Source organism: Streptomyces sp. NPDC030820, from assembly GCF_055572075.1.
Genome location: NZ_JBVIEB010000001.1, coordinates 383,867 through 440,959, shown reverse-complemented (window position 1 = coordinate 440,959; position 57,093 = coordinate 383,867). Strand labels below are relative to the sequence as shown.

Annotated in this window: 48 protein-coding genes and 2 pseudogenes (2 of these 50 only partly in view); 30 read left to right on the top strand and 20 right to left on the bottom strand. The window is 71.9% G+C overall.

What is annotated here, in order from left to right; all coding sequences use genetic code 11:
- Positions 1-1,289 carry the 3' portion of an amino acid permease gene (locus tag ACZ418_RS02010; protein ID WP_468355472.1) on the top strand. The gene continues 100 nt to the left of window position 1, outside the view, so only the last 1,289 of its 1,389 coding nucleotides appear in the window; its start codon lies beyond the left edge, outside the window; it ends in the stop codon at positions 1,287-1,289.
- A gap of 10 nt (positions 1,290-1,299) precedes the next feature.
- Here the strand turns inward: ACZ418_RS02010 and ACZ418_RS02005 are convergent, their stop codons facing one another.
- Entirely contained in the window at positions 1,300-1,911 is a 612-nt protein-coding gene (locus ACZ418_RS02005; protein WP_468355469.1) for a histidine phosphatase family protein, read from the bottom strand.
- 106 nt (positions 1,912-2,017) lie between these two features.
- Here ACZ418_RS02005 and ACZ418_RS02000 point away from each other — a divergent pair, with 106 nt between their 5' ends.
- Complete coding sequence (locus tag ACZ418_RS02000; protein ID WP_468355466.1) at positions 2,018-2,467, top strand: DUF3887 domain-containing protein; 450 nt, start codon at positions 2,018-2,020, stop codon at positions 2,465-2,467.
- A 61-nt stretch (positions 2,468-2,528) separates the two neighbouring features.
- Here ACZ418_RS02000 and ACZ418_RS01995 read toward each other — a convergent pair whose 3' ends face one another.
- Complete coding sequence (locus ACZ418_RS01995) at positions 2,529-3,179, bottom strand: mycothiol-dependent nitroreductase Rv2466c family protein (protein WP_468355463.1); 651 nt, start codon at positions 3,177-3,179, stop codon at positions 2,529-2,531.
- A gap of 139 nt (positions 3,180-3,318) precedes the next feature.
- On the opposite strand from ACZ418_RS01995, the gene pepN (ACZ418_RS01990) reads away from it, so the two are divergent.
- The 4 genes and pseudogenes from pepN (ACZ418_RS01990) to ACZ418_RS01975 form a co-directional block, all read left to right on the top strand.
- On the top strand, positions 3,319-5,898 hold the full coding sequence (pepN, locus tag ACZ418_RS01990) for an aminopeptidase N (RefSeq protein WP_468355460.1): 2,580 nt from the start codon (positions 3,319-3,321) through the stop codon (positions 5,896-5,898).
- 207 nt (positions 5,899-6,105) lie between these two features.
- The gene (locus ACZ418_RS01985; protein ID WP_468355457.1) at positions 6,106-7,143 is read left to right on the top strand and encodes a hypothetical protein; all 1,038 of its coding nucleotides are present in this window, start codon (positions 6,106-6,108) and stop codon (positions 7,141-7,143) included.
- A 171-nt stretch (positions 7,144-7,314) separates the two neighbouring features.
- Positions 7,315-8,124: an SGNH/GDSL hydrolase family protein gene (locus ACZ418_RS01980; RefSeq protein ID WP_468355454.1), complete on the top strand. Its 810-nt coding sequence runs from the start codon at positions 7,315-7,317 to the stop codon at positions 8,122-8,124.
- 36 nt (positions 8,125-8,160) lie between these two features.
- Positions 8,161-8,538, top strand: a pseudogene (locus tag ACZ418_RS01975) (GNAT family N-acetyltransferase); the annotation flags it as partial.
- Here ACZ418_RS01975 and ACZ418_RS01970 read toward each other — a convergent pair.
- The 6 genes from ACZ418_RS01970 to ACZ418_RS01945 form a co-directional block, all read right to left on the bottom strand.
- Entirely contained in the window at positions 8,479-9,846 is a 1,368-nt protein-coding gene (locus ACZ418_RS01970) for a glycosyltransferase (RefSeq protein WP_468356848.1), read from the bottom strand. The pseudogene ACZ418_RS01975 and the gene ACZ418_RS01970 sit on opposite strands and share 60 nt — an antisense overlap.
- A 151-nt stretch (positions 9,847-9,997) precedes the next feature.
- Complete coding sequence (locus ACZ418_RS01965) at positions 9,998-11,137, bottom strand: serine hydrolase domain-containing protein (RefSeq protein ID WP_468355451.1); 1,140 nt, start codon at positions 11,135-11,137, stop codon at positions 9,998-10,000.
- A 94-nt stretch (positions 11,138-11,231) separates the two neighbouring features.
- Complete coding sequence (locus ACZ418_RS01960) at positions 11,232-12,980, bottom strand: TIGR03767 family metallophosphoesterase (RefSeq protein WP_468355448.1); 1,749 nt, start codon at positions 12,978-12,980, stop codon at positions 11,232-11,234.
- A gap of 201 nt (positions 12,981-13,181) precedes the next feature.
- Positions 13,182-13,670 carry an NUDIX hydrolase gene (locus ACZ418_RS01955; protein WP_468355445.1) on the bottom strand — a complete coding sequence of 163 codons (489 nt, stop codon included), beginning with the start codon at positions 13,668-13,670 and terminating at the stop codon, positions 13,182-13,184.
- Positions 13,671-13,680: 10 nt separating this feature from the next.
- On the bottom strand, positions 13,681-14,562 hold the full coding sequence (locus ACZ418_RS01950; protein WP_468355442.1) for a pyridoxamine 5'-phosphate oxidase family protein: 882 nt from the start codon (positions 14,560-14,562) through the stop codon (positions 13,681-13,683).
- 2 nt (positions 14,563-14,564) lie between these two features.
- Positions 14,565-15,011, bottom strand: a complete 447-nt coding sequence (locus ACZ418_RS01945) for a VOC family protein (RefSeq protein ID WP_468355439.1) — start codon at positions 15,009-15,011, stop codon at positions 14,565-14,567.
- A 109-nt stretch (positions 15,012-15,120) separates the two neighbouring features.
- Here ACZ418_RS01945 and ACZ418_RS01940 point away from each other — a divergent pair, with 109 nt between their 5' ends.
- The gene (locus ACZ418_RS01940; RefSeq protein WP_468355436.1) at positions 15,121-15,663 is read left to right on the top strand and encodes a CGNR zinc finger domain-containing protein; all 543 of its coding nucleotides are present in this window, start codon (positions 15,121-15,123) and stop codon (positions 15,661-15,663) included.
- 154 nt (positions 15,664-15,817) lie between these two features.
- Positions 15,818-19,114: a S8 family serine peptidase gene (locus ACZ418_RS01935; protein ID WP_468355433.1), complete on the top strand. Its 3,297-nt coding sequence runs from the start codon at positions 15,818-15,820 to the stop codon at positions 19,112-19,114.
- Between the two features lie 50 nt (positions 19,115-19,164).
- Here the strand turns inward: ACZ418_RS01935 and ACZ418_RS01930 are convergent, their stop codons facing one another.
- Complete coding sequence (locus tag ACZ418_RS01930) at positions 19,165-20,031, bottom strand: hypothetical protein (RefSeq protein WP_468355430.1); 867 nt, start codon at positions 20,029-20,031, stop codon at positions 19,165-19,167.
- 1 nt (position 20,032) lies between these two features.
- Entirely contained in the window at positions 20,033-20,590 is a 558-nt protein-coding gene (locus ACZ418_RS01925) for a sigma-70 family RNA polymerase sigma factor (RefSeq protein WP_468356845.1), read from the bottom strand.
- A gap of 331 nt (positions 20,591-20,921) precedes the next feature.
- Between ACZ418_RS01925 and ACZ418_RS01920 the strand changes: the two genes are divergently transcribed.
- Positions 20,922-21,941, top strand: a complete 1,020-nt coding sequence (locus ACZ418_RS01920) for an aspartate-semialdehyde dehydrogenase (RefSeq protein ID WP_468355427.1) — start codon at positions 20,922-20,924, stop codon at positions 21,939-21,941.
- Positions 21,942-22,381: 440 nt separating this feature from the next.
- Here the strand turns inward: ACZ418_RS01920 and pepN (ACZ418_RS01915) are convergent, their stop codons facing one another.
- Positions 22,382-24,985 (bottom strand): aminopeptidase N, encoded by a 2,604-nt coding sequence (pepN, locus tag ACZ418_RS01915; protein ID WP_468355424.1) that lies wholly within the window; start codon positions 24,983-24,985, stop codon positions 22,382-22,384.
- A 112-nt stretch (positions 24,986-25,097) separates the two neighbouring features.
- Between pepN (ACZ418_RS01915) and ACZ418_RS01910 the strand changes: the two genes are divergently transcribed.
- Entirely contained in the window at positions 25,098-25,574 is a 477-nt protein-coding gene (locus ACZ418_RS01910) for a DUF1203 domain-containing protein (protein ID WP_468355421.1), read from the top strand.
- Positions 25,575-25,710: 136 nt separating this feature from the next.
- On the opposite strand, the gene ACZ418_RS01905 is transcribed toward ACZ418_RS01910, so the two are convergent.
- On the bottom strand, positions 25,711-27,198 hold the full coding sequence (locus ACZ418_RS01905) for an FAD-dependent monooxygenase (protein WP_468355418.1): 1,488 nt from the start codon (positions 27,196-27,198) through the stop codon (positions 25,711-25,713).
- Positions 27,199-27,326: 128 nt separating this feature from the next.
- Here ACZ418_RS01905 and ACZ418_RS01900 point away from each other — a divergent pair, with 128 nt between their 5' ends.
- Positions 27,327-27,905, top strand: coding sequence for a TetR/AcrR family transcriptional regulator (locus tag ACZ418_RS01900; RefSeq protein WP_468355415.1), 579 nt, complete (start codon positions 27,327-27,329; stop codon positions 27,903-27,905).
- A gap of 106 nt (positions 27,906-28,011) precedes the next feature.
- Here ACZ418_RS01900 and ACZ418_RS01895 read toward each other — a convergent pair whose 3' ends face one another.
- The 3 genes from ACZ418_RS01895 to ACZ418_RS01885 are packed head-to-tail and all read right to left on the bottom strand — an operon-like array spanning position 28,012 to position 30,727.
- Positions 28,012-28,287 carry a hypothetical protein gene (locus ACZ418_RS01895; protein WP_468355412.1) on the bottom strand — a complete coding sequence of 92 codons (276 nt, stop codon included), beginning with the start codon at positions 28,285-28,287 and terminating at the stop codon, positions 28,012-28,014.
- A gap of 58 nt (positions 28,288-28,345) precedes the next feature.
- Entirely contained in the window at positions 28,346-30,436 is a 2,091-nt protein-coding gene (gene malQ, locus ACZ418_RS01890; protein ID WP_468355409.1) for a 4-alpha-glucanotransferase, read from the bottom strand.
- Positions 30,437-30,727: a hypothetical protein gene (locus ACZ418_RS01885; protein WP_468355407.1), complete on the bottom strand. Its 291-nt coding sequence runs from the start codon at positions 30,725-30,727 to the stop codon at positions 30,437-30,439. It abuts the gene before it with no gap.
- Between the two features lie 164 nt (positions 30,728-30,891).
- Here ACZ418_RS01885 and ACZ418_RS01880 point away from each other — a divergent pair, with 164 nt between their 5' ends.
- Genes ACZ418_RS01880 through ACZ418_RS01870 form a run of 3 tightly spaced genes read left to right on the top strand, consistent with a single transcriptional unit; the run spans position 30,892 to position 33,508 of the window.
- Positions 30,892-31,425, top strand: coding sequence for a PadR family transcriptional regulator (locus ACZ418_RS01880; protein ID WP_468355404.1), 534 nt, complete (start codon positions 30,892-30,894; stop codon positions 31,423-31,425).
- The gene (locus ACZ418_RS01875) at positions 31,422-32,120 is read left to right on the top strand and encodes an ABC transporter ATP-binding protein (protein ID WP_468355401.1); all 699 of its coding nucleotides are present in this window, start codon (positions 31,422-31,424) and stop codon (positions 32,118-32,120) included. Before ACZ418_RS01880 ends, ACZ418_RS01875 begins: the two co-directional genes overlap by 4 nt.
- Positions 32,117-33,508, top strand: a complete 1,392-nt coding sequence (locus ACZ418_RS01870; RefSeq protein ID WP_468355398.1) for an ABC transporter permease — start codon at positions 32,117-32,119, stop codon at positions 33,506-33,508. Before ACZ418_RS01875 ends, ACZ418_RS01870 begins: the two co-directional genes overlap by 4 nt.
- A 97-nt stretch (positions 33,509-33,605) precedes the next feature.
- On the opposite strand, the gene ACZ418_RS01865 is transcribed toward ACZ418_RS01870, so the two are convergent.
- Complete coding sequence (locus tag ACZ418_RS01865) at positions 33,606-34,142, bottom strand: HNH endonuclease (protein ID WP_070027169.1); 537 nt, start codon at positions 34,140-34,142, stop codon at positions 33,606-33,608.
- A 324-nt stretch (positions 34,143-34,466) separates the two neighbouring features.
- Here ACZ418_RS01865 and ACZ418_RS01860 point away from each other — a divergent pair, with 324 nt between their 5' ends.
- Complete coding sequence (locus tag ACZ418_RS01860) at positions 34,467-35,576, top strand: mechanosensitive ion channel family protein (protein ID WP_468355395.1); 1,110 nt, start codon at positions 34,467-34,469, stop codon at positions 35,574-35,576.
- Positions 35,577-35,659: 83 nt separating this feature from the next.
- Here ACZ418_RS01860 and ACZ418_RS01855 read toward each other — a convergent pair whose 3' ends face one another.
- Entirely contained in the window at positions 35,660-36,256 is a 597-nt protein-coding gene (locus ACZ418_RS01855; protein WP_468355392.1) for a hypothetical protein, read from the bottom strand.
- Positions 36,257-36,478: 222 nt separating this feature from the next.
- Between ACZ418_RS01855 and ACZ418_RS01850 the strand changes: the two genes are divergently transcribed.
- The 9 genes from ACZ418_RS01850 to ACZ418_RS01810 all read left to right on the top strand — a co-directional run bounded on the left by ACZ418_RS01850 (position 36,479) and on the right by ACZ418_RS01810 (position 47,148).
- Positions 36,479-37,690, top strand: a complete 1,212-nt coding sequence (locus ACZ418_RS01850; RefSeq protein WP_468355389.1) for an ROK family transcriptional regulator — start codon at positions 36,479-36,481, stop codon at positions 37,688-37,690.
- A gap of 51 nt (positions 37,691-37,741) precedes the next feature.
- The gene (locus tag ACZ418_RS01845; RefSeq protein ID WP_468355386.1) at positions 37,742-39,088 is read left to right on the top strand and encodes an ABC transporter substrate-binding protein; all 1,347 of its coding nucleotides are present in this window, start codon (positions 37,742-37,744) and stop codon (positions 39,086-39,088) included.
- A gap of 3 nt (positions 39,089-39,091) precedes the next feature.
- Complete coding sequence (locus ACZ418_RS01840; protein ID WP_468355383.1) at positions 39,092-40,033, top strand: carbohydrate ABC transporter permease; 942 nt, start codon at positions 39,092-39,094, stop codon at positions 40,031-40,033.
- A gap of 2 nt (positions 40,034-40,035) precedes the next feature.
- The gene (locus tag ACZ418_RS01835; protein WP_468355380.1) at positions 40,036-40,929 is read left to right on the top strand and encodes a carbohydrate ABC transporter permease; all 894 of its coding nucleotides are present in this window, start codon (positions 40,036-40,038) and stop codon (positions 40,927-40,929) included.
- 7 nt (positions 40,930-40,936) lie between these two features.
- Positions 40,937-42,202 (top strand): 6-phospho-beta-glucosidase, encoded by a 1,266-nt coding sequence (locus ACZ418_RS01830; RefSeq protein ID WP_468355377.1) that lies wholly within the window; start codon positions 40,937-40,939, stop codon positions 42,200-42,202.
- Positions 42,193-43,176, top strand: a complete 984-nt coding sequence (locus ACZ418_RS01825) for an N-acetylglucosamine kinase (protein WP_468355374.1) — start codon at positions 42,193-42,195, stop codon at positions 43,174-43,176. Before ACZ418_RS01830 ends, ACZ418_RS01825 begins: the two co-directional genes overlap by 10 nt.
- 169 nt (positions 43,177-43,345) lie before the next feature.
- A complete protein-coding gene (locus tag ACZ418_RS01820; RefSeq protein ID WP_468355371.1) occupies positions 43,346-44,782 on the top strand; it encodes a hypothetical protein in 1,437 nt (478 codons plus the stop codon).
- Positions 44,783-44,796: 14 nt separating this feature from the next.
- Positions 44,797-45,831, top strand: a complete 1,035-nt coding sequence (locus ACZ418_RS01815; RefSeq protein ID WP_468355368.1) for a glutamate ABC transporter substrate-binding protein — start codon at positions 44,797-44,799, stop codon at positions 45,829-45,831.
- Between the two features lie 42 nt (positions 45,832-45,873).
- Positions 45,874-47,148, top strand: a complete 1,275-nt coding sequence (locus ACZ418_RS01810) for a hypothetical protein (protein WP_468355365.1) — start codon at positions 45,874-45,876, stop codon at positions 47,146-47,148.
- A gap of 19 nt (positions 47,149-47,167) precedes the next feature.
- On the opposite strand, the gene ACZ418_RS01805 is transcribed toward ACZ418_RS01810, so the two are convergent.
- Positions 47,168-47,461 (bottom strand): hypothetical protein, encoded by a 294-nt coding sequence (locus tag ACZ418_RS01805; protein ID WP_468355362.1) that lies wholly within the window; start codon positions 47,459-47,461, stop codon positions 47,168-47,170.
- Between ACZ418_RS01805 and ACZ418_RS01800 the strand changes: the two genes are divergently transcribed.
- The 4 genes from ACZ418_RS01800 to ACZ418_RS01785 all read left to right on the top strand — a co-directional run bounded on the left by ACZ418_RS01800 (position 47,421) and on the right by ACZ418_RS01785 (position 54,132).
- The gene (locus ACZ418_RS01800) at positions 47,421-49,766 is read left to right on the top strand and encodes a serine/threonine-protein kinase (RefSeq protein WP_468355359.1); all 2,346 of its coding nucleotides are present in this window, start codon (positions 47,421-47,423) and stop codon (positions 49,764-49,766) included. The two genes, ACZ418_RS01805 and ACZ418_RS01800, sit on opposite strands and share 41 nt — an antisense overlap.
- Before the next feature lie 3 nt (positions 49,767-49,769).
- The gene (locus ACZ418_RS01795) at positions 49,770-51,122 is read left to right on the top strand and encodes a PP2C family serine/threonine-protein phosphatase (RefSeq protein WP_468355356.1); all 1,353 of its coding nucleotides are present in this window, start codon (positions 49,770-49,772) and stop codon (positions 51,120-51,122) included.
- 95 nt (positions 51,123-51,217) lie between these two features.
- Complete coding sequence (locus tag ACZ418_RS01790) at positions 51,218-52,558, top strand: vWA domain-containing protein (RefSeq protein WP_468355354.1); 1,341 nt, start codon at positions 51,218-51,220, stop codon at positions 52,556-52,558.
- A 35-nt stretch (positions 52,559-52,593) separates the two neighbouring features.
- Positions 52,594-54,132 (top strand): FHA domain-containing protein, encoded by a 1,539-nt coding sequence (locus ACZ418_RS01785; protein WP_468355352.1) that lies wholly within the window; start codon positions 52,594-52,596, stop codon positions 54,130-54,132.
- Positions 54,133-54,147: 15 nt separating this feature from the next.
- On the opposite strand, the gene ACZ418_RS01780 is transcribed toward ACZ418_RS01785, so the two are convergent.
- Positions 54,148-55,125, bottom strand: a complete 978-nt coding sequence (locus ACZ418_RS01780) for a methyltransferase domain-containing protein (RefSeq protein WP_468355349.1) — start codon at positions 55,123-55,125, stop codon at positions 54,148-54,150.
- Between the two features lie 587 nt (positions 55,126-55,712).
- Positions 55,713-56,303, bottom strand: a pseudogene (locus ACZ418_RS01775) (sugar transferase); the annotation flags it as partial.
- Positions 56,304-56,554: 251 nt separating this feature from the next.
- Between ACZ418_RS01775 and ACZ418_RS01770 the strand changes: the two are divergent.
- A complete protein-coding gene (locus tag ACZ418_RS01770; protein ID WP_468355346.1) occupies positions 56,555-56,680 on the top strand; it encodes a hypothetical protein in 126 nt (41 codons plus the stop codon).
- A gap of 105 nt (positions 56,681-56,785) precedes the next feature.
- On the top strand, positions 56,786-57,093 hold the 5' end (the start) of the coding sequence (locus tag ACZ418_RS01765) for an NAD-dependent epimerase/dehydratase family protein (protein WP_468355343.1). Its footprint extends 688 nt past the window's final position; 308 of the gene's 996 nt are visible here — the first part of the coding sequence; it begins with the start codon at positions 56,786-56,788; its stop codon lies off the right edge, out of view.

The following is a 57,093-nucleotide window of genomic DNA, read 5'->3' as shown; positions in this document are numbered from 1 at the left end:
TGGGCGGCGTCATCGGCGCGGGTCTGTTCGTCGGCTCCGGCGCGGGCATCGCCGCCGCCGGCCCGTCCATCGTCATCGCGTACACGCTCTCCGGCCTGCTGGTGATGCTGGTGATGCGGATGCTGGGCGAGATGTCGGCCGCCTACCCGTCGTCGGGCTCCTTCTCCGCGCACGCCGAGCGGGCGATCGGCCCCTGGGCGGGCTTCGCCGCCGGCTGGTCCTTCTGGGTGCTGCTGTGCACGGCCGTCGGCCTGGAGGGCATCGGCGCCGCGCACATCGTCCAGGGCTGGCTGCCGGGCACCCCGCAGTGGATGTGGGTGGCCCTGTTCATGGTGGTGTTCTGCGGGGCGAACCTGGCCGCCGTGAAGAACTTCGGCGAGTTCGAGTTCTGGTTCGCCGCGCTGAAGGTCGGCGCGATCAGCCTGTTCCTCATCCTCGGCGTGCTGGCCATCGCCGGTGTGCTGCCCGGCACGCACTCCCCCGGCGCCGCGAACCTGAGCGACTTCATGCCGCACGGCAACCGGGGCCTGCTGATCGGCCTGCTCGCCTCCGTCTTCGCCTACGGCGGCCTGGAGACGGTCACCATCGCGGCCGCCGAGTCCGAGAACCCGGTCAAGGGCGTGGCGTCCGCCGTCCGCACGGCCATGTGGCGCATCGCCCTGTTCTACATCGGCTCGATGGCGGTCGTGGTCACTCTGGTCCCGTGGGACTCCCAGGAGGTCGTGGCGAAGGGTCCGTACGTCGCCACGCTCGACCACCTCGGCATTCCCGGCGCGGGCCGGCTGATGAACGTGGTCGTCCTGGTCGCCCTGCTGTCCGCGATGAACGCCAACATCTACGGCTCCTCGCGCATCGCCTACTCGCTGGTCGAGCGCGGCCAGGGCCCGAAGGCGCTGGTCAAGCTGTCCGGCGGGGTCCCCCGGATCGCGGTCCTGACCTCCTGCTTCTTCGGGTTCGTCTGCGTGCTGCTCAGCTACTGGCGCCCGGACGACGTCTTCCCGTGGCTGCTGAACGTGATCGGCGCGGTCATCCTGGTGGTCTGGATCTTCATCGCCGTCTCCCAGCTGCTGCTGCGCCGCCGTATCGAGCGCGAGGCCCCCGAGAAGCTGGTCGTGCGCATGTGGGCGTTCCCGTGGCTGACCTGGGTCGCGCTGGCCGGCATGGTCGCGATCTTCGTCCTGATGGCCCGCGAGCCGGACACCCGCGTCCAGCTCTGCTCCACCGGCGGCATGACGCTGGTCCTGGCGGTCGTGGGCTACCTCTGGCAGCGGGTCCGCGCCAGGCGCTGACGCGTTCCCCTTACCCGCAGGGCACGTTCAGCGAGAGCAGCGCGGTGTGCTCGCCGTCGACGCGGATCTCGCTCACCGCCGCGTTGCACAACGTCGGGAAGACCCGGCGGTATTCGGGGAGCCGAATACCGAGCAATGAGCACAGCACCAGCCGCAGCAGGGTGTTGTGGGCGACGACCAGAACCCGCCCGCCGGGGTGGGCGGCGGCGATGCGGCGCAGGGCGGCACTCCCGCGCCCGGCCGCCGCGCGGGGGTCCTCGGCGCCGGGGAAGGGGTGCGCCACCGGGTCGGCGCGGAACGCGTCCGCCGCCTCGGGGTTCTCCGCCGCGAACTCGGCGAGCGTACGGCCCTCCACCACCCCGAAGTCGCATTCGCGCAGGCCGGGTTCGCGGTGCGGGGTAAGACCCGGGGCCCGGCAGGCGGGGTCGGCCGTGGCGATCGCCCGGAACAGCGGCGAGGTCCAGGCAGCGTCCACCGGATGCGCGGCCGCCCGCCTTCCCAGCGCCTCGGCCTGGGCGTACCCGGTGTCGGTGAGCGCGACATCGCTGACTCCGGCGTACCGGTTCTCGGCATGCCAGACGGTCTGTCCGTGGCGGGCGAGGAGCAGGGTGACGGAGGTCATGGGCAGCGGTGTCCCCGTGGCCTCACCGCGGGCTCCTCGCGGGCCGAAAGCCCTGGTGGTGAGCGTCCGGCATGCGAGGGGCGGGCGAGGGGCGCACGATGAACGCATGTCCGACAAAGACATCGCACGCGGCGGCAGGCGGCGGCTGGTCCGGGCAGCGGCCACGCTCGCCCTCGCTGCATCCGCGCCGTGGCCGGCCGCCGGTTCCGCACAGGCCGCGCCCGACAACGACACCGTCGCCCTGCAGACGCTCGACGACATCGTCAAGGGCGACTACAAGGCCGCCACCGCCCACTTCGGCGCGGACATGCGCAAGCACCTGCCGCCGGAGGGGCTCAAGGAGTCGTGGAAGAACTACCAGGACCAGTTCGGGCACTACAAGTCGCACCAGAAGCCCAAGGACGTCAAGTCCGGCCGGTTCACCGTGGTGAGCGTGCCCCTGCGCATGGCGAAGAGCGCCGGCGAGTTCCGCGTGAGCTTCGACAAGTCCGGTGCCATCACCGGCCTGTTCTTCCTCAGGCCGGGCGTACCGATCCCGAAGTCGATGCCCGCTTGATCAGCGCTCGGGGCGAAGGGCCCGGCGCTGAGCGGCACCGGGCCCCTGCTCCGACCGTGGCCTACAGGTTGCTGAAGTCCGGCCCCTTGGTACGGGTGCGCTTGATCTCGTAGAAGCCCGGTACCGAGGCCACGGCGAGCGTGCCGTCCCACAGGCGGGCCGCCTCCTCGCCCTTCGGGGCGGGGGTGACGACCGGGCCGAAGAAGGCGATCTGCTCGCCGTCGGGGCCGGGCACCGCGATGACGGGGGTGCCGACGTCCTGGCCGACCTTCTCGATGCCCTCCTTGTGGGAGGCGCGCAGCTCGGCGTCGTACTCGAAGTCCTGCTGCTCGGCGTAGTCGATGAGGTCGGCGGGCAGGCCGACGTCCGCGAGGGCGCCGGCGACGGCCTCCAGGGTGGCGCCTTCGCCGTTGTTGTGGATGCGGGTGCCGAGCGCGGTGTACAGCGGGCCGAGGATGTCGTCGCCGTGCTTCTGCCAGGCGGCGGTGACCACGCGGACCGGCTGCCAGGCCTTGGTGGCGAGCATCTCCCGGTACTCCTCGGGCAGCTCGTCCAGCCTGTTCTCGTTGAGGACGGCGAGGCTCATGATGTGCCAGCGGACCTCGATGTCGCGGACCTTCTCCACCTCCAGCACCCAGCGGGAGGTCATCCAGGCCCAGGGGCACAGGGGGTCGAACCAGAAGTCGACGGGGGTCTTGCCGGACTCGGACATGGTTCTCCTCAGCGAAAGACTCTTTTCAAGTCTCAACAACGTCCTCGTGAGCCGCATTCCCTGCTGACCCCTGTCAGGGGCACGTGGCAGGATCGGTCCTGTTCAGCCTCATCCACGCGATCACAAGGGAGTGCCGTCCGTGCCCGGTGAGAATCTGTCCCGTGACGAGGCCCGGGAGCGGGCCGCCCTGCTGTCCGTAGACGGGTACGAGGTGTCCCTGGACCTCAGGTCCGCAGTCGGCGACGGGAACGGCGAGCCGCGCACGTTCCGCTCGGTGACCACGATCCGCTTCCGCTGCAACGAGCCGGGCGCGGCAAGCTTCGCCGATCTGATCGCACCGAGCGTGACCTCGGTGTCGCTCAACGGCCGGGACCTGGACCCGGGCGAGGTCTTCGACGGCGCGCGGATCGCGCTGGAGGACCTGGCCGCGGAGAACGAGCTGGTGGTGGACGCCCAGTGTGCCTACTCGCGCACCGGTGAGGGCCTGCACCGCTTCGTCGACCCCGAGGACGGCGAGGTCTACCTCTACACCCAGTACGAGCCGGCCGACGCCCGCCGCGTCTTCGCCAACTTCGAGCAGCCGGACCTCAAGGCGCCGTACCGCTTCGAGGTGCGGGCCCCCGAGGGCTGGACGGTGTGGAGCAACGGCGCGGGTGAACCGGTCGACGGGGTCTGGCGGTTCGCGGAGACGAAGCCGATCTCGACGTACATCACCTGTGTGGTGGCGGGGCCGTACCACTATGTGACGGATTCCTACGAGCGGGTGTTCGAGGACGGCACCAAGCTGGAGATCCCGCTCGGCGCGATGTGCCGCAAGGGGCTCGCCCCGCACTTCGACGCCGACGACGTCTTCCTGGTCACCAAGCAGGGCCTGGACTTCTTCCACGACCACTTCGACTACCCGTACCCGTTCGGGAAGTACGACCAGGCGTTCGTGCCCGAGTACAACCTGGGCGCGATGGAGAACCCGGGTCTGGTGACCTTCCGCGAGGAGTACATCTTCCGCGGCAAGGTGACGCAGGCGTCGTACGAGGCGCGGGCGAACGTCGTCCTGCACGAGATGGCGCACATGTGGTTCGGCGACCTGGTCACCATGGAGTGGTGGGACGACCTGTGGCTGAAGGAGTCCTTCGCGGACTTCATGGGCACGTTCGCGAACGTGGGCGCGACCCGCTTCAAGGACGCCTGGATCACCTTCGCCAACCGCCGCAAGGCCTGGGCGTACCGCGCGGACCAGCTGCCGTCGACGCATCCGATCACGGCGGACATCCGTGACCTGGAGGACGCCAAGCTGAACTTCGACGGCATCACCTACGCCAAGGGCGCCTCGGTGCTCAAGCAGCTGGTGGCGTACGTCGGCCAGGACGCGTTCCTGGAGGGTGCCCGCCGCTACTTCAAGCGGCACGCGTACGGCAACACCCGGCTCGGCGACCTGCTGTCGGCGCTGGGCGAGACCAGCGGCCGGGACATGTCGGCGTGGGCGCGTTCGTGGCTGCAGACGGCCGGGGTGAACTCGCTGACGCCGCAGGTGCTGCTGGACGCCGAGGGCCGGGTGGCCGAGCTGGCGGTGGTGCAGGAGGCGCCGGAGTCGCATCCCGAGGAGCGCCCGCACCGGATCGCGGTGGGCCTGTACCGGCGTACGGCACAGGGCGCGCTGGAGCGGTACGCGCGCGTGGAGACGGACGTGCACGAGCCGCGCACGGTCGTCGCGGACCTGGCGGGCGCCGAGGCCCCGGATCTGGTCCTGGTCAACGACGACGACCTGACATACTGCAAGATCCGCTTCGACGCCACCTCGCTGGCGACGCTCAAGGAGCACCTGGGCGCGCTGACCGACCCGCTGGCCCGGGCGCTGTGCTGGTCGGCGCTGTGGAACATGACCCGGGACGCGCTGCTGCCGGCGCGGGACTTCGTCGCTCTGGTGCTGCGGTTCGCGGGCCGCGAGTCCGACATCGGGGTGCTGCAGATGCTGCACACGTGGGCGAACTCGGCGCTGGTGCACTATGCGGCGCCCGAGTGGCGGGCGACCGGCGGTGAGCTGCTCGCGCAGGGCGCGCTGCGGGAGCTGGAGGCGGCGGAGCCGGGCAGTGAGCACCAGCTGGCGTGGGCGCGTTTCTTCGCGACGGTGGCGTCCGGCGAGACGGACCTCGCCCTGCTGAAGCGCCTGCTGGACGGCGCGGAGACCATCGACGGCCTGGAGGTGGACCAGGAGCTGCGCTGGGCGTTCCTGGAGCCGCTGGCGGCGCACGGCGTGGCCGACGAGTCGGTCCTCGCGGCCGAACTGGCCCGCGACGACACGGCGTCCGGCAAGCGCCACCAGGTCCGCTGTCTGGCGGCGCGCCCGTCGGCGGCGGTCAAGGCGCAGGCGTGGGCGCAGGTGGTGGAGTCCGACGCGCTGTCGAACGCGCTGGTGGAGGCGACCATCGCGGGTTTCGGTCAGCCCTCGCAGCGGGAGCTGACGGCGCCGTACGCGGAGAAGTACTTCGCGGCGATCGAGCGGGTGTGGCGGGAGCGGTCGATCCAGATCGGCATGGACGTCGTACGGGGTCTGTTCCCGGCGCTGCAGGACCGGCCGGAGACGCTTGCGGCGACGGACGCGTGGCTCGCGGCGCACCGGGACGCGGCGCCGGCGCTGCGTCGGCTGGTGCTGGAGGCGCGGGACGACCTGGCGCGGGCGCTGCGCGCACAGGAGCGCGACGCGACGGCCGTCGGCGACTGACCTTTGGCCTGAGCTAGGGTCGCCGGTGACCGTTACGGAATTCGGTCAATGTGACCCGTAACCCCTGGTCCGCACCCGATCGGACCAGGGGTTTCCCGTCGCTACTCGGCACCCGAACACCTGACCTTTAGTCCTGGCTTGTCCGCATTTTTCGACGACTGTGTAACAGGGGTTAAAGGTGGGACCCCGCGTGGGAATCCCGACGCCATGACGCACAACACCCCGCTCTCCCCCCGCCCCCTCCGCCACCTCTCCCAGGTCCACCGCCGCGTTCTGACGGCGGCCCAGCTCCGCTCCCACGGAGTGACGGCGGCCGAGCTGACCGAGCAGTGCCGCCCCGGCGGACCCTGGCAGCTGCTGCTGCCGAACGTGGCCCTCCTCCACCCCGGCCCCCCGACGAGCGAGGAGCGTCTGCACGGGGCGCTGCTGTACGCGGCCCGCGAGTCCGCTCCCGGCGTCCCGGCCCAGCCGACGGTCGAGGAGCCGCACCGCCCGGTCTACGCCGACGCGATGATCACGGGCCTCGCGGCCCTCACCCTCTACGGCTTCTCCGCCACTCCGCCGCTGCTCTCCCTGGACCACGTCGACGTCCTGGTCCCCCGCCTGCGGCGAGTGCGCTCCACGGGCTATGTCCGCATCCTGCGCACCCCCGCCCTGCCCACGCCCGACGCGGTGACGGGCCTGCCGGTGGCACCGGTGCCGCGGGCGCTGGCGGACGCGGTGGCGGAGCTGACGGACGCGGAGGCGGTACGGCGGCTGCTGACCGAGGCGGTGCGCGGCGGCCACTGCGAACCGGCTGCGGTGGTAAGGGAGTTGACCCAGGCGAAGCTCCTGAACCGCCCGCACGTGGTGGACGCGGTGGACTCGATCCTGGCGGAGGGCCGCTCGATCGCCGAGGACCGGCTGTACCGGATGGTCGGCCAGTACGGCCTGCCCGACCCGGTCTGGAACGTCGACCTGCGGCTGCCCGGCGGCCCGCACCTCGGCGGTCTGGACGCGTACTGGCCCGACCAGGCGGTGGCGGTGGAGCTGGACACCCGGGCGCCCCGCCAGGACGAGGACGCCCTCTGGTCCGAATACGCCCGTAAGCGCGAGCACCTGGAACGCCTCGGGATCACGGTCGTGTACATCACGCCGAAGAAGCTCAGGGACGCGATGGAGCAGCAGGCGGCGGTGGTCCGCACGGCCCTGATGGCCTCGGCGGACCGCGACCCGGCCGCGTATGTCGTGGTGCTCCCCCGGTAGTGACGGACCGGGAGGCATCAGGAGGGCCACAGCGAGCCTTCAGGAGGGGAGAGGAGGGGCCACCGGGGGGATTCCGGTGGCCCCTCCTCATATACCGGGGTCTGTGGGGAGGTTCACCCGAACGGACGAGCTTCCCGGGCGGCGCCGCCCGGGCCACGAAAGATGAGAGGTATGCGACACACCCGGACAGCCGCGTCCTCGGCAGCCCTGCTGCTCGCCACGGCCTGCCTCGTCGCCGCCCCCGAGACGGCACAGGCGGCGCCCCGGACGGCAGCCGTGGGCTTCGTGGCCCTCGGTGACTCCTACTCCGCCGGGCTCGGTGCCGGCGACTACCTGCCCACCGGCACCAACTGCAAGCGCAGCAGCCGGGCGTACCCGGTCCTGTGGGCCTCGGCGCACAGGGTGGCCGCCTTCGCCTTCGCCGCGTGCAACCACGCCCGGACGAGCGACGTCCTGTCCGGCCAGCTCGGTACGCTCGGCGCCCGCACCAGGCTGGTCACCCTCACCGTCGGCGGCAGCGACGCGGGCTTCGCCGGTGTCATGACGACCTGCGCACTGGGCGGCACCAGCCGCTGCCTGTCGGCCGTCGCCGCCGCCCGCGCCACGGTGGACCGGTCCCTCGGGGACAGCCTCGACCGGCTCTACTCGGCCATCAGGGGCCGGGCTCCCGCCGCCCGTGTCGTGGTGCTCGGCTATCCGCACCTGTACCACCTCAGAGGCACCTGCGAAGTCGGCCTCCAGGACAGCGCGCGCGCCGCCATCAACGACGGCGTGGACCACCTCGACGCGGTGATCGCCCGCCGCGCCGCCGCCCACGGGTTCGCCTTCGCCGACGTCAGGGCGGCCTTCGCCGGCCACGAGATCTGCTCCACGACCCCCTGGCTGCACAGCGTCGACCTGCTGGCCCCCACCGAGTCGTACCACCCCACGGCACCGGGCCAGTCACTCGGCTACCTCCCGGCCCTCAACCGTGTCTCCTGACGGGGTCCTGACAGGCCGAGCCCTACGCTCTGGTTCATGGCTGCCGAAACCGTGACCCTGCGCCCGGTCGACGAGGACGATCTGCCCCTGCTGGAACGCTTCCTCAGCGAGCCCGAGACGGCCGGCCCCTTCCAGTGGTACGGGTACGCCGACCCACGGCGGTTCCGGCAACGCTGGACCGAGAACCGGCTGCTCGGCGAGGACGGCGGCCAGCTGATCGTCACGGCCGGAACCGAGCCGCTGGGGTTCGTCGCCTGGCGGAAGGTGGTCGTCTCGGCCTCGACCTACTGCTGGAACATGGGCGCCCAGCTGCTGCCCGAGGCCCGTGGCCGGGGCATCGGCACCCGGGCCCAGCTACAGCTCGTCCGCTACCTCTTCGCCCACACCCCCGTGATGCGCATCGAGGCCGACACCGAGGCCGAGAACATCGCCGAGCAGCGGGCCCTGGAGAAGGCCGGGTTCACCCGCGAGGGCGTACTGCGGGGCATCGTCTTCCGGAACGGGCGGTGGCGCGACGGCGTCGCCTACAGCGTGCTGCGGCACGACCCGCTGCCCACCGACGTGTGAGGCGTACACCTCGTCGAGCAGGGTGGCATAGGCCGCGATCATGCGGGTGCGGCTGAACCGCTCCCGGGCGGCCTCCAGGGCCGGGGCCAGTTCCGTGCGGCCGGCGGCCGCGGCGGACCAGGCCAGGGCGATCGCGCCCGGGTCCGGCGGGGTGACGAAGCCGTGCCCGGTGACGATGGCCGCGCTGTCGCCGACGTCGGTCGTCACCGGCACCGCGCCGCACATCATGCCCTCGATCAGGCACAGCGGCGCCGCCTCGCCGGAGACGGAGGTCAGGGCGACGACGTCGGCGGCGGCGTAGACGGCCGGCATGTCGTGCCGTACGCCGAGCAGGTGCACCCGGTCGGTGAGGGAGGGCGCGTCCGCGAAGGCGTCGTCGAGGTCCGCGCGCAGCTCGGAGTTGCCGGGGGTCATCCCGGCACCGCACATCAGCACGTGCCCGCCGCCCTCCCGGGCCAGCCAGGCGCGGGCCGCCCGGAGCAGCAGGGGGACGTTCTTCATCGCGGCGTAGCGGGCCGCGAACACGACCACCGGCGCCCGGTCCGCGACCCCGAGGGAGGCGCGCAGGGCGAGCCGTGCGGCCGGGTCCGGGCGGAAGCGGAGCAGGTCGACGCCGTTGGGGATGACGTGCAGCAGCCGGCCCGGGATGCCGGCGGCCTCGTAGGCGGCCCGGGTGGACTCGGCGCAGCACACGCACGCGGCCACCGTGCCGTCGGCGATGGCGGCCTTCAGCTCGTCCAGCGCGGGTCCCTGGTTCTCCGGGTCGGAGCGGTGCAGACAGACCACGACCGGGCGGCGGGGCAGGCCGGCCTGGTTGAGCAGGGCCAGCGGCTGCTCCTTCAGGGAGAGGATCACATCCGCCCCGGCCATCGACCGAGCCGTTTCGGCCAGCTCGTGCCCGCTGAAAACGTTCGCCGCGAGCGAGCCGTCCACCAGGCCCGCGCTGCGGCCGAGCGAGGTGACGCCGACCCCGCCCGCGGTGAGCGCCCGGTAGCAGTGGTCGTCCTCCATGCGCTGCCGGGTGGCCTCGCGATGGACCTCGCCATGGATGCTGAGCACCTGGTGGGACTGGCCGCCCTCGGCCAGTCCCAGTACGACGTCGCTGTGCACGATCCGGGCTCCTCCGGAGAAGAAGCCCTCGTAGACCGAGAGCACACGCAGTCCGTGCCTCGCGCGCACGCGACCACCCGCCTTGCATAAATGATCGAGAAGATCGAGCCATCCCCGTCCAAAGCGGGTTAGCCGATATGAGGCGGCACGGAGATTGCGTCCGCGTTAACACGGAATGACGTGGATGAAACGGTGGCTAACAGAATTCCCCTTCCGCCACCGGGCGCCCGTCGCCGGCCCAGTCCCCGTTGGAATTGAAGGCGAGGGAATGCCGGCCGTCCCCGGTCGTGATCGCCGTCGACACCGAGCCGTGGATGCCGCCGTCATGGCCCCACACCTGAACGCCGCAGCTCAGCGGGGTTTCCATGAGGCCGAGGCCATAGCGTCCCGGATAGCGGGAGTCCTTGATCTCGACGGTGGTCTTCATTTCCTTCAGCTGGTGCGGCGGAAGGATCTTTCCGCCGAGCAGGGCGCCGTAGAAGCGGTCGAGATCGGCGGAATTCGAGATCATTTCACCGGCCGCGGAGGCCAGCGACGGATTGAGGTACGTCACGTCGAACGCCGGACCCTTCGGGTCGGTGAATTTCGAGTAGGCACGGCTGCTCGGATGCGGGACGGTGAGTTTCGTCCCGGGCAGGGAGGTGGCCCTCAGGCGCAGCGGGTCGATGATGCGCCGGGTGATCTCGGTGGCGTACGAGTGTCCCGTCACCCTCTCGATGACCATGCCGGCCAGCACGTAGTTGGTGTTGGAGTAGTGCCAGGACGCGCCCGGTGCGGAGTCCGGCCCGTGGCGCATCGCGACGGCCACCAGTTCGCGTGGGACGAGCGTGTCGTAGCGGTGCCGGCGGAAGCCGTCCTCGGTGAAGTAGGCGCGGTCGAAGTCCTCGTCCTCGGTGTAGTCGTGGATGCCGCTGGTGTGGTTCAGCAGCTGCCGTACGGTGATGTGCCGGCCGTCGTGGCCGTGCCCGTGGACGACGCCCGGCAGCCACTTCTCCACCGTGTCGTCCAGCGACAGCCGGCCCTCCGCCTCCAGCTGGAGCAGGACGGTGGCGACGAAGGTCTTGGTGATGCTGCCGACGCGGTAGCGGTCGGCCGTGGAGCGCGGCCTGCCGGTGCCGAGGTCGCCCACGCCGGCGGTGGTGGACCAGGCGCCGTTGGCGTCCTCCGCGGTGGCGGTCACCCCGGGCACACCGGCCGTGACCAGGGCCTCGACGGCCTTGCGCGTAGTGGTGTGCCCGTCATCGGGCCTGCCGCCGGTGGCCGCGACGGCCGGCGCCGCCAGGGCTCCCGCGAGCAGCAGAGCGGTGGCGCCCACCAGGGTCGTGCGTACGCGCATGTCTTCCCCCAACCTGTGATGTCGGTGCGGTCGGGGGAAGAAACCGGTGCCGGATGCGCGAAGGTTGCTTCCTTTTACTCCATTTGAGTGACTCTCAGCCCTTCTTCAGCACCAGCTCCGTGTTCCGGTCGGCTTCGCTGCCCGCGAGGGTCTTGTTGGCGCCGGGGGCGTTGAAGGCCAGCTCGCGGTAGAGGGCGGCGAGGCCGGTCTGGGAGAGGTCGGCGAAGTCGGTGCGGTGCGGGGCGGCGGACTCGATCAGGGTCGTGAACAGGGAGATCGTGCCGTCCTTGTTGTCCACCAGCTCGATGATGCGGGCCAGGTGGGGGTAGTCGACGTGGGAGGCGGTGGAGATCTCCCAGAAGGAGCGGCCGCCGGAGGCCTGGTGCGGGGTGATGACGTTCTTGTGGATGTGGCCGTTCACCCAGGCCAGCACGTTGGCGTGGGCGGACAGGACCGAGATCACCTCGGCGCCGCCGTGCCGCTTCTCGCCGGGGCGGGCCGGGTCGGGGCGGGTGTTGTCCATCGTCTTGCTGGTGTGGTGGCTGAAGACGACGGCGTAGGAGTCCTTGTTGTCCTTCAGCGTCTTGTCCAGCCAGTTCAGCTGGGCGGTGCCGATGGAGCCCTCGTAGTGGCCGCCGGCGTCGGTGGTGTCGAGGCTGATGCCGATGACGTCGTCGGAGATGCGGAAGGCGTAGTACTGGGTGCCCGCGTCGAGGTTCGCCGAGGAGTAGCCGTGCCCGACCGGGCCGAGTCCCTGGTGGGCGGGGTCGAGGTGGGCCTTGAGGTAGTCGGCCTGGGTGTAGGGGGCGCGCTTCTCGTCCGGCGTGACCGAACGCATCGAGCGGGCGTGGGCCTTGAGGAAGTCCCGGTAGCCGGTGCCCCCCGGGTCCTTGGCGTTCTTGATGGCGTCCTGGAGCTTCTGGGCGTCGGCGGCGGAGACGCTGAACAGCTTCCTGCCGCCGATGGCCGCCTCGGCGAGGTAGGGGTCGCCGTGGGAGCCGTAGCAGCCGAGCGGGAGGGCGTCGTGGTTGCCGACGGTGGAGTACCAGGGCAGCTTCAGGCCGGGGCTCTGCACCTCGCGGATCGCGGCGGCCAGGAAGCCCTCCAGCTGCGGGAAGCCGAGCGCCTTGTCGCCGTCGCGGAGGGTCGAGTCGGGCTGCCAGTACAGCTTCAGACCGCTGTTCTGCACACCCTCGTAGTGCCTGGGGTCACCCGAGTTGGGAGTGATCCGGCCACCGCTCATCACCTTCATGAACCACTCCAGTTCGGAGTGGGCGTTGTTGTCGGTGTTGTCGCCGGTGGTCATGACGAAGTGGAGCGGGGCGCCGGTGACGGGGGCGCCCTTGAGGGCGTTGACCCGCTCGACGAGCGAGACGGCGCCGGGCACGGTGAGCGCCTCGTGCGGACGCCAGGCGTGCACGTCGTGGGAGCGCAGGTACTCAAGACGCAGCGGATGCTGGACGTCCTGCAGATGCAGGTCGGTGAACTGCACGAACGCGGCGAGGGCCGTACGGCGGCCCGCCCGGCCCGACTTGGGCACGGCCAGTTCGCTGCGCACCACCCGGCTCCAGCCCGGGCCGTCGCCGAGCCGCCGGTAGCCGGAGCTGTTCCGGGGTGCGGCCACGGAGGCGAGCGTCGTGCCCTTGGTGTAGGGGGCGAGCGAGGCCGCCGCGGGGGCCTGCCGGGAGTGCGCGACCGGCGCCGCGGTGGTGGCGGCCTGGCTGTCGGTGGGGCGCAGGGCGTAGCCGACGCCCGCGGAGAGCGAGACCGCTCCGGCGGCGGCGAGGACGGTACGGCGGTTGACCTCCAGGGCGGAGGCGGCGACAGAGCGTATGCGCGACATTGGCGCGATCTCCCCGAGTGCGAACGCGTCGGCAGTGGTCGCGGGTCGTCGCTCGCACGAACAGCCCGCTCACTCTGGATCGTTGGCACCGGGGATGACCTGCGCGTGAACGCGGCGGCAACGCGCAGCGCCGATCACCGTACGTGGATCACGGGGTACCGGTCGCGGTCATGGAGTGGATTGCGGGCGGCCGGGGGGTGGTTACTCCTCGTTCATCTCCTGGGGTACGGGAGGGGTCTCGGCGGTGAGATGACCGTTCGCGGGGCGTTCCCGCCAGAGGCGCAGCGCGAGGTCGACCAGGGGCACCCGGTTCAGGTCCGGTACGACCGAAAGGTCCCGCCATGCCGCGAAATCGGTGGAGCCGCCGACCTCGTACCGGAGTTCACCGCCGACGACCTCTCCTTCGTACACGAGACGCAGGGCGTGGTGGTCGGTACGACGACGGTGGCGGCGCCGGGCCAGGGGCAGCCGGAACGAGTCCACGCCGAGGAGACCGGTCACCTGGATGCGGTGACCGGTCTCCTCCATGACCTCGCGGCGGACGGTGTCGTACGGGTCCTCGCCGTGCTCCATGCCGCCACCGGGCAGCACCCACTCGGGGACCGAGTCGGGCCCGGGTGAGCGGGCCAGGAGGATCTGTCCGTCACGGACACACACGGCGTAGGCCGCAACCCTCAGGTTCCGTCGCATTCCCCGGACGTTAGCCCGGAAGGTCCGGATTCGCCGGTGAATATTCGGGGGCGGACCAGCGCAGCGGCAGGGCGGCCGGGGTCCACAGGGCCTCGGTGAGGGTGAAGCGGACGTTGCGCTCGCCGGCCGCCGTGAACTCGGTGTGCGCCTCTCCGGTGAGCTGGAGGGTGGTGCCGGTGGTCCAGTCGAGGAAGAGCAGTCCGGTGCGGGGGTTGCCGCGCAGATTGCCGAGGGTGAGGAACATGGCGTTGCCGGGGTAGTCGGGCCAGGTCAGTCGGTGTGGTGAGGTGACCTGGACGAAACCGGGGTTGCCGCCGCGGTGGCTGACGTCGGCTCCGCCGGGGTGGGCGGTGGCCATGAAGAAGGTGTCGGCCGAGCGGATGAACTCGGTTGCCTCCGGGTCGAGTTCGGTCAGCCTGCGGGGGCTGCCCGGTGTGCGGTCGGCGAGTGTCTCGTAGGCCTCCCTGCGCTGGATGTATTTGGGGCAGTTGGAGAACACCTGGTCGGCCTCGACGGCGAACCCGCGGGGTGTCGGCCTCAGCCGGCCGTTGAGGCGCATGCGGCGGCGGGTTCGGGGGTCCAGGGCGATGGTTCCGATAGGGGTGCCCGGGGTTGTGAGGGCCGTTGTGAGGGGGTGCCCGGCACCGGTGACCACCGACATCTGCCTCGGACCCGTCGCCCGGACGAAGCCCGGGGTGCCCGTGAGCGCCGACGCCCACACCCTGCCCGTTCCCGGATCCGCCGCTCCCACCACCAACAGGGGCTGGAGTTCCAGGAAGGCCGCCGCGATCGGCTTGATGTCCTGGCCGAGGGAGCGGCCCACGTGGTCGGCGCGGTCGCGGACGCCCAGCAGTTCCTGCACGGCGAGCGAACCCGCGTGATACGTACCCATGCTTAGAAGAAACCGCAGGTCGGGGCATCCGAGTGGGGTGCCGGGGCGCCATCGGGGCCGAGGGGGGCGGCGATCTCCAGGCGGATGCCGTCCGGGTCGTGGAAGAAGATCCCGCCGGAGGTGCCGCCCTCGCGGTGGGCGACCACACCGTCGTAGGCGAAGTCCGCTCCGGCGGCCCGCAGCGCGGTCTCGTACTCCCGGACGCGGTCGATCGAGTCGACCGTGAAGGCGAGGTGGTGCAGCCCGGGGCGAGCGCCGTCGTACGACCCCTGGGCCTGCTGCCAGAGGGTGACGAGCGGCGCGCCGCCGGTCTCCCCCAGCATCGCCCAGCGCTGGTCGTCCTCCTTGCCCTCGGCGAGCACGGCGAAGCCGAGGAGATCGCGGTAGAAGGCGAGCGAGCGGTCGAGGTCGGTGACGTTCAGACCGGTGTGCGCGATGCGCGGGGCCATGGCTCTTCCCTTCGAGATACCTAACCGTTGTCTGTGAGGTTAGGCGGTTAGAGGTAGGTGAGTCAACCGGTCACGTACCCTTGAGTGGTTAGACGAGAAGGAGTGTCCGATGCCCATCGCCCGCGACCCCCGCCCGCTCACCGGTGAGCCCCTCGCGCTCGACCTGCTCAACACCCGGTGGAACCGGGAAGGCGTCACCCAGGACCTGCTCGACGGCACCGACGGCCTGGCGGTGTGGCTCGCGAGCAACGGGCTGGCCGGGGACCACGCGGCCGACCCGGAGGTGCTGGAGCATCTGCGCGAGGCGCGCGAGGCGCTCAAGGCCGCGGTCGACGGGACACCGGCCGAGGCAGCGCCGCTCGTGGACGCCGTACTGGCGCACGGGCGGATCCGGGCCCGGCTGACCCCCGACGGCCCCGCCGAGGAGCCCGAGTTCGCCGATCCGTCGTGGGGGCCGGCCTGGCTCGCCGCCCGGAACTATCTGGACCTGATCACCCGGGCCCCGGAGCGCATCCGGACCTGCGCCGGCGGCAGTTGCATCCTGCACTTCTTCGACACGTCCCGGAACGGCACCCGCCGCTGGTGCTCGATGGCCGCGTGCGGCAACCGCGCGAAGGCGTCCCGGCATTACGCGCGCTTGAAGGAAAACTGACCGCATCACCGGCCATACGGGGCGAACAGTGACATAGACATCGCGGGTTTTCCCCATACATCGATACCGATTCGGTCAACGATCCCCAAAGGACTGCCCCTTGGGTAAAGCTGAGCGCTCTCGTCCGCTCAATTCCTTTACCTGAGGGATGCCGATGACCCACACGCCCGAGCGTGATCCCATACCCGGTCCGAGACGCCTGGCCCGCATGGCCGTGGCCGTGGGCGTGGCGGCCGCCCTGTCCGCGGCCGGGCCGATACCCCTGGCCCTCGCCGCGGAAACGCCGCCCGCCCCGGCCTCCGACTCCGGCGTCAAGTCGGCCCACGACAAGCTCGGTTCGGACGACGCCGAGCTGCTCGCCGACGCCAAGGCCGACGGCGACAAGAACGTCACCATGATGATCGCGACCGCCCCGGGACAGACCGAACAGGTCGCCGAGGAGCTGGACGCGGTCAAGGGCGGCTCGGTGGGCCGTACCTACGACAAGCTCGGTTACGTCCGCGCCACCGTGCCGACGGCTCGGGCCGACGCCGCGATCCGGGCCGCCGCCAAGCTCTCCTCGGTGCACGCCATCGACCTCAAGCAGGAGATCCCGCTCGACGACCCGGCGCCGAGCGGCACCAACTCCGGTACCACTACGGGGACTTACCCTGGACCCGGCAAGAACACCCCGGCGAAGAACCCGTACAACCCCTCCTTCGAGACCGGCGCCGTCGACTTCGTCCAGGACCACCCGAAGTGGGACGGCCGCGGCATCACCATCGGCATCCTCGACTCCGGCGTCGACCTCGGCCACCCGGCACTGCAGAAGACCACCACCGGCGAGCGGAAGATCGTCGACTGGGTGACCTCGACCGACCCGATCGTGGACGGCGACGCCACCTGGCGTCCGATGGTCACCGCCGTCACCGGGCCGGGCTTCTCCTACGGCGGTGCGAGCTGGACGGCGCCTTCGGGCTCGTACGAGATCAGCACCTTCAAGGAGTCCGCCACCACCGGCGGCGACGAGAAGGGCGACCTGAACCGGGACGGCGACACCACCGACAGCTGGGGCGTGCTGTACGACCCGGCGGCCGGCACGGTCACCGTCGACCTGGACAACGACCACGACTTCACCGACGACACCCCGATGAAGCCCTACAAGGACGGCTTCCAGGTCGGGTACTTCGGCACCGACGACCCGAAGACCGACGTGGCCGAGCGGGTGCCGTTCGTCGTGCAGATCCGCAAGGACGTGCCGATGGACCCCTACGGCGGGTCCTGGGTCGGCAAGAAGGCGGACTTCGTCAACATCGGGGTCATCGAGTCCGAGCACGGCACGCACGTCGCCGGCATCACCGCCGCGAACGGCCTGTTCGGCGGCGCGATGAACGGCGCCGCCCCCGGCGCGAAGATCGTCTCCTCCCGCGCCTGCACCTGGTCCGGCGGCTGCACCAACGTGGCCCTCACCGAGGGCATGATCGACCTCGTCGCGAACCGCGGTGTCGACATCGTCAACATGTCGATCGGCGGCCTGCCGGCGCTGAACGACGGCAACAACGCGCGCGCCGAGCTCTACACCCGGCTCATCGACACCTACGGCGTCCAGCTGGTGATCTCCGCGGGCAACTCCGGGCCCGGCGCCAACACGATCGGGGACCCGGGTCTGGCCGACAAGGTGATCTCGGTCGGCGCGGCCATCTCCAAGGAGACCTGGGCCGCGAACTACGGCTCGGTCGTGGAGAAGAAGTACCAGATGATGCCGTTCTCCTCGCGCGGCCCGCGTGAGGACGGCGGCTTCACCCCGACGCTGGTCGCGCCCGGCGCCGCGATCAACTCCACCCAGACCTGGCTGCCGGGCGCCCCGGTCGCCGAGGCGGGCTACGCGCTGCCGGCCGGCTACTCCATGCTCCAGGGCACCTCGATGGCCTCCCCTCAGGCAGCCGGCGCGAGTGCCCTGCTGCTGTCGGCCGCGAAGCAGAGGGGCATCGCCCTGACGCCGGCCGGGCTGCGCACGGCGCTCACGTCGACGGCCCGCCACCTCAAGGGAGTTCAGGCGTACGAGGAGGGCGCGGGCCTGATCGACATCGTGGACGCGTGGGAGGCGATCGAGGACGACGCCTCCGCGCACGACTACACCGTCAAGGCCCCGGTCGACACCGCGATCGACTACGCCCTGAAGACCCCCGGGTTCGGCACCGGCCTGTACGACCGCGAGGGCGGTCTGAAGGCCGGCGAGAAGAAGACGTACGACATCACCATCACCCGTACCTCGGGCCCGGACCGGGCGGTCTGGCACGAGCTGAGCTTCGCGAACAACGCCGGCAACACCTTCCGGATCCTCGGCGACGACGTCGTGCGGCTGCCGCTGAACCAGCCCGTGACGGTGAAGGTGCAGGCGGCCCCGGGGTCGGCGGGCATCAAGAGCGCGATCCTGGAGGTCGACGACCCGTTCACGGAGGGGATCGACAAGCAGATCCTCACCACCGTCGTGGTCTCCACCCCGGTGCACTACACCTACACCGCGACGAACTCGGTGCAGCGCAACAGCACCCAGTCGTACTTCCTGACCGTGCCCGAGGGCGCGAAGTCGCTGGAGGTGGCGATCGGCGGGCTGAAGGACAAGAGCCAGACCCGGTTCATCGCCATCCACCCGTACGGCGTTCCGGTCGACAACACCGGCACCCCGTACTGCTACCCGAACTACCTGAACGGCAACGGCTGCAAGCCCGACGTGCGCTCCTACGCCGACCCGCAGCCGGGTGTCTGGGAGGTGGAGGTGGAGTCCCGCCGTACGTCCCCGCTGCTGGACAACCCGTACACGCTGGACGTCTCCGTCCTCGGTGCGGCCTTCGACCCGGAGACCGTGACCGTGCCCGAGGCGAAGGCGGGCAGCCCGGCCGGCGTCACCTGGAAGGTGACCAACCGGTACGCGGCCCTGGACGGCAAGCTGGTCGGCGGCCCGCTCGGCTCGGCCAAGACGGCCCGCCCGTCCATCAAGCAGGGCGAGACGCAGACCACCACGGTCGACGTCCCGGCCGGCGCCACCTCGCTCGACGTCGCCATCGGGGGCGTCTCGGACCCGGCGGCCGACCTCGACCTGACGGTGTACGACGCGAGCGGCAAGCAGGTCGCCCAGTCCGCCGACGGCGACTCGGAGGAGGCGGTCTCGCTCCCGTCCCCGGCCGCCGGCACGTACACCATCAAGGTCGTCGGCTACTCCGTCCCGTCGGGGGCGACCGACTACGACTACCGGGACGTGTTCTTCTCCCCCACGCTCGGCAGCGTCGGCGTCGACGACTCGACTCCGGTCAAGCTCGGCACGGGCGAGTCGGCCACGGTCAGCGGACAGGTCACGGCCGCCGCCGAGGCCCCGGCCGGCCGTGAGTTCTTCGGCCGGGTCCAGCTGGTGAACGCGCGCGGCACGGTCGCGGGCACCGCCAGCGTGAAGATCGAGAAGGTCACGCCGTAACGGCGGGGTGCCCTCGGTGAGGGGCGGGTGTCCGGTCGGGCACCCGCCCCTCACGGCCTGTCGGTGGGCGCCTCTTCGGCGGGGCAGGTCTGATGCCGGGACCTGGGCAGCGCCTCGGTGATCCAGGCGCGGTTGACGGTGACACGGGTGTCGCCGACGGCCCACAGGCTCGCGTTCTGCTGTCCCACGCCGACCTGGACGAGTACGTGCTGGCCCGTGCGCGGGGCCGGCTTCGCACCGCCGTCGAGCAGAAAGCTGACCCGGGCCGGTCCGTGCGGGGGCTGGTACGCGGGCTTGTAGGAGCGGATCACGGTCAGCGTGATCCGGCTCCACGGGGACAGCTTCTGCGGTTCCACCGCGGCCACGGTGCCCTCCACGACCAGCCTGGAGCAGGCCAGGTCGAGTTCCGGGTCGGAGGGCCGTCCGCCGTCCCCGGAGTACTTCGCCGCGGAATCGCCCGCGCTCTTGTCCGCTGCGCTCGCGCTGTTGTCGTCCGAGCCACCGGAGTGCGTCACCATCCAGCCGAAACCGGCGACCAGCGCGAAGGCGGCCGCCCCGGCGAGCGAGCCGAACGCGATCCGCAAGGCCCGGCGCGGTCCGGAGGGCCGGCCGGGGCGCGGGGGCCGCGGGGGGCGGCGCCCGGCACGCACCGGTCGTACGACACCGCGCGGGCGGGGCACCGGCCGAGGACTCTCTCCGGGCTCTGCCTCGTTCTCCGTCGCCCGTTCCCCGGTCAGCGCCTCCGCGAGCCAGGTCAGCTGCTCCTTCAGCACCGCCACATCGGCCTCGGCGGCCCGGTGTTCGGCGAGGAAGCCGGGGTCCCGGCGGGCCTCCTCGGTCGGCGGTTCCCCGGTGACGGCGGCCATCAGTGCGTCCATACCGCCGTACTCCCCGGCGCTCTCGTGTCCGGCGGTCACGTCACACCACCTCGTCCTCGTGCAGGCGGTCGCGCAGGGCGCGGACCGCCGTGTGCAGCCTGCTCTTGACCGTGCCCTCGGGGATGTCCAGCTCCTCGGCGATGGCCCGGACGGGCAGGTCGGCGAAGAAGCGCAGGACGAGCACCTGCCGCTGGGCGGCGGGCAGGTCGTCCAGGCCCTGGGCGACGGCGAGGGAGAGCAGGCTGGTCTCCTCGCCGGAGGGGTGCGCGGGCTCGCGCAGCGCGGCCAGCCGCTCCCCGAGCCGCTCCCGGCGCCGCTTGGCCCGGTGCCAGTCCATGGCGAGGTTGGAGGCGACCACCGCCGCCCACGCCGACACGTCCCGCGGCGCCTCCCGCCCGCTCGCGGTCCGCTCCAGCAGCCGCAGCCGGACCTGCTGCACCCCGTCCGGCAGGTCCGACTGCGGCACCCCGCCGAGCGCGAGCACCGCCCGCACCCGGCGTTCCTGGGCCGCGTCCAGCGGGTCGTCACCGGCACGGCCCGTACGGTCCGTACCGGCGGCGTACGCCCCCTGGTCGCGGCGCGCCCCTCCGCGCAGCACAAGCCACCCCCTCACGCGTTTGCCCCTACGACGCGGCAGCGGGCCGAAACGTTCGGACCGGTTTCCGGCGGTCCGCAGAGGCGTACGTCACATCGCCGTATGGCCGGAATCCGTACGGGCAGGCACGGGACAGCACAGCTTGCGGCCCCGGCGCCCGGAGGAGGGAATTTCTCCAGCTCAGCGCGGTGTTCGACGGAGGTAGGGAACCGTCCGCCGGGTGATCGTGTCCCACTCCTCGGGCACGCCGCGCAAAGAATTGGACAGGTGGACCGGGGTCGGCCGCATGATGGAAAAGCCCCGGTCATGCACGAGACACAAAGAGGGAGTCACTGTGAGGGTCGGAATCGTCGGAGCCACCGGTCAGGTCGGCACGGTCATGCGCAGGATCCTCACGGAGCGGAACTTCCCGGTGACGCAGCTGCGCCTGTTCGCCTCGGCTCGCTCGGCCGGCACCGTGCTGGACGGGGTGACGGTGGAGGACGCGGCGACCGCCGACTACACCGGCCTGGACATCGTGCTCTTCTCCGCGGGCGGCGCGACCTCCAAGGCGCTGGCCGAGAAGGTCGCCGCCCAGGGCGCCGTGGTGATCGACAACTCCTCCGCCTGGCGCAGGGACCCGGAGGTCCCCCTGGTCGTCTCCGAGGTGAACCCGCACGCGGTCGCCGACCGCCCCAAGGGCATCATCGCCAACCCGAACTGCACCACGATGGCCGCGATGCCGGTCCTGAAGCCGCTGCACGAGGAGGCGGGCCTTCAGGCGCTGGTCGTCGCCACCTACCAGGCGGTGTCCGGCTCGGGTCTCGCGGGCGTGGCCGAGCTGCACGGCCAGGCGCAGAAGGTGGTCGCGGACGCCGACAAGCTGACCCACGACGGCGCGGCGGTCGACTTCCCCGAGCCGCAGGTCTACAAGCGGCCGATCGCCTTCAACGTGCTGCCGCTGGCGGGCAACATCGTCGACGACGGTCTGAACGAGACCGACGAGGAGCAGAAGCTGCGCAACGAGTCCCGCAAGATCCTGGAGATCCCCGACCTGTTGGTCTCCGGCACCTGCGTGCGCGTGCCCGTCTTCTCCGGCCACTCCCTCCAGGTCAACGCCCGCTTCGCCCGCCCGGTCTCCCCGGAGCGCGCGACCGAGCTGCTCGCCGGGGCCCCGGGCGTCGTCCTCTCCGACATCCCGACCCCGCTGCAGGCGGCCGGCCAGGACCCGTCGTACGTGGGTCGCATCCGCCGCGACGAGACGGTCGACAACGGCCTCGCCCTGTTCGTCTCCAACGACAACCTCCGCAAGGGCGCCGCGCTGAACGCGGTCCAGATCGCGGAGCTGGTGGCGGCGGAGCTGTCCGGGAAGTAGACGGGAAACGGAACGCCCTACGAAAGCCCTGGACCGTCCGGTTCGGGGCTTTCGGCTACTCGGTGGGCAACGATACTCGAGGTGAGCTTCTGGTTGTCGGTTCGGTAGACATCACATTCGATGTACCGGAAGCCTGAATTCCATGAATGTTCATCGGAAATGGAATGACTCAGGTCATAATTCCCGGTGACAAAAGCGCCGTAACGTTGCCGACAGGCCGTCACCCCATTTAGGCGCCGACGGGATCTCCCGACTTGTCGGTCTTTTCGTCAAAGCAGTCGCCGACCTGCGCGTCTTGCACCCCGATCGCCTCGGTCGCCTTACGATATTTTCCGAGGTCGCCCCATATATTTTTGCGTCTTCCGTGACCTGCTGCCATTCCGAAAAAGCCCATGCCAAAGGGCGCCCGGCACACGGTCCGGGCGCCCTCGTTGTCGTGACTACTCGCCCGCCGCCGCGTCCGCCGCCTGGGCCTTAAGGGCCCGTTCGACGCCCGAGCGGGACTCCGAGACGAGGCGGCGCAGGGCCGCGTTCGGCTCGGCCGCCGCCAGCCAGGCGTCGGTCTTGGCGAGGGTCGCCTCGGAGACCTGGACGGCCGGGTACAGGCCGACGGCGATCTGCTGGGCGATCTCGTGCGTACGGGAGTCCCAGACGTCCTTGATGACCTCGAAGTACCGGTCGGCGTACGGCGCCAGCAGCTCACGCTGGTCGGTCTGCACGAAACCGCTGATCACGGCCTCCTGCACGGCGTTCGGCAGCTTGTCGGAGTCGACCACCGACGCCCACGCCTCCGCCTTGGCCTCCACCGTCGGGCGGGCGGCGCGAGCCGTCGCCGCGTGCCGCTCACCGGCGGCCGTCTTGTCCCGCTCGTACTCGGCCGCGATCTCCGCCTCGTCGAAGCGGCCGACCGCCGCCAGCCGCTCCACGAACGCCCAGCGCAGCTCGGTGTCCACGGCCAGGCCCTCGACGGTCTGGGTGCCCTCCAGCAGCGCCTCCAGCAGGTCCAGCTGCTCGGGGGTGCGGGCCGTCGCCGCGAAGGCACGGGCCCAGGCCAGCTGGTGGTCGCTGCCCGGCTGAGCCGCACGCAGGTGGGCCAGCGTGGCGTCGGTCCAGCGGGCCAGCAGGGCCTCGCGGGCGGCCGGGTCGGCGTACAGGTCGATCGCGACCTTGACCTGGCGGTGCAGCGACTGCACCACACCGATGTCCGACTCCTTGGCGACGCCGGACAGGACCAGGGAGAGGTAGTCCCGGGTCGCCAGCTCCGCGTCCCGCGTCATGTCCCAGGCCGAGGCCCAGCACAGGGCCCGCGGCAGGGACTCCTGGAAGTCGCCGAGGTGCTCGGTGACCGTCTTCAGCGATTCCTCGTCCAGGCGGACCTTGGCGTACGACAGGTCGTCGTCGTTGAGCAGCACGACCGCCGGGCGGCGCCTGCCGGTCAGCTGCGGTACGGCCGTCAGCTCGCCGTCGACGTCCAACTCGATCCTCCCCCAGCCTTCGGCCGGGGGGACCCCCACGGTGCGCACCAGCTTGCCGGAGTCGGAGTCGAGGTCGTACAGGCCGATCGCGATGCGGTGCGGGCGCAGCACCGGCTCGCCCTTGGCACCGGCGGGCAGGGCCGGAGCCTCCTGGCGGACGGCGAAGGAGGTGATGACCCCGTCGGCGTCGGTGGCGATCTCCGGACGGAGGATGTTGATGCCGGCCGTCTCCAGCCATTTCCTCGACCAGGTCTTCAGGTCGCGGCCGGAGGTCTCCTCCAGGGCGCCGAGCAGGTCGGACAGGCGGGTGTTGCCGAACGCGTGCCGCTTGAAGTAGGCCTGCACGCCCTTGAAGAACTCGTCCTGGCCGACGTACGCGACGAGCTGCTTGAGGACGGAGGCTCCCTTGGCGTACGTGATGCCGTCGAAGTTGACGAGCACGTCGTCCAGGTCGCGGATGTCGGCCATGATCGGGTGCGTGGACGGCAGCTGGTCCTGCCGGTACGCCCAGGTCTTCATCGAGTTGGCGAACGTGGTCCACGAGTGCGGCCAGCGCGAGCCGGGCGCGTACGCCTGGCAGGCGATGGAGGTGTAGGTGGCGAACGACTCGTTCAGCCACAGGTCGTTCCACCACTCCATGGTGACGAGGTCGCCGAACCACATGTGGGCCAGCTCGTGCAGGATCGTCTCCGCGCGGACCTCGTACGCCGCGTCGGTCACCTTGGACCGGAAGACGTACTGGTCACGGATGGTGACGGCACCCGCGTTCTCCATCGCGCCCGCGTTGAACTCGGGCACGAAGAGCTGGTCGTACTTCTGGAAGGGGTAGGCGTAGTCGAACTTCTCCTGGAACCAGTCGAAGCCCTGTCGCGTGACCTCGAAGATCGCGTCCGAGTCGAGGAACTCGGCGAGCGAGGGCCGGCAGTAGATGCCGAGCGGCACGCTCTGCCCGTCCTTCTCGTACACGCTGTGGACGCTGTGGTACGGGCCGACGATGAGCGCGGTGATGTACGTGGAGATGCGGGGGGTCGGCTCGAAGACCCAGACGTTGTCCTGCGGCTCGGGCGTCGGCGAGTTGGAAACGACGGTCCAGCCCTCGGGCGCGCGCACGGTGAACTGGAAGGTGGCCTTCAGGTCGGGCTGCTCGAAGGAGGCGAAGACCCGGCGGGCGTCCGGCACCTCGAACTGGGTGTAGAGGTAGGCCTGCTCGTCGACCGGGTCGACGAAGCGGTGGAGGCCCTCGCCGGTGTTGGTGTAGGCGCAGTCCGCGACGACCCGCAGGACGTTGCGCCCCTCCAGCAGACCCGGCAGGGCGATCCGCGAGTCCTTGAAAACCTCGGCGGGGTCGAGCGCGTCGCCGTTCAGCGTGACCTCGTGCACGGTCGGTGCCACCAGGTCGATGAAGGACTCCGCGCCGCCGCGAGCAACGTCGAAGCGCACCGTGGTCACGGACCGGTAGGTACCGCCCTCCTGCGCGCCGGAGAGGTCGAGATCGATCTCGTACGAGTCAACGGTGAGCAGCTCGGCCCGCTGCTGCGCCTCTTCGCGAGTCAGGTTTGTGCCAGGCACGCGGTCATCTCCTCGTTATGTGTGGGTTGCGCCATCCTTCCATGCCGCCCACCGGGAAGGCGATGTCCGGTTCCCGCCGGTGAGCGGGGCGTCGCGGCAGGACGCTGGAGGCATGACGACGACACACACCGCACGTCCCATCCAGCCCCCGGTTCTCAAGGAGCTGCGGACCGCCGACGACGCCGGCCGTCCCCCGGCCCCCTTCACCGACGAGGAGGGCGGCGCCCCGCTGCGCTGCTGCCTGCGCCACAGCGAGCCCGGCGAGCGGATCGCGCTGGTTTCGTACGCGCCGCTGCGCCGCTGGGCGGCCGAGACGGGCGCCGATCCGGGCGCGTACGACGAGCAGGGCCCGGTCTTCGTCCACGCCGAGGACTGCCCGGGCCCGTCGTCCGACCCCGCCTTGCCCTTCACGAACGCCCACCGCGTGCTCCGCCGCTACTCGGCCGACGGCCGGATCCTGGGCGGCCGCCTGACGGACGACGACTTCCCGTCCGCCCTCACCGAGGCCTTCGCCGACCCGGAGGTGGCGGTGGTGCAGGTGCGGGCGGTGGAGTACGGGTGCTTTCTGTACGAGGTGCGGCGGGGCTGAGGCTCGCAGCGGAAGGGAACCTCAGCCGTCCTGGACGCGGCGGGCCGCGGCCACGAGCTCGGCGGGCAGGCCGGGGCCGGCGCAGGCGTGGTCGATCAGCAGGTCCCGACCTTGCCCGAACCCTGGAGCCGCCGCGCTAGCCGCCGACGTGCGCGGCGACCGCCGCCTCGATGTCCGCCGCGCCGGCCGGGTCGGCGGCCCAGGCCGCGTGTCCGTCGGGACGGACCAGCACGGTCGTACGGCGGTCGCTCGCCCAGTGCGCCACGGTCAGCCGGTCCGCGCGGCCGGGCTCCGCCTCGTACGGCTCCGGGGTGATCAGTACGAACCGGCCGCCGCGCAGGGCTTCGTAGAGGCGGCCGCCGCCGGCCAGGGCGATGTCCGGGACCCGGGCGCCGGTGAGGCGGTGGGCGCCGCGCGGGGCCGGGTAGCGGTAGCCGACGCCGGTGACCTGGCCGGCGACCTTGCGCCGGGCGGGGCCGACGGCGTTCAGGAATGTGGTGAGCGCGGCGCGGGCCGCGAGGGTCCAGGGGCGCTTGGCCATGGCGAGGCGGACGATCCCGCCGCTGCTGCGCAGTACCGACCTGCCCACGGGGTGCCGCTCGGCCTGGTAGGTGTCGAGCAGCGCGGGGTCGGCGTGGCCGCCGGCGACCGCCGCGAGCTTCCAGCTCAGGTTGGCCGCGTCCTGCAGGCCGGTGTTCATGCCCTGGCCGCCGGCCGGGGTGTGCACGTGCGCGGCGTCGCCGGCCAGGAAGACCCGGCCGACCCGGTAGGCGGGCGCCTGCCGTTCGTCGCTGTGGAAGCGGGACATCCAGCGGGCGTCGTGCATCCCGAAGTCCCGGCCGAGGGCGAGCCGGGTGATCTCCTGGATCTCCGCCAGGTCCAGCGGCTCGGTGTCGGGGACGTTGCGGCCGCGGTGCCAGCCGATCACCCGGTGGTAGCCGTCGCCGAACGGTGCGAGGAAGGCGAAGGCGTCGCCGACGGCGTTGACGGTGAGCAGGGTCGGCGGCTCCTCGGCGAGCCGGACGTCGGCGAGGACCACGGACCGGATCACCGACCGGCCCGGGAAGGGCAGCCCGATCGCGTCCCGCACGGCGCTGCGCATGCCGTCGGCGCCGACGACGTACGCCGCCCGCAGCGTCTCCGTACGCCCTTCGGGCCCGCGCGCCGCCACGGTCACCCCGTCGGCGTCCTGGGTGAGCCCGGTCAGCTCGGTCTCGTACCGGAAGTCGGCCCCCGCCTCGACCGCCCGGCGCTCCAGAACCTTCTCGACCTCGTACTGGGGCAGGACGAGGAGGTGGTTGAACCGGGAGGGGAGGGCGGCGAGGTCGATGGTCAGCCGGCCGAAGAGGTTGAGGCGGTCGAGGGGCCGGCCGGCCTTTTCGAGGTCGTCGGCGAGAGCTCGGGCGTCGAGCTGTTCGAGGGTGCGGGCGTGCAGGACGAAGGCGCGGGACAGGTTGCTGATCTCGTGGGGGCGCTTTTCGAGGACGGTGACCGGGACGCCGGCGGCCGCGAGGTCGCCGGCGAGGAGCAGGCCGGTGGGGCCGGAGCCGACGACGATGACGGTTCCGGTGGTGCCGGTGACTTCGGGGGTGGTGGTGCCGTTGTTGCCAGTGGTGCCGGTCATGGTGCCTCCTGGGTGCCAACGCTTGTTGGCCAACGCACGTTGGTCAACGCTTGTTGGCAACAGTAGGAGCGTGCAGCCGAAGAAGTCAACAGTTGTTGGCCCACGTGCGTTGACCTACGCTCGTTGGCATGACCGGCAGCACAAAGACGAACCAGGCGCGCCGCTCCGACGCCACCCGTACGGCCATCCTCGACGCCGCCCGCGAGCGGTTCGCCGCCGACGGCTATGAGCGGGCCACCATCCGCGCGATCGCCAAAGACGCGCGCATCGACCCGTCCATGGTGATGCGCTACTTCGGCAGCAAGGAGGGCCTCTTCGCCGCGGCCGTCGCGCTGGATCTGCGGCTGCCCGATCTGACCGGCGTGCCACGGGAGGAGGTGGGCCGGGCGCTGGTGAGCCACTTCCTCGGCGTGTGGGAGGAGAACGAGGAGCTGACGGCCGTGCTGCGGGTCGGCGCCACCAACGAGGCCGGGGCCGAGCGGATGCAGGGCATCTTCCGGGACCAGCTGCTGCCGCTGGCCCGGCAGGTGTGCCCCGACCCCGAGCAGGTCCCGGCGCGGGCCGCACTGTGTGCCGCGCAGCTGCTCGGGCTGGCCCTGACCCGCTATGTGCTGAGGCTGCCGGCGGCGCGGGAGCTGCCCCGCGAGGAACTGCTCGCGTGGCTCGGGCCGACCGTACAGCGGTACCTGACCGCACCGAGCCCCTGAGCCGCGCGGAAGGCAAAACGCCGAGGGCGCCGACCTCACCCGGGTACGGCAGCACGCGCGTACCGGCGGGAAGACAGGCGCCCCCGGCGAGAGAACCGGTGTCCGGTCAGGCCTTGGCGTCGGCCCCGGGCTTCACGTTGGACGAGGGCTTGAGGGTCCGGATCTTGGACTTGTCCAGCGCCATCACCAGACCGGCGATGACCACGAACAGCGCGATCGGGATCAGCACATAGAGGCCCAGCGTCTGGATGACGCTCAGGCCGGGGCCGGGGTCGTCGCCGTCGTCGCGGGTCAGCGCGAGCGCGGGGGACGACATGAGCAGCATCATCAGCGTCGTACCGGCGGCCAGGGCGCCGGCGCGCAGGGCGTTCTTCTTGTCCACGATCTCAAGTTAGCGAACCACCCGGAAGGCCGCGCGCGCGGGGTCCCGTACGGCGGGTTCACGCGCCCCTGGCCTGCTCGAACACATGGAGTAGTGCCCGCAGCCGAGGGGAGGCCGTCAGTTCCTCCAGGGGCACGGGCCGGCCCTCGGGGTCCGCGATCGGCAGTCGCCAGTTCGGGTACTGGTCCCAGGTCCCCGGCAGATTCTGCGGGCGGCGGTCGCCGACGCCGTCCGGGAGCCAGACGCCGATCAGCCGGGCCGGAGTGCGCAGCAGGAAGCGGTGGACGGCTCGGATCTCCTCCTCCTCGTCGGAGCCGGGCGGCCCGGCGGCGCCCAGGTCCAGCAGGCCGAGGCTGCCCAGCAGGGCGAGCCACTCGGCGGCGTCGGCGACGGCCTCGGCGCGTTCCTCGGTCGCCGGGCGGGTGAGCAGGCCCAGGCGGTCGCGCAGGTCGACGTGGTCGCCGGTCAGTCGGGCGGCGGTGGGCGGCAGGTCGTGGGTGGTGGCGGTGGCCAGGCAGTCGGCGCGCCAGCGCTCGGGCGGCAGCGGGCGTCCGTCGCCCTCCCAGTCGCGTTCGAACCACAGCACCGAGGTGCCGAGCACCCCGCGCCGCTGCAGCGTCTCGCGCACGCCGGGTTCGACGGTGCCGAGGTCCTCGCCGATGACGACGGCTCCGGCGCGTCCGGCCTCCAGGGCGAGGATCGCGAGCATGGCGTCGGCGTCGTAGCGGACATAGGTGCCCCCGGTGGGCGGGCTGCCCTGGGGGACCCACCAGAGCCGGAACAGGCCCATCACATGGTCGATGCGCAGGGCGCCGGCGTAGCGGAAGAGGGCGCGCAGCAGTTCGCGGTAGGGGGCGTAGCCGGTGGCGGCGAGCCGGTCGGGGCGCCAGGGCGGCAGGCCCCAGTCCTGGCCGCGGGCGTTGAAGGCGTCGGGCGGGGCGCCGACGGACATGCCGGCCGCGAACACGTCCTGCTGGGCCCAGGCGTCGGCGCCGACGGGGTGCACGCCGACGGCGAGGTCGTGCACGATCCCGACGGACATGCCGGCCTCGCGGGCGGCGCGCTGGGCGGCCCGGAGCTGGCCGTCGGTGAGCCAGGCGAGGCGGGCGTGGAACTCGACCCGGTCGGCGAGGTCGGCGCGGGCGCGGGCGGTCTCGGCCGAACGGGGGTCGCGCAGGCCCGATGGCCACCGGTGCCAGTCGCAGCCGTGGATCTCGGCGAGGGCGTACCAGGTGGCGTGGTCGTCGAGGGCCCGGCCGTGGGCGGCACGGAAGTCGTCGTAGGCGGCCTGGCGGCCGGGGCCGAGGGGGACTGCCAGAACCAGGTCCAGTGCCTCGCGCTTGAGCGCCCACACCGCGTCCCGGTCGATGAGGGCGCCCTTGTCGAGGACGGCGGCGCGCAGCCGTTCGGCCCGCTCCAGCAGGGCGCTCAGCCGCTCGCGGTCGGCGGCGTACGCGTACTCGGGGATGTCCTCGATCCGCAGGTGGACGGGGTCGGGGAAGCGGCGCGAGGACGGGCGGTAGGGGGAGGGGTCGGTGGGGGCGCCGGGTACGGCCGCGTGCAGCGGGTTGACCTGGACGAATCCGGCACCGGCGGTGCGTCCGGCCCAGCCGGCCAGCTCGGCGAGGTCACCTAGGTCGCCCATGCCCCAGGAGCGGCGGGAGAGCAGGGAGTACAGCTGGACGAGGAGGCCGTGGGAGCGGCCGGGCGGGGCGGGCAGCCGGTCGGGGGCGACGACGAGGTGGGCGTGGCCGGTGCGGCCGTCGGGGGCGGCGGCGGTCACCCGGTGCACGCCGAGCGGCAGGTCCGCGGCGGTGTCCTGCTCCTGGCCCGCCTCGGTCTCGACGCGCAGGCGGGTGCCGGGCGGCAGCGCGGCGAGGGCGGCGGGGCCCTGTTGGTCGCCGGCCCAGTGCACGAGCGTCGGCGGCAGCAGGCGCTCGCGCAGCTCGCGTTCCCGTGCGGCGAGCGCGGTGCGTACGGCGTCGGGTCCGGCCGCGTCGACCCCGAGGGCGGCCAGGGCGGCGACCACGGCGGAGGCGGGGACCGGGACGTCGCGGCCGGGGGCGGGGCTGTACGAGGTGGCGACCCCGTGCAGCCCGGCGAGCCGGGACAGGTCCGCGTCCGCGAAGTCCTCGAACGCCGCGCTCATCTACGGCCTCGCGCCGAGGGCGCCGGACTCGTACGACCCCCCGCCGTAGCTGTCGGATTCGTGCGACCCCGCGCCGAAGGCGTCCGACTCGCTGGTCAGCGGGGTGGCCTCGGCGAGCGGCGGCTCGCTGGTCAGGGGCTCGGCGTCGGGCAGGGGCGGCTCGCTGGTCAGCGGGGCCTGGGCGCAGGCGCTCTCCGCGCTGAACACGCACAGCGCGTCGTCGGTCGGGGCGGACGGGTCCGCCTCGGGTTTCCACTGCGCCGGGATCGGGAGTCGAGCCGGTGCGGCCACGGGGGCCTCCTTCGGGGGGCGGTCGGATGCTGCGGTTTTGAACGGATTACGGCAGGCCTACCCCGTGACGGCGTGGGCACTCCCGAGAGCTGCTCGAACACACCTCCCCGACGATCGCCGATCACTATTCACTCAGTACATGTATCGAGTGCATAATGATCGGCATGAGCACCCGTCACATCCTTCTGGGGCTGCTCGCGGCAGGGCCGAGCCATGGCTACGACCTGAAGCGACGCCACGACGAACGCTTCCCGCAGGCCCGTCCGCTGGCCTACGGGCAGGTCTACACGACCCTGCAGCGCCTGGTCCGGGACGGCCTCGCGGAGGTGGAGGGCACCGACGCGGACGGCGGTCCGGAGCGCACGCTGTACCGCTCCACGCACGCCGGTTCGGGCGAACTGGCCCGCTGGGCGGGCGAGATCGCCCCGCCGGCGCCCTTCGTGACGAACGAGATCTTCGCCAAGGTCGTCGTGTCGATCCTGGCCGGCGGCGACCCGGCCGGCTATCTGCGCGCCCAGCGCGCCGCGCACATGGAGCGGATGCGGCAGCTCACGGCCGTCAAGACCGACCGGAACGCCGATCTGGCGACCGTGCTGTCGGCCGACTACGCCCTCAACCACCTCGACGCCGACCTCCGCTGGATGAACACCACGGCGGCCCGGCTGACCACTCTGACCGCGGAGGTCGACGGAGCATGACCCACAAGGGGGACACCTCGGTCCCGGTTCTCACCGGCCGGGACCTCGTCAAGGCCCACGGCAGGACCCGGGCGCTGCGCGGCGCCTCGGCCGACCTGCACGCCGGCGAGATCCTCGCCGTGACGGGGCCCAGCGGCAGCGGCAAGTCGACGTTGCTGCACTGCCTCGCGGGCATCGTCCGCCCGGACGAGGGCTCGGTGGTCTACGCCGGGCAGCGGCTGGACCGGCTCCCGGAGAAGCGGCTGAGCGAGCTGCGCCGTACCGACTTCGGCGTGGTCTTCCAGTTCGGCCAGCTCATCCCGGAGCTGACCGCCGGGGACAACGTGGCGTTGCCGCTGATGCTGGCGGGCGCCGGCCGCGCCGAGGCCCGGGAGCGGGCCGGCGAGTGGCTGGAGCGGTTCGGGGTGCGCGGGCAGGAGGCGCTGCGGCCCGGCGAGATGAGCGGCGGCCAGACGCAGCGGGTCGCCCTGGCCCGGGCGCTGGTGACCGGCCCCAGGGTGGTCTTCGCCGACGAGCCGACCGGCGCGCTGGACTCGCTGGCGACCGAGCAGGTGATGACGGCCCTGGTCCACACGGCCCGCGAGTCGGGCGCGGCGGTGCTGCTGATCACGCACGACGCCCAGGTGGCGGCGTACGCGGACCGCGAGGTGCGGCTGAGCGACGGCGCCGTGGTGCCGGCGGAGGTGACGGCATGACGGGGCAGGCGCTCCCCGGGACCCGGGCCGGTGTGCCGGTCGACGTCCGGCTGGCCTGGCAGCTGGTCCGGGGCTCGGACCGGCAGGAGTGGTGGCGGCTCGGGCTGACGGCGGCCGGGGCCGCGCTCGCCACCGGGTTCGCGCTCGCGGCGGTCGCGCTGGCCTCCCTGCACGGGCAGTACCGGGTGTCCTTCGGCGACGGCCTGCTGGACGACCCGGGCGAGCGCTCGGGAGTGGTCGTCGGCCTGCTGCTCCTGCTGGTGCCGGTGCTGGGGTTCCTCGGACAGTGCGCGCGGATCGGCGCCGTGCACCGTGACCGGCGGCTGGCCGGGCTGCGGCTGGCAGGCGCCGGCCCGGCGCAGGTGCGCCGGGTCGCCGCGCTGGAGACAGGGGTGGCTTGTCTGCTGGGCTCGGCCGGCGCCACCGCCGTCTGCGTCCCCGTCCTGCTGGGCGTGTGGAGCAGCCCGACCGCCTGGGCCTGGGCCGGGACCGTGCTGATCCTGCTGGGGATACCGGTGCTGGGGGCGGCGGCGGGGGCGCTGGCGCTGCGCCGGGTGGTGGCCTCGCCGCTGGGGTGGGTGCGCCGGGTACGGCCGAGCAGCGGGCGCGGGCCGGGGCTGCTGTTCGCCGCCGGTGTGCTGCTGGTGCTGCTGCTGGCGCTGTGGGCCGTGGCGAACACCTCCGGCACCGACCGCGGGCGGGTGCCGTTGACGGTGTTCGCACTGGTCCTCGCGGTCGGCGGGGGCACGGTGTGGCTGGCGGGGGGCACGGCCGGGGCGGTCGGGCGGCTGCTGGCGGGCCGGGCCCGCTCCGCGGCGACGCTGATCGCGGCGGAGCGGCTGCGCGCCGACCCCTGGGCGGCGGCCCGCACCCACGCTGCGGTGCTGCTGGTCACGATCGTCGGCACGGGGTTCATGGGGGTCCGCGGGACACTCCTGGCGCACCTGCACCAGATGAGCCGCGACCACCAGCTCGGCACGGACATGGCGTTCTACACGACAGGCATCGATCTGACCGCCGTAGCGATCCTCGTGGGCCTCGCGATCACGCTCTCCGGCCTCGCCGTCGGCACCGCCGAGTCGGTGGCGAACCGCCGCCGGGGCCTGGCCGCACAGGTCGCCTCCGGGGTGCCCCGGGCGGTACTCGGCCGGGCGCTGCTGCTGGAGACGGCGCTGCCGCTGGCCCCGGCGGTCGTGCTGGCGGGCGCCGGTGGCATGGCGATCGGCGTCTGGTACGCCTCGCTCACCGAGGGCCGGCTCACCCAGGCCGTGCCGTGCACCGCGCTGCTGGTGCCGGTGGGCGTGTACGCCTGCTGCCTGCTGGCGGCAGCCGCCTCGCTGCCCATGCTGCGCCGTTCGGCACACCCGGGGGAGCTGCGGTACGCGTGAGCCCGAAGGCTCCGGGGGCACAGGGGACCACCGGAGCCGGTTCGCGCGCTCACCTCGCGTGTGCGGGGGCCGGACGGGTACGCGAAGGCCCGGATCGTCAGGCAGAAATGCCGTCGATCCGGGCCATGGCATCGTCCGCGCCGTAGGGCTGCAAGTAGGGCAGCCAGCGCGGATCCCTATGCCCGGTGCCGATGATGCGCCAGGCCAGCCCGGTCGGCGGGGCGGGTTTGTGCCGCAGACGCCACCCCAGCTCGACGAGGTGACGGTCGGCCTTCACGTGGTTGCAGCGGCGGCAGGAGGCCACCACGTTGTCCCAGACGTGCTTGCCCCCGCGACTGCGCGGGATGACGTGGTCGACGCTGGTTGCGACGCCACCGCAGTACATGCACCGGCCCCCGTCGCGCGCGAAGAGAGCGCGTCGGGTGAGTGGAACGGGCCCCCGATAGGGAACCCGGACGAATCGCTTGAGCCGGACCACGCTGGGTGCGGGGACTGTGACGGTTGCGCTGTGCATATAGGCGCCGGATTCCTCGAGGGAGACCGCCTTGTTCTCCAGTACGAGGACGAGCGCGCGGCGGAGCGGTACGACGCCGAGTGGCTCGTACGACGCGTTGAGGACCAGGACATGCGGCACGGGTGCCTCCTTGGGCGTCGGCGGCGCGTGGCTCGCGCCGGGACGATCTGCAGTCAGTCTCCCCTCATGCCTGGTGGAAGCGCCACCATGTCCCGGTAACGGGCTGGGAGTGTTTTCGACCACACCTGATTCATCCCCCGGATCATGGCCGGTTCAAGCCAGGGTGAGTCCCGTCTCTCCTGCGCCCCTCCTTGGCGGATCCGCGCGATGCACACACAATGCCCCGTTAGTGTGGTGGCCCTGTCCGTCCGGTGACCTTCTCGTGACCTTCAAGACCTTGACCGCCCGCCGGCACGGACCGTGCAGCACCTGGAGGTACCTGCCGTGTCGTCCTTGCCCGCCGTCCTCTTGGCCGCCGGTGCGTCGCCGACCCCGTCCCCCGCTCCGTCCGAGACGGCACCGGCCGTGCCGTCGCTCCAGGACGCCCAGCAGAGCGCGACGAACGCGGCGAGCTGGGTCGAGCAGAACTGGTCGACCTGGCTCGCGATGGGGCTGCAGATCCTGCTGATCGTGGTCGTGGCGGTGGCGCTGCGCGCGGCGGTGCGGAAGGCGATCACCAAGCTGATAGACCGGATGGGCCGCACCGCCGAGGCCGTGGACGGCACCGCGCTGAGCGGGCTGCTGGTCAACGCCGAGCGGCGCCGGCAGCGGTCGGCGGCGATCGGCTCGGTGCTGCGCTCGGTGGCGAGCTTCCTGATCCTCGGTACGGCCGCGCTGATGGTGCTGTCCACCTTCAAGATCGACCTGGCGCCGCTGCTGGCGTCGGCCGGTGTGGCCGGTGTGGCGATCGGTTTCGGCGCCCGGAACCTGGTCACCGACTTCCTCTCCGGCGTGTTCATGATCCTCGAGGACCAGTACGGCGTCGGTGACGTGATCGACGCGGGTGTGGCCACCGGTGAGGTGATCGAGGTCGGGCTGCGCGTGACCAAGCTGCGCGGTGCCGAGGGCGAGATCTGGTACGTCCGTAACGGCGAGGTCAAGCGGATCGGCAACCTCTCCCAGGGCTGGGCGACGGCCGGGGTCGACGTGACGGTGCGGGCGAGCGAGGACCTGGACAGGGTCAAGGCGACGCTGGACGAGGTCGCCGAGCACATGAGCAAGGAAGAGCCCTGGAACGAGCTGCTGTGGGGCCCGATCGAGGTCCTCGGCCTGGACTCGGTCCTGATCGACTCCATGGTGGTGCGGGTCTCGGCCAAGACCATGCCCGGCAAGGCGCTGACGGTCGAACGCGAGCTGCGCTGGCGCATCAAGCGCGCCTTCGACGCGGCGAGCATCCGCATCGTGGGCGGCGCCACGTCCGTGGAGGACGCGGAGGAGCCCGCCGACCCGACGGCGGTGGTGGCGGCCCCGTCGGTGTTCGCCAACGCGGACTCGCCGCAGGCGGCGGCTACGGCACCGATCGCCGCGCAGCGGCCGACGCCTCCGGGCAAGTAGCGAGCGGAACGGTTTCAGCACACTCGTTCGAGTGACCAGGTGGGGCATTCCGGCGCGGGGAGCGCAGGGGGTGCCCCATCGTTCTACCCATGAGCACCGACCACCTCGAGGAACCGGACCTCATGGAGCGTATGGAGCCCGTCCGGCTCCTGGCGGCGTACGAGGCGGCCCCACTGGTCAGCCGGTGACGAAGGGTGCGGTGTCGAGGGTGACTCGTCGAAGGTCACCGTGCCCTTGACGGAGCGCCGCCCGCGGAACGGGCGCCAGCGGAAGTGCAGTTCCTCGCCGCTCAGCACGTCCCACGCCCGCTCCGACGCAGACAGTTCAGCCCTCAGACGCGCGGCGTGGTCGGGCGGAAACGCGTGCCGCTGGGTGGCGGCCGGCACCTCGGCCGTGAGCGGTATGCCGGTGCCGCGGGCCCGGCGGGCCAGGGCGCGGTACAGGTAGAGAGCGAAGAAGAAGCAGACGAAAGCCCAGATGGCCAGCTGCAGGGCCACGTCGGCGACCGCCGACCACGACACTCCGTCGTCCGAGGCGTTCAACAGGCTCAGCGTGATCATCAGCGGCAGGAAGTCGACCATCGTGGCCGTCCACAGCTTCCGCAGGAGTCTTCGGTCGGGCACCTTCACCATCCGCTCGTCGACGGCCGGGCCGCGCGCCCGGACCGGCGGATCAAACATCAGCAAGTCGTGAAGGGGATGTACACCCCCGCCCCTTGAGATAACGACTCCGTCTCCCCGGCGCCGTTGTCTATTGACGCCCCCTTCGTCCTGGGCTTACGTTCCTCCCACGCCAATAGGAAAGTTTCCTAACAGTGATCTCCAGGGCGGTCGGTGATCAAGACTGGACCTCCGGCCAGGTCACTGAGAAGCTGGGCGGCTGGAAAGGCAGGTGTCGACCCCATGGCAGGAACCGCCGGTACGCCGGGCACCCCGAGCGTGCTGCGCGCCATGAACGACCGCGCCGCTCTGGACCTCCTGCTGGAGCACGGGCCGCTGTCGCGCACCCGGATCGGGAAGCTCACCGGCCTGTCCAAGCCCACCGCCTCGCAACTGCTGGCCCGCCTGGAGGCGGCCGGACTGGTCCGGGTCACCGGCACCAGCGAGGGCCGGCCGGGCCCCAACGCCCAGCTGTACGCCGTCAACCCCACGGCCGCGCATGCCGCCGGGCTCGATGTGACCCCGGAGCGGATCCGCGCCGCGGTCGCCGACATCACCGGCCGGACGGTGGGCGAGTACGAGCTGCCCACCCCCGGGCGGCGGCCCGCCCAACCCGTCGTCCGGCAGGTCACCGACGCGCTCGACGGCGCCGTCAAGGCCGCCGGGCTCGCCCGGTCCGATGTGCACCGGCTGGTCATCGGCACCCCGGGCGCCTTCGACCCCAACACCGGGCGGCTGCGCTACGCCTCCCACCTCCCCGGCTGGCACTCCCCCACCCTGCTCGACGAGCTCGCCGGCGCCCTGCCGATGCCGGTGGAGTACGAGAACGACGTCAATCTCGTCGCCCTCGCCGAACAGCGGCTCGGGGCCGCCCGGGGCCACGGCGACTTCGTCCTGCTGTGGAACCAGGAGGGGCTCGGCGCCGCCCTGGTCCTCGGCGGCCGGCTGCACCGCGGCTGGACCGGCGGCGCCGGCGAGGTCGGCTTCCTGCCGGTGCCGGGCACGCCCCTGGTACGGCAGGTGACCAAGGCCAACAGCGGTGGCTACCAGGAGCTGGCCGGCTCCCAGGCGGTACCGAAGCTGGCCCGGGAACTCGGCATCCCGGATGTGCCGTCGGGGCCGTACACCGAGGTCGCCGCCGAGCTCGTGGCCCGGGGCGCCGATCACACCTCCGGTCCCTACCGGGAACTGCTCCGGACCTACGCGACCCGGCTCGCCACCGGTCTCGCCTCGCTCGTCTCCGTCCTCGACCCCGAACTCGTCGTCCTCAGCGGCTCCGCCCTGACGGCCGGCGGCGAGGTGCTGCGCGCCCTCGTCCAGGCCGAGCTGGAGGAGCTGGCCGCGGCCCGCCCCCGACTGGTCGTCGGCGACGTCCACGAACACCCCGTACTGCGCGGCGCGTTGGAGTCCGCGCTCGTGACCACCCGCGACGAGGTCTTCGACACCTCGCGCTGACCCCCGGCAGCACCTCCTCTTCCCGTTCACCCGTCCCTGGGAGACCTCGCCATGCCCACAGCCATACCCGAAGTCGCCCGAAAAGCGGCTTTCGCCCTGACTGCCTCCGCCCTGCTCCTCGCCGCCACCGCCTGTACCGGGCAGTCCGGCTCCGGTGCGACGGACGACGCCTCGAAGGACACGACGATCAACTTCTGGCACGCCTGGAGCGCGCCGAACGAGGTGAAGGCCGTCAAGTCCCTGGTCGCCGGCTTCGAGAAGGCGCACCCCAACATCCATGTGAACATCGTCGGCAACATGACCGACGACAAGATCAACCAGGCGCTGCGGTCGGGCGGTGACAAGGCGCCGGATGTGATCTCCTCGTTCACCACCAACAATGTGGGCAAGTTCTGTTCCTCGGGCGCTCTGGTCGATCTCAACCCCTTCTTCAAGAAGTCCGGGATCGACCCCGCGAAGACGTTCCCGAAGACGATGAACGAATACACCCAGTTCGACGGCAACCGCTGCACGGTGCCGCTGCTCGGTGACGCGTACGGGCTCTACTACAACAAGACGGCGTTCGAGAAGGCCGGTATCGCGCATCCGCCGAAGACCTGGTCCGAGTTCGAGGCCGACGCCAAGAAGCTGACCATCGCCGACGGGGACTCGTACAAGCAGCTGGGCTTCATGCCGGACTACCACGGCTGGGAGACCACCACCGAGCACTACTTCGCCCAGTTCTCGCCGACGTACTTCGACAAGGACGGCAAGTCGAACCTCGCCAAGGACCCGGCGTTCGAAAAGGGCTTCGCGCTCCAGAAGCGGCTCGTGGACGAACTCGGCGGATTCCAGAAGCTGGAGAAGTTCCGGGCGACGCTGGGTGATGAATGGGGTCCCAAGCACCCCTTCCACACCGGTCAGGTCGCCATGCAGCTCGACGGCGAGTGGCGGCTCGGGATGGCCGAGCAGGCCAAGCCGAAGTTCCAGATCGGGGTCGCCCCGCTGCCCGTGCCCGACGACCGGATCGCGCAGTACGGCAAGGGCTACATCACCGGCACCATCGCGGGCGTCGCCGCCGGCAGCCACAAGCAGAACGCGGCCTGGGAGTTCGTCAAGTACATCACCACGAACACCGACGCGGTGGTCGGCTTCGCCAACGACATCCACAACGTGCCCTCCACGCTGGCCGCGCTGAAGTCCCCGAAGCTCAAGTACGACCCGCGCTTCAAGACCTTCCTGGACATCGCCGCCAATCCGAACTCCGCCACCACTCCCGCCTCCATCAACGGCGGCCAGTACCTGGTGACGATCCAGCAGCTCGGCTACGACTACGAAAGCGGCAAGGTCACCGATCTGAAGGCCGGTCTCAAGAACTCGGCCGCACAGATCGACACGGACATCGCGCAGGCGAAGTAGCCGATGAGTACGGTCACTCCGGCGTCGAAGCGCCGCCGGTCGGCGCTTCGAACCCTCGCCTTCATGTCGCCCTGGCTGATCGGTTTCGCGGTCTTCTTCGCGTACCCGCTGATCTCGACGGTCTATTTCTCCTTCATGCACTACGACGGCTTTCGGCCGCCGACGTGGAGCGGCGGGAAGAACTGGCGTTACGTCTTCGAGCACTACCCGCTCTTCTGGCCGGCCCTGCGCAACACGCTGTGGCTGGTACTGGTGATGGTGTCGTTGCGGGTCGTCTTCGGGCTCGGCATCGGACTGCTCATCACCAGGATCAGGACGGGCACGGGGATCTTCCGCACCCTCTTCTATCTGCCGTACCTGGCCCCGCCGGTCGCCGCGACCATGGCCTTCGCCTTCCTGCTCAACCCCGGTACGGGCCCGGTCAACTCGATCCTGGGGAAGGTGGGCATCCCGGCGCCGGGCTGGTTCAACGACCCCACCTGGTCCAAGCCGGCCCTGACCCTGCTGGCGCTGTGGGGCATCGGCGACCTCATGGTCATCTTCATGGCCGCGCTGCTGGACGTACCGACCGAGCAGTACGAGGCGGCGGAGTTGGACGGGGCCTCGGCCTGGCAGCGGTTCCGGTACGTCACCCTGCCGAACATCTCCCCGATCGTGATGTTCGCGGTCGTCACCGGCGTGATCCAGACCATGCAGTACTACACCCAGCCGCTGATCGCCGGGAAGGTCGCCTCCGGGGTGATCCAGGGCGCGGGCACCCAGTTCGAACCCGGCTACCCGGACAAGTCCACGCTCACCCTCCCCCAGCTCGTCTACAACCTCGGCTTCCAGCGCTTCGACTACGGCTCGGCCTGTGTGGTGGCCCTGGTGCTGTTCGCCCTGTCGATGGTGTTCACCGGGTTCCTGATGCGGCGCCGGGGCGGTCTCATCCAGGCAGGTGACTGACCATGACCCAAGTACTGGAAAAGCCGGTGGAGTTGAGGACACCCTCCGCGGCCGCCGAGCGCACCGCCCGGCGCAGGGCACTGTTCGAATGGATCGCGGTCCACTCCCTCGGCGTCGCCGCCGCGCTGTTCTTCACGCTGCCGTTCGTGTTCGTGTTCCTGACCTCGCTGATGAGCGACACCCAGGCGCTCAGCCGCGATCTGGTCCCGCACACCTGGGAGTGGGGCAACTACCGGAAGGTCTTCGACACGCCCGGCTTCCTGACCTGGTGGAAGAACACACTGATCTACGCCGGCCTCGGCACCGTCCTGACCGTGGTGTCGTCCATCCCGGTGGCGTACGCGCTCGCCAAGTTCCGCTTCCGGGGCCGCAATCTGTCCCTGATGCTGGTGATCTCGATGATGATGCTGCCGCCGCAGGTCGTCATCATCCCGATGTACCTGTTCTGGGCGAAGCAGCTGGACCTGTCCGGCACACTGTGGCCGCTGATCATCCCGATGGCGTTCGGTGACGCGTTCTCCATCTTCCTGCTGCGGCAGTTCCTGATGACGATCCCGAACGAGTACCTGGACGCGGCGAAGGTGGACGGCTGCGGCGACCTCAGGACCCTGCTGAAGGTCGTCCTGCCCATGGCCAGGCCGGGCATCGCCGCCGTCGCCCTCTTCCAGTTCTTCTACGCCTGGAACGACTACTTCGGCCCGCAGATCTACGCGTCCGAGAACCCCGGCGCCTGGACCCTCTCCTACGGCCTGGAGTCCTTCAAGGGCGCCCACCACACCGACTGGAACCTCACGATGGCCGCGACCGTGCTGGTCATGGCCCCTGTGATCCTCGTGTTCTTCTTCGCCCAGAAGGCGTTCGTCGAAGGCGTCACCCTCACCGGAGTAAAGGGTTGATCCATCCATGAAACTCACCGTTGTCGGCGGAGGCTCGACCTACACCCCCGAACTCATCGACGGCTTCGCACGCCTGAGGGACACCCTGCCCATCGAGGAACTCGTCCTGGTGGACCCGGCCGCGGAGCGCCTGGAGCTGGTGGGCGGGCTGGCCCGCCGTATCTTCGCCAAGCAGGGTCACTCCGGGCGGATCGTCACCACCGCCGACCTGGACGCGGGAGTCGACGGCGCCGACGCCGTGCTGCTGCAACTGCGCGTCGGCGGCCAGGCGGCCCGCGAGCAGGACGAGACCTGGCCGCTGGAGTGCGGCTGCGTCGGCCAGGAGACCACCGGAGCGGGCGGCCTGGCCAAGGCGCTGCGCACGGTCCCGGTCGTCCTCGACATCGCCGAACGGGTCCGCCGTGCCAACCCGCGCGCGTGGATCATCGACTTCACCAACCCGGTCGGCATCGTCACCCGCGCCCTGCTGCAGGCGGGGCACCGCGCTGTCGGGCTGTGCAACGTGGCGATCGGCTTCCAGCGGAAGTTCGCCGGCCTGCTGGGCGTGGCCCCGGCCGACGTCCATCTCGCGCACGTGGGCCTCAACCACCTCACCTGGGAAACGGGGGTACGGCTGGGCGGTCCGGAGGGCGAGAACGTCCTGCCCAAGCTGCTGGCCGAGCACGGCGCGGCGATCGCCGACGACCTGCACCTTGCGCGCCCCCTCCTGGACCGCCTGGGCGTGGTCCCGTCCTACTACCTGCGCTACTACTACGCCCACGACGAGGTCGTGCGCGAGCTGCGCACCAAGCCGTCCCGGGCGGCGGAAGTCGCCGCCATGGAGCGCGAGTTGCTGCAGATGTACGGCGACCCGGCCCTGGACGAGAAGCCGGCGCTGCTCGCCAGGCGCGGCGGCGCGTACTACTCGGAGGCGGCCGTCGACCTGGCGGCGGCGCTGCTGGGCGGGGGAGGCAGCCCCTACCAGGTGGTGAACGCCCTCAACAAGGGCACGCTGCCCTTCCTGCCCGACGACGCGGTGATCGAGGTCCAGGCCGCGGTCGGCCCGGCCGGACCGTCCCCGCTGCCGGTGCCGGACCTGGACCCGCTGTTCGCCGGGCTGATCGCGAACGTGACGGCGTACGAGGACCTGGCCCTGGAGGCGGCGCTGCGCGGCGGCCGGGACCGGGTCTTCCGCGCCCTGCTGGCCCATCCGCTGATCGGCCAGTACGCGTACGCCGACGCCCTCACCGACCAGCTGATCGCACACAACCGGGAGCACCTCGCGTGGGCCTGACCGCACCTGAATCCGGGAGTGTCCTCGCGATCGACGCGGGCAACAGCAAGACCGACGTGGCCGTGGTCACCGCCGCCGGGGAGGTGCTCGCCACGGCCCGCGGCGGCGGCTTCCGCCCGCCCGCGGTGGGGGTGGCGGCGGCGCTGGACGCGCTGGCCGAACCGGTGGGGCGGGCCTTCGCGGACGCGGGCGTCACATCCGTCTCGCATGTCTCGGCGTGTCTCGCCAACGCCGACCTCCCCGTCGAGGAGGAACAGTTGGCGACCGCGCTCCAGACGCGCGGCTGGAGCGCGTCGGTGGAGGTGCGCAACGACACCTTCGCGATCCTGCGGGCGGGCGTCGCCGAGCCCCGCGGGGTGGCCGTGGTGTGCGGGGCGGGCATCAACTGCGTCGGCATGCGCCCCGACGGCCGTACCGCGCGCTTCCCGGCCCTCGGCCGGATCTCCGGTGACTGGGGCGGGGGCTGGGGCCTGGCGGAGGAGGCGCTGTGGTTCGCGGCCCGCGCGGAGGACGGCCGGGGTGGGCCCACGGCACTCGCCCGCACCCTGCCCGGCCACTTCGGCCTGCCGACGATGTACGCGCTGATCGAGGCGCTGCATCTGGAGCACGTCGGCCACGACCGCCGGCACGAGCTGACCCCCGTGCTGTTCGCGACCGCCGCCGAGGGCGATGCGGTGGCCCGCTCGATCGTCGCCCGGCTCGCTGAGGAGGTCACGGTGCTGGCCACGGTGGCGCTGACCCGCCTGGACCTGCTCGACGAGGAGACGCCGGTCCTGCTGGGCGGCAGCGTCCTGACCGCCGGCCACGCCCTGCTCGACGACGGCATCCGCGACCTGCTGGCCGCCCGCGCCCCCAAGTCCGACGTCCGCGTGGTCACGGCGAGCCCGGTGCTGGGCGCGGCCCTGCTGGGCCTGGACCGGCTGGGGGCGGACGGGGAGGCTCGGGAGCGGGCGCGGAGGCACTGGGCGGGGTAGCCGCTGCCCACCGCTCCGGTACCTTCCCCCGGGGGAACCGAACAGATGCTCCCGGCGTATTCATGGGCAGCGCACGCTGCGATCCGATCAAGATCCAGTGAAGGCCGGTGCGGATGTCGGTCCGGGCGGCGATACTTGGCGGCGAACGGATGACCATGGGGGAGGTCGAGTGACACACCCGCCGAAGAGCACAGCAGCGCCACCGGTGGCGGGCCCCGGCATGCCCGCCGCCCCCGGCATCCCCGCACAGCCCGTCCGCCCGGCCCCCACCGGCTCCCCCGCGCCGTCCGCCCGGCGGACCGCGTTCGCCGAGGGCGTCGACCGGCTGCGGGGCGCGACGACCACCGAGCCGGGGCGGTTGCGGATCATCGGGGCCGTACTGGCGCTGCTGGTCGTGGCGTTCGGGACGGTCACCGCCTGGCAGGCCAGTGAGCGGGCGGCCGCCGCCGACGACGTGCTGCACCGCAGCCAGCCGCTCAGTTCCGGTGCCGCGGACATCTACCGGTCGCTGGCCGACGCCAACACGGCCGCCTCCAGCGGGTTCCTGGCCGGCGGTCAGGAGACGGCCGCCTCCCGCGACCGGTACGAGAAGGACATCCGGACCGCCGCCGCGGGGCTGGTGACGGCCGCCGCGAACGCCGAGCCGGGCTCCGCCTCCGAGGCGACCATCGCCCGGCTGAACAAGCTGCTGCCCGAGTACAAAGGGCTCATCGAGCGGGCGCGGACGTACAACCGGCAGGGCTATCCGGTCGGCGGCGCGTATCTGCGGTACGCCAACGAGAAGATGCAGAAGGAGATGCTCCCGGCGGCAGAGGATCTCTACACCAAGGAGAACCAGCGGCTGGACGCCGACTACGGCGACGCGACGCCGTATCCGTGGGTCGCCATCGGCCTCGGCGTGCTCGCGCTGGCCGCGCTCGGGTGGGCCCAGCACCGCACCTACCGGCGCACCAACCGCGTCCTCAACCACGGCCTGGTCGCCGCCTCCGCCGCCACCACGGTCGCCCTGCTGTGGCTGGTCATCGGGCACGCCGTGGCCCGCTCGGAGCTGAACGGCTCCTACGACCACGGCATCCGCTCGCTGACCGTGCTGCACGACGCCCGGATCGCCTCCCTGAAGGCGCGCGGGAACGAGAACCTGAGTCTGGTGGCGCGCGGCGCCGAGACCATCACGGTCGACGGGCGGACGTACGACGCGTACTACTACGACTTCGACAAGGACATGACCACCCTCGGCCAGGGCCTGACCCGGGCGGCGAAGCTCGCCGACGACCAGGGCGGCAGCGCACCGGTGAAGGCCGCCGAGGGCAACATGGCGGTGTGGAAGCAGCGCCACACCGCGGCCCGCACCGAGGACGAGGACGGCAACTACCAGCAGGCGCTGGACAAGGTGATCGGCGCCAAGGGCGCCACCGGCGAGTGCTTCGACAGCGTCGACGCCAATCTCGCCCGGGCCATCGACCACGAGCAGACCGAGTTCCAGCAGGCCGCCGGCGACGGCCGGGACGCCATGACCGGGCTGCCGGTGGGCGCGGCCGTGCTCGCGGTGCTCGGCGCGGCCGGCGGCCTGTTCGGCATCGGCCGCAGGCTTTCGGAGTACCGGTGACAGGGGGCATGACGATGTACGCGGCACGTGTACGGGCCTCCCTGCGGGGCTGGGGCGGGGTCGGCGCGATGGCGGTGCTGTGCGCGCTGGCGCTGGCGTTCGTCCTGCTGCTGCCGTGCACCCAGCAGTCCCCGCAGCACCGCCCGGTGCAAACCGGTCAGGCCGTCGCCGACGGGATGCAGGCCCGCGCCGCGGACTGCAAGCCCGCCGAGGCGCAGAACCAGACCCTGTCGCCGTCCGGCGCGGACGGCCCGACGATCGACGCGATCAAGGCCCGTACGGGCGCCAAGCGCAAGCTGATCGTCGGCGTCGACCAGAACAGCTACCACTGGGGCTACCGCAACCCGAACACCCAGGGCGCGGAGCTGGAGGGCTTCGACATCGACCTGGTGCACCGGATCGCGCAGGACATCCTCGGCGACCCGGACGCGGTGCAGTTCAAGGCGATCCCGACCAGCCAGCGGATCTCCGCGATACAGGACGGGCGGGTGGACATGGTCGTGCGGACCATGACCATCACCTGCGACCGGCTGTCCCAGGTGGCGTTCTCCGCGCCCTACTTCAAGACCGGGCAGCAGGTCCTCGCCCCCAAGTCGTCGTCGATCACGGGCTACAACGGCACCCTGGCGCACAAGAGGATCTGCACGGCGGCAGGTTCGACGGCGTACACCAAGCTGGACGCCGACCGGAAGGGCGGCACCCTGCCCTCCTCCACCGACATCTCCACCACCGTCCCGAACCAGCTCGACTGCCTGGTCAGGCTGCAACTCGGCGAGGTGGACGCGGTGGTGACGGACGGCGCGCTCGCCGCCAGCCAGGCCGCGCAGGACCCGACCGTCGAACTGAAGGGCGGGGCGTTCACCACCGAGTACTACGGCGTGGCGATGAAGAAGGACGCCTCCGATCTGGTACGCCGGGTCAATCGCATTCTGGTGGGCTACCGCACCGGCGGCTGGCAGGCGTCGTACGACAGGTGGCTGTCGGCGACACTGGGGAAGGACTCCAGCGCATCCAAGCCACCCGCGCCGCAGTATCTGCGCACGAGTTGAGCCACATCCGACCGGAAACCCGAAAGCAGCGAGAGGTGATCGATGGGCGTCACGGACCCCGCCGGGCCGGTGATGGACCGGGACGAGGTGGACCGTGCGCTGGCGCGGCTCGGCCAGGAGCACGAGGCGATCGAGACCTCGCTGCTGGCGTTGCAGGACCACGCGGGCCGCAGACTCCTCGAAGGCGCCGAACTGACCGGTGTCACCAAGGAACGCTGGCAGGCCACGGAGGCGCGGATCACCCTGCTGTGGGGGTACTTCGACGCCTACGCCGCAGCCCTGCGCTCCGCCCGCGAGATCCGCGCCCGGCGCCGCTGGTCCAGCCGCGACGACCTGGTGGAGCTGACCGATCTGCTGCGCGGCGAGTCCGTCACCGTGGCCGGGAACGGCACGCTGAGCGAGTCCTTCTCGCTGTCCGGCCTGGTGGACCGGATGAACGAGCTGTACGCGACGAGCCTGGACCTGGTCGTGGCCTGCGACGCGGTGTGGTCGGCGCTGCCCGCCCGGATCGATTTACTCGCCGCGGAGCTGCAGCGCACCCGCAAGCTCGCGCACTCCGTCGGCGTACGCCCCGGCGAGCACCCCTCCGGCGACGACCTGGAGCGGATCACCCGCACGCTGACCAGGCTCAGGGAAGACGTCGTATCGGACCCGCTGGCCTTCTGGGTGCCGGCGGAGGGCAGTTCGGCGCCCGGCGGCGGCCGTCCGGACACCACGGTGTACGACCGTGAGGCGCGCGCCCTGGAGGATGTGCGCCGGGAGATCGACGCCGTGCTGACGGTCCGGCAGGACGCGGAGGCGCGGCTGATCCGGCTGCGGGACGTGCTCTCGCGCGCCGACCGCACCCTCGCTGAGGCCCGCACCGCGCGCGGCGAGGTGCTGGCCAAGATCGCGGCGACCGAGGTGCCTGTGGTCAGCGGCCCGCCGACCGTGCTCCAGGAGCAGCTGGCGACGGCGGCCGAGTACCGCAGGCAGGGCCAGTGGCACCGGCTCTCCCCGCTCCTGGAGTCCCTGGAGCAGAAGGCGGAGGACGAACTGCTGCGGGCCCGCGAGTCGTTGACCGCGGTCACCGCGCCGCTCGCGGTCCGCGCCGAGCTGCGCGGCCGGCTCGACGCGTACAAGGCGAAGGTGGCCCGGCACGGGCTCGCGGAGGACCCGTTCCTGGTCGAGCGGTACGACGCGGCCCGCCGGATGCTGTGGAGCGCGCCCTGCGACCTGCGGGTGGCCGAACAGGCCGTGCTGCGCTACCAGCAGCTGGCGGCCGAGCTGCTCGGTGGCGCGGGCGCGCCGGAGGACCGTAAGGGGGACCAGTCATGAGTCAGCCGGGGCAGTCCTGTCAGCGGCCGGGCTGCGAGGGGGCGTACGAGGACGTCGGCGGCGGCGAGCTGTACTGCGACACCTGCGGGCTCGCGCCGGTGGTGTCGGCGAGGGGCATGGTCGGCTCGCCCGCGACCGGGATCACCAGGGGCGCGGCGGACAGCGGCAGTTCGCGCAGCAGCTCGCGCACGTCCTCGCAGTCGTCGAGGTCGCACCGCTCGGTGTCGGGGCGGCTGTCGCGGTCGCTGTCGGGCCGCTCCAGCGGGCGTTCGGTGTCGGTGCGCAGCTCCGGCTCCTCCTCCGGCGCCTCCACCCGGGGGCGGCTGGGCGCCGGTCTGGTGCATGTGCCGCAGGTGCCGCGGCCCGACCCGCGCGCGATGGTGCTGGAGAACCCGGAGGTGCCGGAGCGGAAGCGGTTCTGCTCGCGCTCGGACTGCGGGGCGCCGGTGGGGCGCGCGCGGGGTGACCGTCCCGGCCGTACGGAAGGTTTCTGCACCAAGTGCGGGCACCCGTACTCCTTCGTGCCGAAGCTGAAGGCCGGCGACATCGTGCACGGCCAGTACGAGGTCGTGGGCTGTCTCGCGCACGGCGGGCTCGGCTGGATCTATCTCGCCGTGGACCGGGCCGTCTCCGACCGGTGGGTGGTGCTCAAGGGTCTGCTGGACACCGGGGACCAGGACGCGATGGCGGCCGCGATCTCCGAGCGGCGCTTCCTCGCGGAGATCGAGCACGCCAACATCGTGCGGATCTACAACTTCGTGGAGCATCTGGACCAGCGCACCGGCTCCCTCGACGGCTACATCGTCATGGAGTACGTCGGCGGCAAGTCCCTGAAGGAGATCGCCAACGCCCGCCGTACGCCGGACGGCCGACGCGACCCGCTGCCGGTGGAGCAGGCCTGCGCGTACGGCATCGAGGCGCTGGAGGCCCTCGGCCACCTGCACAGCCGCAACCTCCTCTACTGCGACTTCAAGGTCGACAACGCCATCCAGACCGAGGACCAGCTCAAGCTGATCGACATGGGCGCCGTGCGCCGCATGGACGACGACGAGTCGGCGATCTACGGCACGGTCGGCTACCAGGCGCCCGAGGTCGCCGAGGTCGGCCCGTCGGTGGCGAGCGACCTCTACACGGTGGGCCGTACGCTCGCGGTGCTCACGTTCGACTTCCAGGGCTACACGAACGTCTACGCGGACTCGCTGCCCGATCCGGACACCATCGACGTCTTCCGCCGCTACGAGTCCTACTACCGGCTGCTCGTCCGCGCCACCGACCCCGACCCGGCCCGCCGGTTCGCCTCCGCGCAGGAGATGGCCGAGCAGCTGACCGGTGTGCTGCGCGAGGTGGTCTCGCTGCAGACCGGGCAGGCGCGGCCCGCGCTGTCGACGCTGTTCGGGCCCGAAGTGAGGGTCATCGACCGTGAGTTGTTCCCTAGGCTGGACGGGGACGTCTCGCTGCTCGGGGCGCGGGAGGCCCGGAGCCGGAAGCGGCGGGCCACCGGGGCTCCGGGGACGGCGACCGGTGCCGCCGGAGCCCTGGGCACCCCCGCCGGTCCCGCTCCCGCCGGTGCCCCGGGCACGGCCGCCGGTGCCGGTGCGCTCGCGCCGGGGACGCCCGGAACCGTGTCCGCGCCGGGCACGGCCGGTTCCGGTGCCCCTGCCCCGCTCCCGCCCGCGCTCGTCAAGCCCGTCGACACGCCCGCCACCGCGCTCGCCCTGCCGGTCCCGCTGGTCGACCCGGGTGACCCCAACGCGGGTTTCCTGGCGGGCCTGATGACCTCCGCCCCGGCCGAGCTGATCAGCGCGCTGGACGCGGCGCCCGCGCAGACCGTGGAGACCCGGCTCCGGCAGATCCGCGCCCGGCTGGAGAGCGGCGACCACCAGGCCGCACTGATGAGCCTGGCCAAGCTGGAGGAGGAGCGGCCCGACGACTGGCGGGTGGTGTGGTACCGGGGCGTGGCCGCCCTGGTCACCGGCGACTTCGAGGGCGCAGCGCTCGCCTTCGACGCGATCTACGACGCCTTCCCCGGCGAGGCCGCGCCCAAGCTCGCGCTCGGCCTGTGCGCGGAGGTGCTGGGCCAGTTGGACAACGCGGCCGAGTACTACCACCTGGTGTGGGCGACCGACCCGAGTTATGTGAGCGCCGCCTTCGGGCTCGCCCGGGTGCAGCTCGCGGCCGGGAACCGGCACGGTGCCGTGCGGACCCTGGAGTCGGTGCCGGAGTCCTCCATCCACTACACGGCCGCCCGGGTCGCCGCCGTCCGGGCGCGGCTCAGACAGCGCACCGCCACCGCCGGTGACGTACCGTTCCTGGACGACCTGACGGCCGCCGCCGGGCAGGTCGAGGCGCTGGACGCGTACGGTCTGGATCCGGCGCGGCGCGAGCAGTTGTCGGTGGAAGTCCTCGGCTCGGCGCTGGACTGGATACTCTCCGGTGGCCAGGGCACCCCGCCCGCCGCCGGCGGGCGGGTGCTGCTGGGCAGCGGTCTGGACGAGCGGGGCCTCCGCTTCGGCCTGGAGCGCGCCTACCGCACGCTGGCCCGGCTGGCGACCGGCGGCGAGGAGAGGATCGAGCTGGTGGAACGGGCCAACCGTTACCGCCCCCGGACGTGGGTGTAGTTGATGTCGCAGATGCCCCAGCAGGCCGCACTGTCGAAGTGCCCGAGCTGCGCGGAGCCCGTCGAGCCGGGTGACCTCTTCTGCGGAGCGTGCGGGTACGACCTCTCCGTCGTACCCGCGCCGCCGCAGGATCATCCGACGCTCACCATGACCGGCTCCGCGACCGGCTCCTCCGGCGACGGCGTGGGCTGGCCCGCCCCCGAACCGGACGGCTCCGGCCCCCCGCAGGCGCCGCACCTGCCGGCCGACCTGCCCGGCACCGACTCCGGCGGCGCACCCCTGCCCGGGCACGAGTCCGGTACGGACCCGCACGGCCACGGGCACGTACCGCAGCCGGCCGGTTCCGGGGTGCGCTTCGACCGGCCCGCTGAGCCCGAGGAGTACCCGCTGCAGGCGCCCGACCCGCGGGTGGCCGAGAGCCTTGCCGTGCCGGAGGAGGCCGCGCAGATGTGCGTGGCCTGCCGGGCCGGCCGGGTGGACAGCGACGGCTACTGCGAGAACTGCGGGCACGCCCAGCCCCGCGAACGCGACCACATGGAGCGGGAGTCGGGCCCGGTGGCCGCCGTCAGCGACCGGGGTCTGCGCCACCACCGCAACGAGGACGCCTTCGCCGTCGGCCACACCGCGCTGCCCGACGGCACCCCCGCCGCCCTCGCGATCGTCTGCGACGGCGTGTCATCCGCGACCCGCCCCGACGACGCGTCATCCGCCGCGTCCCAGGCCGCCGGTGACACGCTGCTGGCCGCCCTGCCGCGCGGCACACACCCGCAGACCGCCATGCACGAGGCGATCGTCGCCGCCGCACAGGCCGTGAACGCGCTCGCCGAGGAACCCGCCACGGCCCGCGAGCACGCCCCGCACCAGAACTCCCCGGCCTGCACGATCGTCGGCGCGGTGGTCGCCTCCGGGCTGCTGGTCGTCGGCTGGGTCGGCGACAGCCGCGTCTACTGGGTGCCGGACGACCGCAGCGCGCCGGCGGCCCGGCTGACCGAGGACGACTCCTGGGCCGCGCAGATGGTCGCCGCCGGCCTGATGAGCGAGGCCGAGGCGTACGCCGACGAGCGCGCCCACGCGATCACCGGCTGGCTCGGCGCGGACGCCTACGAACTGGAGCCGCACACCGCTTCCTTCAAGCCGGACCGGCCCGGGGTCGTGGTGGTGTGCACCGACGGCCTGTGGAACTACGCCGAGACGGCCGAGGAGATGTCCGAGGTCGTACCGCCGGACGCGGCCGAGCGTCCGCTGCACAGCGCCCGGGTCCTGGTCGGTCACGCCCTGGACGGCGGGGGCCACGACAACGTAACAGTGGCCGTCGTGCCGTTCCCTGCGCCGCCGCAGGGGGCAGGATCGGCCTGAGGGCCCGAGGTCTGGGGCCGCCGGCCGGAGGGGACCGGCCCGTTCACAGCCATCGTCCTGCATCGGCAGGGCGGTCGAGGGGGATTTGAGTACGCATGGCCAATTTCGCGAAGTCGCATGTGCCGCAGTTCTCGATGGACGTCTATCAGAACGAGTACCTGCCGGAGGGCGGGCGCGAGGTCAACGCCATCGTCACCGTGACGGCCACCGGTAGCGGCACGGTCGGCAGCGCCGCGGCACCGCTGTACCCGCGGGGCCGGGGCCCCTCGGCCGCCGTGGCGCTGATGGTCGACTGCTCCGGTTCGATGGACTACCCGCCGACCAAGATGCGCAACGCCCGGGACGCCACGGCCGCCGCCATCGACACCCTGCGCGACGGCACGCACTTCGCGGTGATCGGCGGCACACATGTGGCCAAGGAGGTCTATCCGGGCGGCGGACGGCTCGCCGTCGCCGACCCCGGCACCCGTGAGCAGGCCAAGCAGGCGCTGCGCAAGCTCAGCGCGGGCGGCGGTACGGCCATCGGCACCTGGCTGCGGCTCGCCGACCGGCTGCTGCACTCGGCGGACGTCACCATCCGGCACGGCATCCTGCTCACCGACGGCCGTAACGAGCACGAGTCGCCGGAGGATCTGAGGGCGGCGCTTCAGGCGTGTGCCGGACGGTTCACCTGTGACGCGCGGGGCGTGGGCACCGACTGGGAAGTGAAAGAAGTCACAGGGATCGCCTCGGCGCTGCTCGGCACCGCCGACATCGTCGCCGACCCGGCCGGTCTCGCCGCCGACTTCACGCGGATGATGGAGACGGCGATGGGCAAGGAGGTCGCCGACGTCTCGCTCAGAGTGTGGACGCCGGTCGGCACGACCATCCGGTTCGTCAAGCAAGTCGCGCCCACCGTCGAGGACTTGACCGCCCGCCGCACCGAGGCCGGGCCGCGCGCCGGCGACTACCCGACCGGCTCCTGGGGCGACGAGTCCCGCGACTACCACCTGTGCGTATCGGTCCCGGCGGCCGGCCTGGGCCAGGAGATGCTCGCCGCGCGCGTCTCCCTGGTCGTGCCGCAGGCGGACCGATCGGTACAGAACCTCGGCGCGCAGGGCCTCGTACGGGCGGTGTGGACCGACGACATGGCGGCCTCCACCTCGATCAACCCCCAAGTCGCCCACTACACCGGGCAGGCCGAACTGGCACAAGCCATCAAGCAAGGGCTCGATCTTCGCAAGGCGGGCGATTTCGATGGCGCAACGGCCAAACTGGGGCGTGCGGTTCAGCTCGCCAACGCCTCCGGGAACGCGGATACTGCGAAACTGCTTGCGAAGGTGGTGGACGTGGTCGATGCCGCGACAGGTACTGTGCGGTTGAAGACGAAGGTCGCAGAGGCGGACGAGATGACTCTGGAGACCCGGTCCACAAAGACTGTTCGTGTAAAGAAGTGACCCAGTAGGACATCCGGAGAAGGGGAAGCACCGACATGCCGACCTGCCCGAACGGACACCAGTCGGGTTCCGACGACTGGTGCGAGGTCTGCGGTCACCGCATGGCCGGTGCCGTACCTCCGCCCCCGCCGCCCCCGCCCGCGGGCGGTTACGGCTTCCCGCCCCCGCAGGGCACCCAGGCCGGCGGACGCCCGCCGGCCGCCGCGGCCCCGGAGCCGGAGCTGTGCCCGCAGTGCCGTACGCCCCGCGAGGGCGGCGCGCCCTTCTGCGAGGAGTGCCGGTGGAACTTCCTGACCAACACGGCCACCTCGTACACCCCGGCCGCGCCGCGCCAGCCGCAGCCGCGGTTCCAGCCGCCGAGCGCGACCTACGGCGGCAATGACGGGTACGAGTACCAGGGCTCGCGGCCCTCGCAGATGAACCGGCCCGCCGAGCCGATCCCGTCCTTCGGCAGCGAGCCGTCGGGCCCGACGCCGTTCGCCGGCGAGCGCGGCCCGTCGGGCCCGCCGACCTCACCGGGTCCGTCCGGGCCGGGCGGTCCGGGCGGCTTCGGCGGCCCGGGTCAGGGTGGCCCGGGTGCCGGTGGTCCTTCCGGTTTCGGCGGCGGTCAGGGGCAGGGTCCCGGTGGTCCCTCCGGTTTCGGCGGCGGCCCGGGTCAGCCCCAGGGGCCCGGCGCGCCCGGTGGTCCGTCCGGTCCGCCGTCCTTCGACCGTGGTCCGTCCGGTCCGCCGTCCTTCGGCCGTGAGCCGTCCGGTCCCGGTGGCCCCTTCGGCCGTGAGCCCTCCGGCCCGGGTGGCCCCACTCCCCCCGGCCCGCCCGGTCCGTCGGGCTTCGGCGGCGACCCCTCGCGTCCGGTACCGCCGCCGCCCGGCCCCACTCCGCCCGCCGGTCCGGGCGGTGCCCCACAGGCGTTCCAGCAGTCCGGGCCGCCCGCTCCGCCCGCGTTCCCGCGCGAGACCGGCCGGCCCGCCGCCGGCGGTCCGCCCCCGGGTCTGGGCGGTCCCCAGTCCCCCGGCCCCGGCTTCGGCGGTGACGACGACTGGGTGATCTCTCCGCCGTCGGCCTCCGGCCCGGCCGGCGGCCCCGGTGGCGGTCAGGGCGGCGGGTACGGCTACCCGCAGCCCGGCGCCACGCAGGCCCCGCCCGGCGCGGGTTTCCCGCAGCAGCGGACCACCTGGACGGCGACCATCGGCCCGGACCGCGACTACTTCATGGCGATGATGCAGCGCTCGGGCCCCGAGGCCGCGGGCCTGAACCTGCCCGCGTACTCGCCCGAGCAGCAGCGCACGCTCGGCGGCAACCAGGTCACCATCGGCCGCCGCCGGCACTCCACCGGCGACACCCCCGACATCGACCTGTCGGTGCCGCCGGAGGACCCGGGCGTCTCCCACCAGCACGCGGTGCTGGTGCAGCAGCCGGACGGCAGCTGGGCGGTCGTCGACCAGAACTCGACCAACGGCACCACGGTGAACATGTCCGAGGAACCGATCCAGCCGTTCGTGCCGGTTCCGCTGCAGGACGGCGACCGGGTGCACGTGGGCGCCTGGACGACGATCACCATCCGCCGGGCCTGAGCACACCGGGGAGGGTCACGGGAGGGGCCAGGCGTACGGCCCCTCCGGGTCGTCCAGCCACGCCCAGGTGTGCTCTCCGCCGACCGTGACGCCGTACCGCTCGCGTTCCGGCTCGCCCTCGCGCTCCCACAGCGCGTAGGCCTCCTGCGGATCGAGGGTGCCCCGGGTCAGCGCGAGCAGGAAGCGGAACGTCTCCTGCTCGCGGGCCCGGCCCGGCAGCCCGGCGAGCGACACGCCCTCCGGTCCTCGCCTGCCGTCGCCGCGCAGCGGTACGAAGAAGGCGGCGGTGGGCAGGAAGCGGCCCTCGCCGTGGGTCGCGTCCCGCACCGTGAGCGCGAGCAGGCCGGTGGCCAGCGGGGTCAGGATGCGGGCGCCGGGTCGGCACTGGGCGAGCCAGGCGCGCGGGACCGTGGACAGCTCGCAGGTGGCGATGATCCGGTCGAACGGGGCGCGTTCGGGCACGCCGCGCGCGCCGTCGCCGGTGACGACGGCCGGGTGGAATCCGGCCGCCTCCAGGTGCCGGCGGGCCGACTCGGTGATCTCCGGTTCCAGATCGACGGTGGTGACGAGGTCGTCGTCGCCGAGCCGGTGGGCGAGCAGGGCGGCGTTGTAGCCGGTGCCGGCGCCCACCTCCAGGACCCGGTTGCCGTCCTCGACCTCCAGCGCGGCCAGCATCCGCGCCATCAGGGAGGGCTGGCTGCTGGAGGAGACCAGCTCGCCGTCGCGCAGCCGGGTGGCCAGCGGAACGTCCTCGTAGGCGCCGCGCACCCAGCGCTCGCGAGCCTGAGGGTCCGGGCTCTCGCCCCAGCGGCGCTCGTAGCCGCGCGGCCCGGCGACGTAGTAGTACGGCACGAACAGGTGCCGGGGCACGGCCGCGAACGCCTCCCGCCACACCGGGTCCCCGGCCCAGGCCCCCTCGTCGTCGATCTCCCGCACCAGCGCGTCCCGTGCGGCGGCGGCCAGCGGGCCGGTCTCGGTGTCGTAGGCGCCCATGGGTCCACAGTAGGGGCGGCGGGTCCGCGGTACGGGCGGGCCGGGCCGCGGTCCAGGAAGTCGTGAACTGCGGGCGGTCCGTTCACGTCGGGCGGAAGGTCGGACAGGAGGCGCGTCCGGCAACCCGGCCCGCCCCGGTCCACGGGTGACGGACCTTCGGGTGCAGCCGCCCCCGGACACCCGCGCGCGACCGGATCGGAGACCGGCAGTGCACCCGGTGTCCATCGCGACGAGGATGCCCGCGTCGCCCGGCCGCCACAGCCCCGTCCCACCCGTCGGGTGACCACCTCGCGCAGCCGGCCGACGGTCACCGCGGTGACGTCGCCGGCGGGTTCCTGATCCGTGCTGCGGCCCCGCCCGTGGAACGTGACGGAGCAGCGGGCCGGGATTGTTCGGGGCGTCGGGACGCAGCCGGTTGCTCACGTCAGCCGCGAGGTGGATCCGCCCGTCGGCCGCTTGCCCCGGACACCCGCGTCATACGCCGCGGACCAGGAAGCCTCAGCAGGCCTCAGCAGGCCGGTGCCGGGAGGTTCGCCGGGCCTGGGTCCAGAAAGTTGCACCGTGCGTCGCCGGGGCCGCCTGCTCACTCAGTAGGCGCCGCTACCGCGCAGCACCGCAGGGAGGGTACGGAAGAGGATCGCCAGGTCCAGCTTGAGGGACCAGGTGTCGACGTATTGCAGGTCCAGGCGAACGGCCTCCTCCCATGCCAGGTCGGACCGGCCGCTGATCTGCCACAGTCCGGTGAGTCCCGGCCGCACCCGCAGGCGATGGCGCGCCTCCCCGGTGAACGCCGAGTCCTCGACCGGTAGCGGCCGGGGACCGACCAGGGACATCTGCCCCTTCAGCACATTGACCAACTGCGGCAGCTCATCCAGGGAATAGCGGCGCAACCAGCGTCCGGTCGCGGTCACGCGCGGATCGTCACGGACCTTGAACAGGTGCCCGTCGGACTCGTTGCGAGCCGCCATGGACGTCCGCATCTTCTCGGACCCGACTCGCATCGTGCGCAGCTTGAGCATCTCGAACTCCTGGCCCCGCCAGCCCGTTCGCCTCTGGCGGAACAGCAGGGGGCCCGGTGTGTCGACCTTCACGGCAACGGCGGCCACCAGGAACAGCGGCGCCAACAGCAGGAGCAGCACGGTGGCCCCCACCGCGTCGACGGTCCGTTTGATCGCTCGGCTCGTCCACGGGGTGTGCCGCCTCAATACCGACCCATGGTGAGCCGTCTCTACAGCGGATACTGCCATCTCGTAACTCCTTTGGGTTGAACAGGTGAAACGCCCTTATCCCGAGGCATGTCTACGCACTCAATGCCCCAATTAGCGCATGAGTCAGTAATAGATAGATACACGACATCAACCTGAGCTTCGGAAGTGACACTGCGAACTTGCCCCGTCCGACCTTGGACGGCGTGGCCGAATGGAGGTGCATGCGTGCGGTAGTGACCGGGCGGCGGGTCCCGGAGCCGGACGCGCTCGACCACGTAGTCGCGTACGACCGCACCGCGCTTGAATTGCGCCCGGGCGGCAAAGTCCTGCACATGCTGTTCTGGTGATGTTGTGACTTGCAGGCCTGCTCGGCGCGTCTTATCAACCAAGGACAATTCAATGCCGATTGTGGTCTTCGTCAGAAATCTTTCGACCGACTCAGGAGACGACCCATGGCCTGTATCGACGCAGTGGTGACGGGGGCCGGAGGATTCATCGGCGGACACCTCACGCGAGCTCTGCTCGCCGAGGGCAAGAGCGTGCGAGCGGTCGACCGCAAGCCGATCGACGAGTGGTATCAGATTCACGACGACGCGGTGAACGTGATCAGTGATGTGTCGCTGCGTGACTCCTGCCGCCAAATCCTGGACGGCGGCGCGGAAGAGGTCTACCACCTCGCAGCCGACATGGGGGGCATGGGCTTCATCGAGAACAACAAGGCCGCCTGCATGCTCTCGGTGCTGTCCAGCACCCACATGCT

What these genes read in the sequence shown, in the direction of transcription:
- ACZ418_RS01840 (WP_468355383.1), top strand. Translation starts at nt 39,092, where the DNA reads ATGAGTACGGTCACTCCGGCGTCGAAGCGCCGCCGGTCGGCGCTTCGA.
- ACZ418_RS01960 (WP_468355448.1), bottom strand. Translation starts at nt 12,980, where the DNA reads ATGTCGCGCATACGCTCTGTCGCCGCCTCCGCCCTGGAGGTCAACCGC.
- ACZ418_RS01995 (WP_468355463.1), bottom strand. Translation starts at nt 3,179, where the DNA reads ATGTCCGAGTCCGGCAAGACCCCCGTCGACTTCTGGTTCGACCCCCTG.
- ACZ418_RS01830 (WP_468355377.1), top strand. Translation starts at nt 40,937, where the DNA reads ATGAAACTCACCGTTGTCGGCGGAGGCTCGACCTACACCCCCGAACTC.
- ACZ418_RS01810 (WP_468355365.1), top strand. Translation starts at nt 45,874, where the DNA reads ATGGGCGTCACGGACCCCGCCGGGCCGGTGATGGACCGGGACGAGGTG.
- ACZ418_RS01850 (WP_468355389.1), top strand. Translation starts at nt 36,479, where the DNA reads ATGGCAGGAACCGCCGGTACGCCGGGCACCCCGAGCGTGCTGCGCGCC.
- ACZ418_RS01870 (WP_468355398.1), top strand. Translation starts at nt 32,117, where the DNA reads ATGACGGGGCAGGCGCTCCCCGGGACCCGGGCCGGTGTGCCGGTCGAC.
- ACZ418_RS01900 (WP_468355415.1), top strand. Translation starts at nt 27,327, where the DNA reads ATGACCGGCAGCACAAAGACGAACCAGGCGCGCCGCTCCGACGCCACC.
- ACZ418_RS01965 (WP_468355451.1), bottom strand. Translation starts at nt 11,137, where the DNA reads ATGCGCGTACGCACGACCCTGGTGGGCGCCACCGCTCTGCTGCTCGCG.
- ACZ418_RS01955 (WP_468355445.1), bottom strand. Translation starts at nt 13,670, where the DNA reads ATGCGACGGAACCTGAGGGTTGCGGCCTACGCCGTGTGTGTCCGTGAC.
- ACZ418_RS01790 (WP_468355354.1), top strand. Translation starts at nt 51,218, where the DNA reads ATGGCCAATTTCGCGAAGTCGCATGTGCCGCAGTTCTCGATGGACGTC.
- ACZ418_RS01855 (WP_468355392.1), bottom strand. Translation starts at nt 36,256, where the DNA reads ATGTTTGATCCGCCGGTCCGGGCGCGCGGCCCGGCCGTCGACGAGCGG.
- ACZ418_RS02000 (WP_468355466.1), top strand. Translation starts at nt 2,018, where the DNA reads ATGTCCGACAAAGACATCGCACGCGGCGGCAGGCGGCGGCTGGTCCGG.
- ACZ418_RS01980 (WP_468355454.1), top strand. Translation starts at nt 7,315, where the DNA reads ATGCGACACACCCGGACAGCCGCGTCCTCGGCAGCCCTGCTGCTCGCC.
- ACZ418_RS01845 (WP_468355386.1), top strand. Translation starts at nt 37,742, where the DNA reads ATGCCCACAGCCATACCCGAAGTCGCCCGAAAAGCGGCTTTCGCCCTG.
- ACZ418_RS01875 (WP_468355401.1), top strand. Translation starts at nt 31,422, where the DNA reads ATGACCCACAAGGGGGACACCTCGGTCCCGGTTCTCACCGGCCGGGAC.
- ACZ418_RS01985 (WP_468355457.1), top strand. Translation starts at nt 6,106, where the DNA reads ATGACGCACAACACCCCGCTCTCCCCCCGCCCCCTCCGCCACCTCTCC.
- ACZ418_RS01940 (WP_468355436.1), top strand. Translation starts at nt 15,121, where the DNA reads ATGCCCATCGCCCGCGACCCCCGCCCGCTCACCGGTGAGCCCCTCGCG.
- ACZ418_RS01770 (WP_468355346.1), top strand. Translation starts at nt 56,555, where the DNA reads ATGCGTGCGGTAGTGACCGGGCGGCGGGTCCCGGAGCCGGACGCGCTC.
- ACZ418_RS01835 (WP_468355380.1), top strand. Translation starts at nt 40,036, where the DNA reads ATGACCCAAGTACTGGAAAAGCCGGTGGAGTTGAGGACACCCTCCGCG.
- ACZ418_RS02005 (WP_468355469.1), bottom strand. Translation starts at nt 1,911, where the DNA reads ATGACCTCCGTCACCCTGCTCCTCGCCCGCCACGGACAGACCGTCTGG.
- ACZ418_RS01780 (WP_468355349.1), bottom strand. Translation starts at nt 55,125, where the DNA reads ATGGGCGCCTACGACACCGAGACCGGCCCGCTGGCCGCCGCCGCACGG.
- ACZ418_RS01880 (WP_468355404.1), top strand. Translation starts at nt 30,892, where the DNA reads ATGAGCACCCGTCACATCCTTCTGGGGCTGCTCGCGGCAGGGCCGAGC.
- ACZ418_RS01945 (WP_468355439.1), bottom strand. Translation starts at nt 15,011, where the DNA reads ATGGCCCCGCGCATCGCGCACACCGGTCTGAACGTCACCGACCTCGAC.
- ACZ418_RS01795 (WP_468355356.1), top strand. Translation starts at nt 49,770, where the DNA reads ATGTCGCAGATGCCCCAGCAGGCCGCACTGTCGAAGTGCCCGAGCTGC.
- ACZ418_RS01905 (WP_468355418.1), bottom strand. Translation starts at nt 27,198, where the DNA reads ATGACCGGCACCACTGGCAACAACGGCACCACCACCCCCGAAGTCACC.
- ACZ418_RS01815 (WP_468355368.1), top strand. Translation starts at nt 44,797, where the DNA reads ATGTACGCGGCACGTGTACGGGCCTCCCTGCGGGGCTGGGGCGGGGTC.
- malQ (WP_468355409.1), bottom strand. Translation starts at nt 30,436, where the DNA reads ATGAGCGCGGCGTTCGAGGACTTCGCGGACGCGGACCTGTCCCGGCTC.
- ACZ418_RS01785 (WP_468355352.1), top strand. Translation starts at nt 52,594, where the DNA reads ATGCCGACCTGCCCGAACGGACACCAGTCGGGTTCCGACGACTGGTGC.
- ACZ418_RS01910 (WP_468355421.1), top strand. Translation starts at nt 25,098, where the DNA reads ATGACGACGACACACACCGCACGTCCCATCCAGCCCCCGGTTCTCAAG.
- ACZ418_RS01950 (WP_468355442.1), bottom strand. Translation starts at nt 14,562, where the DNA reads ATGGGTACGTATCACGCGGGTTCGCTCGCCGTGCAGGAACTGCTGGGC.
- ACZ418_RS01935 (WP_468355433.1), top strand. Translation starts at nt 15,818, where the DNA reads ATGACCCACACGCCCGAGCGTGATCCCATACCCGGTCCGAGACGCCTG.